54 protein-coding genes (2 of these 54 only partly in view) are annotated in these 57,083 nt (G+C 67.8%); 30 read left to right on the forward strand and 24 right to left on the reverse strand.

Annotated elements, in window-relative coordinates:
• Positions 1–1,178 carry the 3' portion of an ABC transporter substrate-binding protein gene (locus G9C85_RS15980; RefSeq protein ID WP_166041847.1) on the forward strand. 676 nt of this gene lie to the left of the window's left edge, so the window shows 1,178 of its 1,854 coding nt (coding positions 677–1,854); its start codon lies off the left edge, out of view; the stop codon is at positions 1,176–1,178.
• 30 nt (positions 1,179–1,208) lie between these two features.
• Positions 1,209–2,015 (forward strand): phosphatase PAP2 family protein, encoded by an 807-nt coding sequence (locus G9C85_RS15985; protein ID WP_166041849.1) that lies wholly within the window; start codon positions 1,209–1,211, stop codon positions 2,013–2,015.
• 262 nt (positions 2,016–2,277) lie between these two features.
• Here G9C85_RS15985 and G9C85_RS15990 read toward each other — a convergent pair whose 3' ends face one another.
• Complete coding sequence (locus tag G9C85_RS15990) at positions 2,278–4,332, reverse strand: AAA family ATPase (RefSeq protein WP_166041851.1); 2,055 nt, start codon at positions 4,330–4,332, stop codon at positions 2,278–2,280.
• Positions 4,333–4,410: 78 nt separating this feature from the next.
• On the reverse strand, positions 4,411–5,151 hold the full coding sequence (locus tag G9C85_RS15995; RefSeq protein ID WP_166041852.1) for a DNA-directed RNA polymerase subunit epsilon: 741 nt from the start codon (positions 5,149–5,151) through the stop codon (positions 4,411–4,413).
• Between the two features lie 318 nt (positions 5,152–5,469).
• On the opposite strand from G9C85_RS15995, the gene G9C85_RS16000 reads away from it, so the two are divergent.
• Positions 5,470–6,921: an MATE family efflux transporter gene (locus G9C85_RS16000; RefSeq protein ID WP_166041854.1), complete on the forward strand. Its 1,452-nt coding sequence runs from the start codon at positions 5,470–5,472 to the stop codon at positions 6,919–6,921.
• 51 nt (positions 6,922–6,972) lie between these two features.
• Here the strand turns inward: G9C85_RS16000 and G9C85_RS16005 are convergent, their stop codons facing one another.
• From G9C85_RS16005 to G9C85_RS16020, 4 genes are all read right to left on the reverse strand, one after another.
• Positions 6,973–7,395 (reverse strand): PaaI family thioesterase, encoded by a 423-nt coding sequence (locus G9C85_RS16005; protein WP_166041856.1) that lies wholly within the window; start codon positions 7,393–7,395, stop codon positions 6,973–6,975.
• Positions 7,396–7,484: 89 nt separating this feature from the next.
• Complete coding sequence (gene hutG / locus G9C85_RS16010; RefSeq protein WP_166041857.1) at positions 7,485–8,420, reverse strand: formimidoylglutamase; 936 nt, start codon at positions 8,418–8,420, stop codon at positions 7,485–7,487.
• A 63-nt stretch (positions 8,421–8,483) separates the two neighbouring features.
• A complete protein-coding gene (locus tag G9C85_RS18720; protein ID WP_166041667.1) occupies positions 8,484–9,374 on the reverse strand; it encodes a twin-arginine translocation signal domain-containing protein in 891 nt (296 codons plus the stop codon).
• A 103-nt stretch (positions 9,375–9,477) separates the two neighbouring features.
• Positions 9,478–11,190 (reverse strand): PQQ-binding-like beta-propeller repeat protein, encoded by a 1,713-nt coding sequence (locus tag G9C85_RS16020; RefSeq protein ID WP_166041859.1) that lies wholly within the window; start codon positions 11,188–11,190, stop codon positions 9,478–9,480.
• Positions 11,191–11,354: 164 nt separating this feature from the next.
• Here G9C85_RS16020 and G9C85_RS19305 point away from each other — a divergent pair, with 164 nt between their 5' ends.
• From G9C85_RS19305 to G9C85_RS16035, 3 genes are all read left to right on the forward strand, one after another.
• Positions 11,355–11,888, forward strand: a complete 534-nt coding sequence (locus tag G9C85_RS19305; RefSeq protein WP_166041861.1) for a DUF6735 family protein — start codon at positions 11,355–11,357, stop codon at positions 11,886–11,888.
• Between the two features lie 82 nt (positions 11,889–11,970).
• The gene (gene nucS, locus G9C85_RS16030; protein WP_166041862.1) at positions 11,971–12,813 is read left to right on the forward strand and encodes an endonuclease NucS; all 843 of its coding nucleotides are present in this window, start codon (positions 11,971–11,973) and stop codon (positions 12,811–12,813) included.
• Between the two features lie 93 nt (positions 12,814–12,906).
• Entirely contained in the window at positions 12,907–13,368 is a 462-nt protein-coding gene (locus tag G9C85_RS16035; protein ID WP_166041864.1) for a cupin domain-containing protein, read from the forward strand.
• A gap of 42 nt (positions 13,369–13,410) precedes the next feature.
• Here G9C85_RS16035 and G9C85_RS16040 read toward each other — a convergent pair whose 3' ends face one another.
• The 3 genes from G9C85_RS16040 to mutS all read right to left on the reverse strand — a co-directional run bounded on the left by G9C85_RS16040 (position 13,411) and on the right by mutS (position 18,672).
• Positions 13,411–14,238, reverse strand: coding sequence for a TrmB family transcriptional regulator (locus G9C85_RS16040; RefSeq protein WP_166041865.1), 828 nt, complete (start codon positions 14,236–14,238; stop codon positions 13,411–13,413).
• A 206-nt stretch (positions 14,239–14,444) separates the two neighbouring features.
• Positions 14,445–15,455 (reverse strand): transcription initiation factor IIB family protein, encoded by a 1,011-nt coding sequence (locus G9C85_RS16045; protein ID WP_166041867.1) that lies wholly within the window; start codon positions 15,453–15,455, stop codon positions 14,445–14,447.
• Between the two features lie 544 nt (positions 15,456–15,999).
• Entirely contained in the window at positions 16,000–18,672 is a 2,673-nt protein-coding gene (gene mutS, locus G9C85_RS16050; RefSeq protein WP_166041868.1) for a DNA mismatch repair protein MutS, read from the reverse strand.
• A gap of 134 nt (positions 18,673–18,806) precedes the next feature.
• Between mutS and G9C85_RS16055 the strand changes: the two genes are divergently transcribed.
• Positions 18,807–19,211 (forward strand): CBS domain-containing protein, encoded by a 405-nt coding sequence (locus G9C85_RS16055; protein ID WP_166041870.1) that lies wholly within the window; start codon positions 18,807–18,809, stop codon positions 19,209–19,211.
• 108 nt (positions 19,212–19,319) lie between these two features.
• Complete coding sequence (locus G9C85_RS16060; RefSeq protein WP_166041871.1) at positions 19,320–20,864, forward strand: hypothetical protein; 1,545 nt, start codon at positions 19,320–19,322, stop codon at positions 20,862–20,864.
• Between the two features lie 21 nt (positions 20,865–20,885).
• Here G9C85_RS16060 and G9C85_RS16065 read toward each other — a convergent pair whose 3' ends face one another.
• On the reverse strand, positions 20,886–21,170 hold the full coding sequence (locus G9C85_RS16065; protein ID WP_166041873.1) for a hypothetical protein: 285 nt from the start codon (positions 21,168–21,170) through the stop codon (positions 20,886–20,888).
• Between the two features lie 223 nt (positions 21,171–21,393).
• Here G9C85_RS16065 and G9C85_RS16070 point away from each other — a divergent pair, with 223 nt between their 5' ends.
• The 4 genes from G9C85_RS16070 (at position 21,394) to G9C85_RS16085 (ending at position 26,242) form a co-directional block, all read left to right on the forward strand.
• Positions 21,394–22,584 carry a sugar phosphate nucleotidyltransferase gene (locus tag G9C85_RS16070; RefSeq protein WP_166041874.1) on the forward strand — a complete coding sequence of 397 codons (1,191 nt, stop codon included), beginning with the start codon at positions 21,394–21,396 and terminating at the stop codon, positions 22,582–22,584.
• A 128-nt stretch (positions 22,585–22,712) separates the two neighbouring features.
• Complete coding sequence (locus G9C85_RS16075; protein ID WP_166041876.1) at positions 22,713–25,106, forward strand: AAA family ATPase; 2,394 nt, start codon at positions 22,713–22,715, stop codon at positions 25,104–25,106.
• A 239-nt stretch (positions 25,107–25,345) separates the two neighbouring features.
• Positions 25,346–25,834, forward strand: coding sequence for an HTH domain-containing protein (locus tag G9C85_RS16080; RefSeq protein ID WP_166041877.1), 489 nt, complete (start codon positions 25,346–25,348; stop codon positions 25,832–25,834).
• Between the two features lie 117 nt (positions 25,835–25,951).
• Positions 25,952–26,242, forward strand: a complete 291-nt coding sequence (locus tag G9C85_RS16085) for a HalOD1 output domain-containing protein (protein WP_166041879.1) — start codon at positions 25,952–25,954, stop codon at positions 26,240–26,242.
• 89 nt (positions 26,243–26,331) lie between these two features.
• Here G9C85_RS16085 and G9C85_RS16090 read toward each other — a convergent pair whose 3' ends face one another.
• Positions 26,332–27,342 carry a bifunctional oligoribonuclease/PAP phosphatase NrnA gene (locus G9C85_RS16090; RefSeq protein WP_166042189.1) on the reverse strand — a complete coding sequence of 337 codons (1,011 nt, stop codon included), beginning with the start codon at positions 27,340–27,342 and terminating at the stop codon, positions 26,332–26,334.
• Positions 27,343–27,472: 130 nt separating this feature from the next.
• Between G9C85_RS16090 and G9C85_RS16095 the strand changes: the two genes are divergently transcribed.
• Positions 27,473–28,609, forward strand: a complete 1,137-nt coding sequence (locus G9C85_RS16095) for a site-2 protease family protein (RefSeq protein WP_166041881.1) — start codon at positions 27,473–27,475, stop codon at positions 28,607–28,609.
• Positions 28,610–28,688: 79 nt separating this feature from the next.
• On the opposite strand, the gene G9C85_RS16100 is transcribed toward G9C85_RS16095, so the two are convergent.
• The gene (locus G9C85_RS16100; RefSeq protein ID WP_166041883.1) at positions 28,689–29,822 is read right to left on the reverse strand and encodes an AI-2E family transporter; all 1,134 of its coding nucleotides are present in this window, start codon (positions 29,820–29,822) and stop codon (positions 28,689–28,691) included.
• Between the two features lie 107 nt (positions 29,823–29,929).
• Entirely contained in the window at positions 29,930–30,898 is a 969-nt protein-coding gene (locus G9C85_RS16105) for a transcription initiation factor IIB family protein (protein WP_166041885.1), read from the reverse strand.
• 194 nt (positions 30,899–31,092) lie between these two features.
• Between G9C85_RS16105 and G9C85_RS16110 the strand changes: the two genes are divergently transcribed.
• The 7 genes from G9C85_RS16110 (at position 31,093) to G9C85_RS16140 (ending at position 39,130) form a co-directional block, all read left to right on the forward strand.
• Entirely contained in the window at positions 31,093–33,432 is a 2,340-nt protein-coding gene (locus G9C85_RS16110; protein WP_369680832.1) for a DEAD/DEAH box helicase, read from the forward strand.
• 62 nt (positions 33,433–33,494) lie between these two features.
• Positions 33,495–33,689 carry a hypothetical protein gene (locus G9C85_RS16115; protein WP_166041889.1) on the forward strand — a complete coding sequence of 65 codons (195 nt, stop codon included), beginning with the start codon at positions 33,495–33,497 and terminating at the stop codon, positions 33,687–33,689.
• Positions 33,690–33,766: 77 nt separating this feature from the next.
• Entirely contained in the window at positions 33,767–34,570 is an 804-nt protein-coding gene (locus tag G9C85_RS16120; protein ID WP_166041891.1) for a winged helix-turn-helix domain-containing protein, read from the forward strand.
• Positions 34,571–34,664: 94 nt separating this feature from the next.
• The gene (locus G9C85_RS16125) at positions 34,665–35,192 is read left to right on the forward strand and encodes a hypothetical protein (RefSeq protein ID WP_166041893.1); all 528 of its coding nucleotides are present in this window, start codon (positions 34,665–34,667) and stop codon (positions 35,190–35,192) included.
• Between the two features lie 115 nt (positions 35,193–35,307).
• On the forward strand, positions 35,308–35,598 hold the full coding sequence (locus G9C85_RS16130) for a DUF211 domain-containing protein (RefSeq protein WP_166041895.1): 291 nt from the start codon (positions 35,308–35,310) through the stop codon (positions 35,596–35,598).
• Positions 35,599–35,602: 4 nt separating this feature from the next.
• Positions 35,603–36,181, forward strand: a complete 579-nt coding sequence (locus G9C85_RS16135) for a VIT1/CCC1 transporter family protein (protein WP_166041897.1) — start codon at positions 35,603–35,605, stop codon at positions 36,179–36,181.
• Positions 36,182–36,286: 105 nt separating this feature from the next.
• Complete coding sequence (locus G9C85_RS16140; RefSeq protein WP_369680833.1) at positions 36,287–39,130, forward strand: cation-translocating P-type ATPase; 2,844 nt, start codon at positions 36,287–36,289, stop codon at positions 39,128–39,130.
• A gap of 48 nt (positions 39,131–39,178) precedes the next feature.
• Here the strand turns inward: G9C85_RS16140 and G9C85_RS16145 are convergent, their stop codons facing one another.
• On the reverse strand, positions 39,179–40,231 hold the full coding sequence (locus G9C85_RS16145; protein ID WP_205254392.1) for a calcium/sodium antiporter: 1,053 nt from the start codon (positions 40,229–40,231) through the stop codon (positions 39,179–39,181).
• A gap of 48 nt (positions 40,232–40,279) precedes the next feature.
• Positions 40,280–41,434 (reverse strand): tyrosine-type recombinase/integrase, encoded by a 1,155-nt coding sequence (locus tag G9C85_RS16150; protein ID WP_166041903.1) that lies wholly within the window; start codon positions 41,432–41,434, stop codon positions 40,280–40,282.
• 97 nt (positions 41,435–41,531) lie between these two features.
• On the opposite strand from G9C85_RS16150, the gene G9C85_RS16155 reads away from it, so the two are divergent.
• Both G9C85_RS16155 and G9C85_RS16160 read left to right on the forward strand, forming a co-directional pair.
• Positions 41,532–41,774: a hypothetical protein gene (locus G9C85_RS16155; RefSeq protein ID WP_166041905.1), complete on the forward strand. Its 243-nt coding sequence runs from the start codon at positions 41,532–41,534 to the stop codon at positions 41,772–41,774.
• A gap of 175 nt (positions 41,775–41,949) precedes the next feature.
• Positions 41,950–42,960: an NADP-dependent oxidoreductase gene (locus tag G9C85_RS16160; protein ID WP_166041906.1), complete on the forward strand. Its 1,011-nt coding sequence runs from the start codon at positions 41,950–41,952 to the stop codon at positions 42,958–42,960.
• Positions 42,961–43,020: 60 nt separating this feature from the next.
• Here the strand turns inward: G9C85_RS16160 and G9C85_RS16165 are convergent, their stop codons facing one another.
• Entirely contained in the window at positions 43,021–43,362 is a 342-nt protein-coding gene (locus tag G9C85_RS16165; RefSeq protein WP_166041908.1) for a glutaredoxin, read from the reverse strand.
• A 101-nt stretch (positions 43,363–43,463) separates the two neighbouring features.
• Positions 43,464–43,709 carry a BolA family protein gene (locus G9C85_RS16170; RefSeq protein ID WP_166041910.1) on the reverse strand — a complete coding sequence of 82 codons (246 nt, stop codon included), beginning with the start codon at positions 43,707–43,709 and terminating at the stop codon, positions 43,464–43,466.
• A 768-nt stretch (positions 43,710–44,477) separates the two neighbouring features.
• Here G9C85_RS16170 and G9C85_RS16175 point away from each other — a divergent pair.
• The 3 genes from G9C85_RS16175 (at position 44,478) to G9C85_RS16185 (ending at position 45,817) form a co-directional block, all read left to right on the forward strand.
• Positions 44,478–44,864, forward strand: coding sequence for an ArsR family transcriptional regulator (locus tag G9C85_RS16175; protein WP_166041912.1), 387 nt, complete (start codon positions 44,478–44,480; stop codon positions 44,862–44,864).
• Positions 44,865–44,866: 2 nt separating this feature from the next.
• On the forward strand, positions 44,867–45,571 hold the full coding sequence (locus G9C85_RS16180; protein ID WP_166041913.1) for a DICT sensory domain-containing protein: 705 nt from the start codon (positions 44,867–44,869) through the stop codon (positions 45,569–45,571).
• 96 nt (positions 45,572–45,667) lie between these two features.
• Positions 45,668–45,817, forward strand: coding sequence for a hypothetical protein (locus tag G9C85_RS16185; RefSeq protein WP_166041915.1), 150 nt, complete (start codon positions 45,668–45,670; stop codon positions 45,815–45,817).
• Between the two features lie 368 nt (positions 45,818–46,185).
• Here G9C85_RS16185 and G9C85_RS16190 read toward each other — a convergent pair whose 3' ends face one another.
• Together G9C85_RS16190 and G9C85_RS16195 are read right to left on the reverse strand one after the other, a co-directional pair.
• Positions 46,186–46,605 carry a universal stress protein gene (locus G9C85_RS16190; RefSeq protein WP_166041916.1) on the reverse strand — a complete coding sequence of 140 codons (420 nt, stop codon included), beginning with the start codon at positions 46,603–46,605 and terminating at the stop codon, positions 46,186–46,188.
• 122 nt (positions 46,606–46,727) lie between these two features.
• Positions 46,728–47,072 (reverse strand): hypothetical protein, encoded by a 345-nt coding sequence (locus G9C85_RS16195; protein WP_240148932.1) that lies wholly within the window; start codon positions 47,070–47,072, stop codon positions 46,728–46,730.
• Positions 47,073–47,297: 225 nt separating this feature from the next.
• Between G9C85_RS16195 and G9C85_RS16200 the strand changes: the two genes are divergently transcribed.
• Both G9C85_RS16200 and G9C85_RS16205 read left to right on the forward strand, forming a co-directional pair.
• Positions 47,298–50,180, forward strand: a complete 2,883-nt coding sequence (locus tag G9C85_RS16200; protein WP_166041918.1) for a PAS domain S-box protein — start codon at positions 47,298–47,300, stop codon at positions 50,178–50,180.
• A gap of 103 nt (positions 50,181–50,283) precedes the next feature.
• Entirely contained in the window at positions 50,284–50,460 is a 177-nt protein-coding gene (locus G9C85_RS16205) for a hypothetical protein (protein ID WP_166041920.1), read from the forward strand.
• Positions 50,461–50,914: 454 nt separating this feature from the next.
• Here the strand turns inward: G9C85_RS16205 and G9C85_RS16210 are convergent, their stop codons facing one another.
• Positions 50,915–51,193 carry a helix-turn-helix domain-containing protein gene (locus G9C85_RS16210; RefSeq protein WP_166041922.1) on the reverse strand — a complete coding sequence of 93 codons (279 nt, stop codon included), beginning with the start codon at positions 51,191–51,193 and terminating at the stop codon, positions 50,915–50,917.
• 61 nt (positions 51,194–51,254) lie between these two features.
• On the opposite strand from G9C85_RS16210, the gene G9C85_RS16215 reads away from it, so the two are divergent.
• Entirely contained in the window at positions 51,255–51,437 is a 183-nt protein-coding gene (locus tag G9C85_RS16215; protein ID WP_166041924.1) for a DUF6510 family protein, read from the forward strand.
• Positions 51,438–51,476: 39 nt separating this feature from the next.
• Here G9C85_RS16215 and G9C85_RS16220 read toward each other — a convergent pair whose 3' ends face one another.
• From G9C85_RS16220 to G9C85_RS16235, 4 genes are all read right to left on the reverse strand, one after another.
• A complete protein-coding gene (locus G9C85_RS16220; protein WP_240148933.1) occupies positions 51,477–52,004 on the reverse strand; it encodes a hypothetical protein in 528 nt (175 codons plus the stop codon).
• Between the two features lie 633 nt (positions 52,005–52,637).
• Positions 52,638–53,240 (reverse strand): hypothetical protein, encoded by a 603-nt coding sequence (locus G9C85_RS16225; protein WP_166041927.1) that lies wholly within the window; start codon positions 53,238–53,240, stop codon positions 52,638–52,640.
• A 232-nt stretch (positions 53,241–53,472) separates the two neighbouring features.
• Entirely contained in the window at positions 53,473–53,787 is a 315-nt protein-coding gene (locus G9C85_RS16230) for a HalOD1 output domain-containing protein (protein ID WP_166041930.1), read from the reverse strand.
• A gap of 863 nt (positions 53,788–54,650) precedes the next feature.
• A complete protein-coding gene (locus G9C85_RS16235) occupies positions 54,651–55,592 on the reverse strand; it encodes an NAD-dependent epimerase/dehydratase family protein (RefSeq protein WP_166041931.1) in 942 nt (313 codons plus the stop codon).
• A 552-nt stretch (positions 55,593–56,144) separates the two neighbouring features.
• On the opposite strand from G9C85_RS16235, the gene G9C85_RS16240 reads away from it, so the two are divergent.
• Together G9C85_RS16240 and G9C85_RS16245 are read left to right on the forward strand one after the other, a co-directional pair.
• On the forward strand, positions 56,145–56,360 hold the full coding sequence (locus tag G9C85_RS16240) for a hypothetical protein (RefSeq protein WP_166041933.1): 216 nt from the start codon (positions 56,145–56,147) through the stop codon (positions 56,358–56,360).
• A gap of 561 nt (positions 56,361–56,921) precedes the next feature.
• Positions 56,922–57,083, forward strand: partial view of a hypothetical protein gene (locus tag G9C85_RS16245; protein WP_166041934.1) — the 5' end (the start) only. It continues 459 nt past the right edge of the window; only the first 162 of its 621 coding nucleotides appear in the window; it begins with the start codon at positions 56,922–56,924; its stop codon lies off the right edge, out of view.

Raw genomic sequence — 57,083 nt, forward strand, 5'->3', positions numbered from 1 at the left:
ACCACCGCGTCACGGAGAACCTGAACCCGCTCGCCGTCGAGTACCGCGGGTTCGGGTACGTCATGGATCTCCTCTACGACTCGCTCGGGTACGTGACGGAAGCGGGAACGGTCCAGCCGTGGCTCGCCGACGCCTGGGACGTCTCCGCGACCGCGGACGCGCCGACGGCACGAGTGAGTCTCCGCGACGACCTCTCCTGGCACGACGGCGAGTCCCTCACCGCGACCGACGTCGCGTTCACGTACGCGCTCCTCGCCGACACCTCCGTCGGTGCGAACGGCGACGGGGACGGCGACGACGGGACGAGGACGGTCCGCACGTCGATGGACGGCGACGACGGGAACGTCGTCCCCGCGCCCGTGTTCGCGGAACGCAGCAGCCTCGTCGCGGACGTCGACGTCGTCGACGAGCAGACCGTCGACGTCCAGTTCGTCGAAGCGACGTCGTCGGTCGCCATGCACGCACTGACGATCCCGGTCCTCCCAGAGCACGTCTGGGCGGACCGAACCGGTCGGTCCTCGGTCAGCGGGATCGAGTTCGGGCCGACGACCGAAGCCCTCGTCACCGACAACGTCCCGCCCGTCGGGAGCGGCGCGTTCGAGTACGTCGACAGCACGCCCCGCGAGACGCTCGTCCTCGAACGGTACGACGACCACTTCCTCGAGCGCGGCACCGACCCAGACGTCGACGGCGTCGCAGCGTACCGGCCCGCGTTCGATCGCGTCCGGATCGACGTCGTCGGGACCGACGACACCGCGGTCTCGCTCGTGAAGGACGACGAAGCGGACGTCACCGGAACGCCAGTCGGTGCGGGACTCGTCCCCGACATCGGCCGTTCGGACGACCTCGACCTCCTCGTCTCGCGCTCGAACGCCCCGTACGTCGTCGGGTACAACGTCCGCGGGCCGCCGCTCTCGAACCCGCGCTTCAGGAACACGCTCGCGCACCTCGTCGACCAGACCGCGCTCGTCGACCAGACGTTCCGCGGGTACGCCGAACCCGCGGTCACGCCACTCACCGCCTCTCGCTGGGTTCCCGAGTCACTCGCGTTCGACGGCGAGAACCCCGTGACGCCGTTCCTCGGCAGCGACGGCGACCTCGACGTGCGCCGCGCGCGAGCCGCGTTCCGCGACGCCGGGTTCCAGTACGACGACGGGAAACTGGTCCGGACCACGTGATCGAACGACTCCTCCCGCCACCATCCACAGATGTCCCTCCTCCAACTCCTCGCGTCCGTCGTCGCCGTCGTCGCCGTCCTCCACGGCGTCGGTCTCGTCGCGGTCGTCGGGCGCGAACGCGTCTTCGCAGGCGGTTCGACGATTCGACGGAACGTTCACGCGGCGAGATACCTCATCGCGTTCCTCGGGGGCGTCCTCGCCATCAACAAGGTCGTCCGCGACGTGGGCGTGGAACTCTCCTGGTTCGTCGGCGCGAACGTCACGGGCGGCATCTACGCCATCGAGGGCGAACTCGTCGCGACCGTCCAGTCGTACGCGATGCCGGCGCTGACGTCGTACTTCAGCGCCGTCTACGTGTACGGCTACGTGTTCCTCCTGACGTTCCCGCTGGTCGCGTACGCGTTCACCGACCGCAATCACCCACTTCGCGTCCTCCTCGTCGCGTACACCGTCAATTACCTCGTCGGCCTCGTCATGTACGTCGCGTTCGTCGCGTACGGGCCGCGGAACTACATGCCCGAGCTCGTCGACTCGCTCCTGTACGTCCACTGGCCGGACGTCCAGTTGCTCACGAGTCGCGTGAACAGGAACACGAACGTCTTTCCGTCGCTGCACGCGTCGCTGTCCGCCACGGTCGCGTTCGCCGCGTACCGGTTCCGGGCCGACTACCCGGCGTGGACGCCGATCGCAGCCTGGCTGGCGGCGTCGATCTCGGTCGCGACGGTCTACCTCGGCATCCACTGGATGACGGACGTGGTCGTCGGCGTCGCGCTCGCCGCCGGGAGCGTCGCGTTCGCGCTCCGCGTCGTCCAGTCCGACGACTCGACGGTGAATTAGTTCCGGTAGCGACTACTGCTTGTAAAGCGGCATTGAACCGCTCGCTCCAAAAAATCCCCCTCTAGCGGTTACTCACCTTGTCGACGAGGAAGAACGGGATAGGGCCAAGGTCGGTTGCGACGGCCGTGCGGAGGCCAGCGACGAACTAGAATGCGAGCTTGGCAAACTTGATCATCCCGACGCTCGATTCAATCCTCGCATAGTACCTCACCACGAATATACTATTTTCTCGTGTGACCTCATTAGGGCATAAATGACATAATTATGACTTAGTTCGAATACTTTGAGGCAAAGATGTATTTATATCATTAACCAACTGTGTGAAATTTTCCACGGACTTTTCTGTCAAGACTTCTCCCACATCATGCTTCTTTAGTTGCATATCAATATAGTCTGCAATTTCTCTCTTGCGGAAATCCGGTATGTCTCGACCTTGTTGCCCCCTTAGTTTTTGGAATCGAATATTCACGTCTTCTACAATTGATTGTTTACCCTCTCCTACCATCTCAAAATCACCCCTACTCACATCTTCATAAACATCGCAAACAAATCTTAAAAAGTCTTCGCGGTCAAATACGTCTTCAATTTCGACCTTATCTCCCTCTGAAATTGTTTTGTCAAGTATACTGTCGATACGGATAACATCTTCTTTATCTAAATAATCATCTTCTTCAATACGTCTATCTGAATTATCTTCAACACCGTCATAATCAAGTAGGAGAACATAATCGTATCCTTCACTTTCTAAAAACCGGGTATACTTCTCCCATTTAGCTCCACCTCCCATATCGACGATCCCTGCGTCCTGGGCGAATTCTACCCGGCCTGAGTTCTGAAAGATATTCGCGAATCTCCGTAGATATACGCGGTCCGTATATCCTTCTACAAGTATTGTCTGGTTGCTTCCAAATAGGGAATCGCTGAATGTGGCGCCAAGAGCTCCTCTCACGGGTTCAAGAGAGTCACCGTCCAATTCCCTCGCCTTGGTGAGATTTGACTCAATTATAGTCCCTTCGTGACCATTCTTTGAAGAGATAACACGAAGACCGTTGATATGGCTCTTATCTAGCATGTATGGGGAATGGGTTGAATACAAAATTTGATTAAAATCACTAAGGTTCGAAATAGCCTCAATGAGGTCCTTTTGTCTTTCGGGATGGAGGTGAATCCCAGGGTCGTCCAATAGGATTACTTGATTGCTAAAGGATTCCCCACCGTTGTTCGTGAGAAGACGTAGGAAGAATGTAAGAAATTCCTTAAATCCTCGAGATCGCTGGCTGACGTACTGTTCTTCTTCTGACTCGTCGGATATAAGTAATGTAGCTTTCCCATTGACAAAATCTAGATCGAATCGAATCTCTCCCTGTGTCCAGAATTTAGTGAATAAGCTGGTGAACTCAGACATGGCGCTCTCAATAGTAGATCGTCTTTCCCGGGGATCCATTCCCTCAACTTCGTCCGGACCGATGCCAATGAATTCTAAAAGACTCGAATACAATAATTCCTCTTTTTGCCCAACTTTATCGAGTTTAATCGAATCGTCAATAATAGGCGGATTCTGATATAAGACGGTCGAGAAAAAGTGATCAGCGAAGAGATCACCGGCTGGCCGAGAGCTAGATATTTTTCGCTCTAATTCCATAGCTTGACTAGTCAAAGGGCTAGGTAAATCATCAGATCGCGCCGAAACTAATATACCTTTCAGAGTCTGGTATTGGTTCTGGAGGCCTCCAATGTCCACTTTATCTGTACTTCGGAAGCTAGAATAAATGGACCCAGAGTTCCCTGATTGGGTGGCAATGGATTCGATTTCTTTTTGCGATTCCCCTATATCCTCCTCAGAAAGTTCATCCAGCATACTGGATGCTAAGCTTTTGAGGTCCTTGTGCAGATTCTGTGACCTCTCTTGGCGAGATGACTCATATTGTGTTATCTCAGATTCAATATCGGCAGATTCAACCGAGTAGCTGCCGTCAAAATATTTATATATGGTAATGTCTATTTCTCGATCGATTTTCAGAAGGTCGGGTTGGTTAAATGAGGCAGTATGTCTTGAAGATGAAGAAGCAGGGGTCACCCCAGACAACCTAATAGATACCATCGCGGTGTTTTCAAGATCGGGTGAACTAACATAGTCACAAACATCATCTTCGTTGAATCCTTTATTTGGCTCAAATCTTCTAAGGGCCTCTAAAATTGCAGTCTTGCCCGCTTCATTGGGTCCGACTAGAGTTGTAACTCCATCTTCAAGTGAAACCCATTCGGAATCAATAATTGAACGAAAGTTTTGGATTCTTACTTCATCAACCACTGTCATGTCTTTAAAGGACGTTGGTCAGGAATATTAACAGTTACGGCCAAGGGCCAGTTGTCAAAAAATATAGGTTACGATGGACTAGCCAGAATCGTCTACAGTCCGAGTACTTTCGCCGGGCGTCTCCCGGATCGACGGCATCGCCGGGTCGCGGTACGGGGACCGACCGAGGACCGCGTCCTCGAGGTCCTGCTCGACGACTTGCTCGCGGAGCGATCGCTCCAATCGATTCACCTTCGTCACGTCCAGGTCCTGGGCCTCCATGAGCTCCTGGAAGCGATCCTCGTCCGAGAGCGACTCGTAGCGGTCGTACAGCGACTCCATCTCGTCACCAGTGAGGCTCGCGACGAACGATTCGTCCTGGAGTCCGAGCTTGCGCTCGCGCTCGTCGTCGACCACGTACTTCAGGACGACCAGCGACACCTTCTCGATCGCGCGCTGCTGGCCGAACACGGTCAGGTCGAGGTCGACCATGATGCCCATCGCGCGGTCGCGCTCCCACGGCGTCACGTCGAGCGCCGAGGCGTACGCGTGCGTGATCCGGGCCTTCTCGAGGCGATGCATCCGGGCGCTGTGGCCCGCCATCGCGGGATGCTGCTCGTCGTGGAGCCGTCGGAGGTTCTCGCTCACGTCGCCGTCCGGTGACTCCGGGCGACCGATGATGGTCGCCGCTGGCGTCGCGACGTCCCAGCGCCGGAATCGCTCGTCCTTGACCGCGTCGACGCGCGACAGCGACCCGTCGCCCGGCCGCGAACTCACGTCCCGCCGCTCGACGTCGTCGAACGCGGGATCGACGTCGCGCGGCGGGTGCCCCTCAGTCATACGATGACGGTAGGGCCGCGCCGCTACTTAAGGGATGGGACCGCAGACGAAAGCCGGGGACGACGGCGACGAACGACGCCGGGTCGGACGGCGCCTACTTCCTCACTATCAACCATTGAAACCAGAATGACTTGAACGACGGTGGCCGTCGCACCCGATCGCTTCGCGCGGTCCGGCCCCGCGGACGAGGACGTTCGAACCAATGTACGGCAGCGAAAGTGGAGCAAGAAAACCGTGGGAAGACCCACCGAGTGACGCCGTCTCGCACCGTTCCGGGAAGGAAACCCCTATGTTTTCGAAACGAAATACTCGCTGGTAGTGGTCCGGTACCAGAATCCCGTCCGACTGCTCTTGCTCTCGGTCGGCCTCCTCCTCGCGAAGGCCGGCCTCGTCCGCCGAGAGCACGTCGAACGGACGACGGACCTCTCCTGGCCGCGGATCGTCACCGGCCTCGCGCGGATGAGCAAGAACGCGGTCGACGTGGCGATGGTCGGCATCGCCATCGGCGAAGTCGCGATCGCCGGCGTCGGGTTCGCCGGCCCGTTCTGGGGGATCGCGTTCTCGCTCGGCGGCGGGTTCGCCGCCGGGACGATCGCGCTCGTCTCCCAGGGGTTCGGCGCGGACGCGCACGACGAGATCGGGCAAGCGATCCGCTCCAGTACCGTCATCGTCCTCGCGCTCACCGTCCCCGTCGCCGCCGTCTTCGCGACCTACCCCCGGGCGCTCGTCGACCTCATCGCCGCGGAGCCGGCGACCGCCCGAGCGGGCGCGGAGTACCTCGGCGTCGTCGCGTTCGGCGTCCCGTTCGCTGGGCTGAACCTCGTCGGGAGTCGCGTCTTCATCGGCGCGGACGACGCGTGGACGCCGATGCTCGTCCGCGGCGGCGGCGCCATCGCGAACATCGCGGGGAACGCGGTGTTCATCTTCGCACTCGACATGGGCGTCGCCGGTGCGGCCCTCGGGACGGTGCTCGCGAACGTCCTCGTCACCGCGACGTTCGTGCTCGCGATGGTCGCCGGCCGCATCCCCGGCCTCGGCGACCTCCCCGTCCACGTCGACCCGTTCGGGACGTACCTCGACTGGGCGACGATCCGGGACGTCTTCGAGATCGGCCTCCCGGTCGTCGGCCGGAACTCCGTGTGGACGGTCGCGAAGTTCCCGATGCTCGCCATCGTCGCGCTGTTCGGGCCGAGCGTCGTCGCGGCGTACGTCATCGTCCGCCGCATCCTCGGCTTGATGAACACGCCCGGCTGGGGCTTCGGACTCGCCGCGTCCAGCCTCGTCGGGCAGGAACTCGGCGAAGGCGACGAGGCCGACGCGGAGGCGTACGCGGACGACATCCTCGTGTTCTCGTTCGCGACGTACGCCGTGTTCGCGGTCGTCGTCGCCGCGTTCGCACAGCCGATCGTCGAACTGTTCGTCGGCCCGGACGCGAACCCGAACACGGTCCCCGTCGCCGTCGGTCTGACGTACGCCGCGTGCGTCGCCGTGATGGCCCAGAGCGTCAAGGGGACCGCGGCGGGGCCGCTCGACGCCTCGGGCGACACGAACTGGACGTTCTACAGTCAGGTCATCGGCATGGTCGGGTTCGCGATCCCGCTCGCGTACGTCGGCGCGGTCGTCCCCGCCGTCGGCATCGTCGGCCTCTACCTCTCCTTCATGGGGGAGGCACTCGTCCCCGCCATCATCAACTTCTGGCGGTACCGCTCCGGGAAGTGGAAGGCCATCAGCAAGGAGTACCGGCCCGAGACTCCCGTCGCGGACGACTGACCGACCGATCGTATCCGTGAGCCACCGGTCCGCCGTCGCGGTGCGGGACGCTCAGTCCGAGTCGACGAACGGGTTCTGTCCGCCGACGAGGTTCGTCTTGTAGACGCCGCGGGTCTTCGCGATCGAGTTCTCCTCTGCGTCGAAGAGTTCGGTCTCGACGACGCCCGTGTCGGAACCGTACCGGTCGACGACGGCTTCGCCGTGAATGTCGCCTGTGGCGGGCCGGAGGTAGTCGATGCGGACGTCGAGCGTCGGTCCGGGATTGCCCTCGACGGACGCGAGCGCGGCGGCGGAGAGCGAGTCCGCGAGCGCGAACGGCACCGCGCCGTGCGCGAGCGTCGTCGTCTCCGACAGCGAGTGGTGGTCCTCGAGTGCGACGTGCCCCTTGGCCACGCCGTCTTCGGCCGCCGTGATCTCCAGGCCGAGGTGCTGACCGAACGGGTACTTCTCGTTGAAACGCTCGAGTACGTCCATGCAGTGCCCCTCGGGCACGGGGGACAAAACCATTGTCCTGGTTCGAACAGGTAACGTCGCGAATCGAAACCCGAGGGATCGCCGTCGAATCAGATGCCGTGGCCGGCGAGGAAGTGCGCGACCGTCCGCGCGGCCGCGTCGACGGTCCGGTCGTTCTCGTCGAGCGGCGGGGCGGTCTCGACGACCTCGAACCCGGCGACGCGGTCGTCGCTCGCGGCGACCCTGACCATCCGGAACAGTTCGCGAGCCGTGATGCCGCCGGGCGTCGGCGCGCTCGACCCCGGGTAGGGTGCGTCGAGCACGTCGATGTCGACGCTCACGTACACCTGGTCGACGTCGCCGAGCGCGTCGAGCGCGCGATCGACGGCTTCGACGTCGTCGTCGCCGACCTCCTCGGCGGTCACGATCTCGTAGTCGTTGTCGCGGACGAAGTCGTGGTAGCCCGTCGACGTCTCGAAGTGCCGTGCGCCGACGACGGCGAGCGCGTCGAGGCCGTCGTCGTGGAGCTGTCGGTACGGCGACCCGCTCGTCGGGTCCTCGCGGACCACTCGACAGTCGAGGTGCGCGTCGAAGCTCACGACGCCCAGCGAGTCCGTGCCCGCCCCGACGTCCCGGTCGAGTAGGGGGCTGGCGTTCGCGTACGTCGTCGAGTTGTCGCCACCGAGAAACACGGGCGCGGTGTCGCGATCGTGGACCGCTCGCGTCGCGTCCGCGATCGCGCTCTGTACGACCGCGGTCGACTCCTGCTCTGGGAAGGCGACGTTCCCGAGGTCCGCGAGCGAGTCGACGGGCCCGGCGTCGAAGTGATGCGTCTTCGTGCTCATCAACGACCGCCTGATCGCGGCCGGGCCCTCGCTCGCGCCCTGCCGCGAGATGACGGCGCCGTCGTAGGGGACGCCGACGAGGACCGCGTCGTAGTCCGCGGCGTCCTCGAGCGTCGCACCGTCGACGAGGTGCCCGAACTGGTCGTCGACGGGGTCCGTGCTCGTCGGTCGCCACTCCGGGGGCTCCAGTAGGTCGGTCACGTCCGGAGAGTCGATTGCGCCACCCTTCAATCGTCCCCCTTCGAGCGGTGACGGACGATACCGTCATCCCGACGGTCGGATCTTCGCGGTCGGGACGACGCCGGTGACGCGCACGAGGTGGTCGTCCTTCAGGACGGTGACGTTCGACACCGACGCGTCCGGCGTCAGTCGGGACTCCCATCGGTCGACGACGTCCAACCGCGCGTTCCGCTTGCTCGGGTCCCGGTGGTCGGCTGCGAGTCGCGCCGTCGCCAGCACCGACTGCTCGCCGCGCACAGACACCCCGAAGATCTCGCTTCGAAAGTCGACGTCCGAGAGCGACGGCGAGACGCTCACGTACTGGCAGGCCGGGAGCGCGTCCGCGACGCGACGCGAGGGCTCGTGGACGTCGAGCAACCGGTCCTCGTCGCCCGCCACCGCGGCAGCGATCGTGGTCGCGTACTGGCGGCGTTCGCGAGCCGACCCGACCAGGGGTGCGGCCGCCTCCACCACGGCGTCGTCGGTGACAGCGGCCGCCCAGTCCTCGCCCTCGAAGTACGGTCGCCCGGACGCGGTGGTCTCCTCGCCTGCGTCGGCGAGCGACGACCGGGCCGCGTCCGCGTCGACGCCGACGAACGCGCGCGCCCCCGCTACCTTCGCGTACGCCGTCGTCGACGGCAGGGAGACGACGTCCGAGACGGGCGACGAGAGGGGTTCGTGTCCGGCGAGCGCGTGGGGTGGGTCCGCGAGGTGCGCGCCGTGATCTCTGAGGTCGTCGAGCCTGCCGAGTACGACCGGCGGCCGCCGCGGGATCGCCACGTCGGTCGCCTCGTACGCGAAGCGGAACTCGGATCCCGCGACGCCAGGTGCCTCCGCGATCGACGGGACCGTCGGTCCGCCACCGCTACAGCCGGCGAGCCCCGCGGCGAGTCCGGCACCCGCGGCGCCCAGGAACCGTCGTCGTGTCGTTCGCATCGCCGGTCGGTTCGTCACAGCGCGCTGAAAAGGTCGCGGTTCGTGTCTCGGGTTCCCTCCGGCGATACCTGCACGGGCCCGCTCGAGGCTCGGTCCGTGATGCTCACTCCTCGTCGGTCGTCGTCCGACGCCTCCGACGTAGTGCCACTCCGGCCGCGGACGCCAGTGCCGTCGCACTCGCGACGACGCCGAATCCCGGGGTCGACCCGCTCCCGTCGGTCCCGGTCCCACCATCACCCGTCGGGTCCGTCGTCTCCGACGCCGTCTCGGTCGATGGACTCGTTGCCGTCGCCCTCGGCTCCGTCGTCGACGCATCGGTCGTCGGACTCGCCGTCGTCGACGCCGTCGGCGCACAGACAGCCTCGATCGAGAAGTCACCGCGGTCGCCGGTGACCCGCAGAAGGCGCTCGTTCGAGGCCAGGAAGAGGTCGCCGTCGACGACTCGCGGCGTCGTCGACGCCCGCTCCCCGACCCGGTACTCGAAGCGCTTCGCGCCGCCGCGGACCGCGAACCCGTACAGCCAGCCTTCGCGGTCCACGACGTACACCGTCCCGTTCGCGACCGTCGGCGGCATCTCCACGGCGGCCCGGGTGTCCGCTCGCCACCCCCACTCGCCCGTCTCGACGTCCATCGCCGTCACGTGCCCGCCGAGCGACCCGACGAACGCCCGACAGTCCGCTATCGCGACCCCGTTCCGCGGCCCGAACTCGAACCCCTCCTTCTGCCAGACCATGTCGTGACCGTCGAGGTCGAACGCGAGCATCCGACCGCGCGTCCCGTCCGGCACGAGGAGGTGGTCGTCGGCGACCGCTGGCGGCGCGACGCCCTTACCGCCACCGAGTGACACGTCGTACTTCCATCGCTCGCGCCCGTTCTCGACGTCTAGCGCGTACAGGAACGACGCCTGATCGCCGGGCGCCCACGTGTTCACGTACACCAGACCGTCGTCGATGGGTTGACTCCCGTAGATCCGGAGGTTCTCGGCGTCGTCGCTGGTGTCGTGACGCCACACCCGGAACCCCTCCGCGGGGTCGAGCGCGTAGAACCGCCCGTCGTTGCAGCCGACGAACACCGTCCCGTCGTGGTACTTCGGCGAGGACTTCACGTCCCGGCCGACCCCCCACTTCCAGAGCTCCTGGCCGCTCTCGAGGTCGAGCCCGACGACGAACGACTCGTTCCCGGCCGCGTACACGCGACCGTCGCCGACGGCGACCGAGGCGTTCACCTCCGGCATCGTCGTCCGCCAGACGTGCTCGCCGGTCTCGACGTCGACGGCGTGGACGTAGTTCTGGCTGGACGTGACCGCGCCGTCGCCGAAGATCACCACCCCGTCGGCGATCGTCGGCGGTGCGTACTCGATCCGCCCGGTCTTGTACTTGCCGCCGCGGACGTGGTCGACGCTCACGTCGAACTCCCAGACCTCAGAGGCCGACCCAGTGACCGCGGACGCGTCCGGCGCGTACCTGGTGTTCGCGACGTCGAACCCGTCCATCACCCACTCCGTCGGCGTCGCGTTTGCGGCGGTCGGCGTCGCGTTCGCCGCCGTGGACTCGCCAGCACGCTCGCGGCCCACGCCGGGCGACGACTCGCTCGCGTCCGCGGCGGCGGACGAGACTGTCGCGCCGACCCCGAACGCAACTGCGGCGCCCGCCGTCGCACTCAAGACCGTCCGGCGACCCAAGCCACTGCGAGCGTCCGCCCCGTCCATCGTCACCACCTTCGACCGGTCGAGTGTCCCCCGCGATGCCCCACCGTCGGATTCCACGGTCGACTCGCGTGCCCCGCCCGCGTCCTCCTGCCCATGATCGCTCGACATTGCGGTTCGAACCGACCCATGCATCGAACACACATATACGTTGCAGACTGCATCCACTCGGTGGCCAATTCGCAATCGCCCACAGCTGACCGACGAGCGCCGTCCGGGCATTCAAGTGCGATCGGGCGGCGACGGTCGACATGACTGGACGGAGGCGGTCGTAGGTGGGGCATCGTGCACTCGTCGCGTACGAACGACCGACGGGCGGGTACACGGTGCGGTACTCGCAGTGGGGCGCCCACGGCTACCGGTTGCTCGACGCCGTGACCGAGTCGACGCCGCTGGGCGGACGCGGTCGCGGCGGGGACGCACCCAGGGTTCGGCCGGGTCCGCTCGGCGTCGCGGACGACCTCGCGGACCTCGCGGCGACGTACGTCGATCCGCTCGCGCACGAGGCCGCGTTCGTCGTCACGCCATCGTTCTGCGTCCGCGCGTTCGAATCGCTCGCGTTCTGGCTCGACGACCCGACCGTCGAGTACGGCGGCGCGCTCGTTCCTCTCAGACGGGATCGCGACCCCGAGCACGACGCCAGCGAGTTGCGCGCGTGGCGCCGCGGCGCCACTGCCGCTCACGCTCGAGCGGTGGGCGACGCACCCCGTCGCGTTCACGAGGACCTCCTGGACGCGCTCGACGCCGAGGTCGCGGACCGGACCGTCGTCGCCATTCCGCCCGATTCGACGGACGCAACCGGACTCTGAGACCAGTTGGATTCGCTCTCAGTCGGAAGGTACGGCCAGCGCGGTCGCGACGCTTAACTGCGGGCGATGGTTACGCTCGTTCGTGACGCTCGACAGCGGGCCCACTCCGTCCGAGCCATCCGGCCAGTCGGGCGTACGGACAGTCTCGGACCCGGACGCGACCACGGCCGCCGACGTTCTCGACGACGCGCGGCGGTCGGGCGCGTACGCGACCGTCGTCGGCGAATGTACCGTGGCCTACGATGGGACGACGTCGAGCACGCACGCGCTCGCGTGCCGCCACGGGACGTTCAAGCCCGACGGGACCGTGCTCGTCCACGACGCCAGCGGACACCGACCCGTTCACCCGCAGCCGTCGAGCGACCGCGTCGTCGTGGAGGCGACAGACGACGGCGACCTCCGGGTCCTCCTCGGCGACGGTCGCGTCGGCGGTGACGATGCCGAAGGTATCGAGGACGGCTCCGAGTGCCTCCGCGTGACGTGGACGTCGCTCGACCTCGTGTCGGTACTCGCCGTCGACGACCCGGACGCCGCGACCGAATCGGGGACCGAGGCGGACCTGAAGTCGCTGGTGCTCGACGACCCGGACCGCGTCGAACCCGGCCTCGTCCCGCTGGCGACCGAACGCCGGACGCGCGCCGGCCCCGTCGACGTCTACGCGGAGGACGCGACCGGGCGCCCCGTCGTCCTGGAACTCAAGCGCGACCGCGCCGGGCCGGACGCCGTCGGCCAACTCGACCGGTACGTCGAGGCGCTCGCCAGGGATTCCCACGCCGACGCCGACCCCCGTGGCGTCCTCGTCGCGCCCGGTCTCACCGACCGCGCCCGCCAGCTGCTCGCCGAACGCGGGCTCGAGTTCGCGCGGGTCGACCCCAGGGACTCCGCGGAGAGCAGCGATATCTCGACGCACGCGTTCGACGGGTGAGGGCGGCTCGCATCCCGAACGGCGTGACGGCGGAACCAGCAGGCGGCGGGGTGAACCGGAACGCCTTCCACGCTCGATTCCGCAGTGGGGTGCATGGAGAAAGTCGACATCGACGACGTCGAACCGCGGTTCTTCGGCGGCGAGGACGTGGACCGACGCGGCCTCACCGAGCACCTGAACGCCGAGCACCTCGCGATCAACTACTACCGGCTGGAGCCCGAGCAAGCGCTCTCCGGCGGGATGCACACGCACATGGACCAGGAGGAGGTGTTCTACGTCGCCGAAGGCACGGTCACGTTCCAGACGCCCGAGACCGAGGTCGAGGTCGGTCCGCACGAGGCCATCCGGTTCGCGCCCGGCGACTACCAGACGAGCGGGAACCAGACCGACGAGGACGCCGTCGTCATCGCCCTCGGCGGACCCCAGGAGAGCACGGACGTCCGCGTCCCGATGGCGTGCCGCGAGTGCGGCGACAGCGACACCCTCCAGTTCGTCATGACCGCGGACGGCCAGCACCTCGAGTGCCCCGAATGCGGGAACACCGTCGACGTCTGAACGCCGACGTGCAGAACGTTCGGTCGAAGCGATACCTCGCGTTCAGATCGGCGACGGGTCGCCGGTCGTCTGCGCCTCCCCGCGCACCGCCCGTTCCAGCAGCGGTCTGAGCAGTCCGACGAGCGGCGTGTTCGCGCCGTCGGTCCACACCGCCCGATGGCCCTCCCGCCCCGGTAGCGACGCTGGGTCGTCGCTGCTGACGAGGAGCGCACGCCCGTCGACCAGCAGGACGCTCGACACCGCGCCCGGTCGGATCGGGAACGTCTCCCACCACGTCCAGGTCTCCTGGACTGTCGCCGCGGGGACGGCGTCCGCGACGCGTTCGCGCACCGGCTCGCCCGGCGACCCGACCGTCACGTCCACGCCGCGGTCCGCCGCCGCCACGAGCGCGGAGAGGAGTTCCTCCGTGAGCAGTCCCTCCGCGCCGACCGCGACGATCACGGACGCCTCGGCGTCCCCGACGAGCGTCGTCATCCGTTCGGCGACGTCAGCCCCGCCCTCGATCACCCAGACGTCGTCGTCCTCTGTCTCCGTCGCCGTCGCGTGTAGCGACGGCAGGAGCGCGTCCAGTCGCTCGAAGCGGTCCTCGAACGCACGCCGCAGCGTCGCCACCGCCGTCTCCGGCCGAACGACGCGATAGCGCTTCGGGTTCGCCTCCTGGACGTCCACGAGGCCGCGTTCGCCGAGCGACTCCATGCAGTCGTACACTCGCGCCCGCGGCACGTCCGCGACCTCGCTCACCTCCTTGGCCGTGCCCGTCCCGACGCGCGTCGCGGCGACGAAGCACTTGGACTCGTACTCGGTGAACCCGAGGGCTTCCAGGACCGCCTCCGTCTCGCCGACGGCGTCGTCCGTGTCGTACTCGGTCATGATGTTCCTCGGCGTGCAGGCATTCGTTTCCAGGTGATTGCCATCGCGCACTGAAATACGTTACTCGGCGACGGCCACGACGACGCCACCGAGGACCATAGAACCCCGACGCCGTCGCGGACCGAAGCGATCGCGCCGGACGGGCGATTCAGTCAGCAGTCGCGCCGGACGGGGGGTTCAGTCAGCAGTCGCGCCGGACGGGGGGTTCAGTCAGCAGTCGCGACGTTCCGGTCGTCGGCTGCCCGCAGGAGTTCGCGGTAGCGGCTCCGGATGGTGACGGCACTGACGTCGGCGACGTCCGCGACCTCCTCCTGCGTGAACTCCTGGTCGAGGAGCCTGGAGGCGGCGTAGATCGCGGCGGCGGCGAGCCCGGAGGGACTCTTGCCGCTGTGGACGTGCGCGCGCTTCCCGGCCGACAGCAAGTCCGTGGCGCGACGCTCGAGTTCTTCGGACGCGTCCAGTTCGGAACAGAATCGAGGGAGGAAGTCGTCTGGGTTCGTCGGCTCCATCGCCAGTTCGAGTTCGCGAGCGACGTACCGGTACGCGCGAGCGAACTCGCGGCGGTCGACGCGACTGACGGGCTCGAACTCGTCGAGGCTCCGCGGGACGTCGGACTGGCGCGCGGCGGCGTACACGGCCGCGGTGGCGACGGCCTCGATGCTCCGGCCGGGGAGGAGGTCTTCCTCGAGCGCGCGGCGGTAGACGACGCTCGCGGTCTCCGCGACGGGGTCCGGGAGCGAGAGCGCGCTCGACAGCCGCTCGATCTCCCCGAGCGCCTGCTTGAGGTTGCGGTCCTTCGCGCTCGTCGCGCGGAACCGCTCGTCCCACGCCCGGAGGCGCTGCATCTGCTTGCGCTTGCGCGCGGAGAGTTGACCGCCGTACGCGTCCCTGTCCTGCCAGTCGATCACCGACGACAGGCCCTTGTCGTGCATGAGGTTCGTCGTGGGTGCGCCGACGCGGGACTTCTCGGCTTTCTCCTGGCTGTCGAACGCACGCCACTCGGGGCCGCGGTCCACGGCGTCCTCGTCGACCACGAGGCCGCAGTCGCGGCACGCCGTCTCGCCGTGGGTCTCGTCGGCCTCGAGGCGGCCGCCGCACTCCGGGCACTCGTCGACCGCCTCCGACTCGTCGGTCCGCGCTGCTTCGCGACCGCCCGTCGCCTGCTCGCGGTCGGTGCGATCCCGCTCGGACGCCGTCTCGAATCTGGTTCCTGTCATCGTCGGTCCTCGGGCGCCGATAGCCCTGCTACAACCCAACGTAGTATCTATACTACTATAATAGTGTCGCTCCGAGACTACTGAGATAGTAACAAAACGTGTGGCCGTCGCGGTCGCCGTCCGATCCGTCGAACGGCGGCTGGAGTCCGTCCCGGTCCTCCGCGTCCCGACTGGGTGATGGGTGCTCGACCCGCCGCGGGTCGATTCGTGGGGTGATTCATCAGTGGGATTGGGTGAATCGTCGGTGGGCTTGGGTGATCCGTGGGTTGGATTGGGTGATCCCTGGGTGGGATGATGTGGACAATTCCTCGGTGGGCAGATCGGACCGAGAGCGGTCACGTGACGCAATCGTCTCGCGACGCCACAACACATGGTCGGACGTACACGGAAAAGGCGTCGATACCCGACTAGTTAGGGGTCCGTCGCTGCGGTCCGCTTCGCTCCCCGCAGAACGGGCTCGAAGCCAACGAATACAGGCGAAGAGAACCCGTCAAAGTGGAACGGAACGGACCCCGAAGCGGGAACTGACGCGGACCCGCGACGGTCAGTCGTCGAGTTCGCGTTTGAGTTCGTCCAGGAGCGCGAGCGCGTCCATCGGCGTCGTGTCCGCGACGGTCACCGACCGGAGCCGGTCGACGACCGACTCGGGGACGGCGACGGTGTCCGCCGCCGCGAACTCGTCGAGCGTCGCGTGCTCGCTCGCAGGGTTCGCGGCCGCGTCGGCCTCGTCAACACCGACGTCGACGACGTCCGCGTCGACCGCCTCGCTACGGGCGAGCAACTCTCGAGAGCGCGCCAGCACGCTGTCCGGGACGCCCGCGGCCTGCGCCACCTCGACGCCGTAGGACGCCGTCGCAGCACCGCGAGAGACCTCGTGGTCGAACCGGACCTCGCCAGTCGTCTCCGTCGCCGAGAAGTGCAGGTTGAACGCCCCATCGAGGTCGTCCGCCACCGCCGTCAGCTCGTGGTGGTGGGTCGCGAACAGCGTCACCGCCTCCACCTCGTCGTGGAGGTACTCCGTCGCCGCCTGCGCGATCGCGAGCCCGTCCGTCGTACTCGTCCCCCGTCCGACCTCGTCCAGGAGCACGAGCGAGTCCGCGGTCGCGTCCGCGAGGATGTCCGCGAGCTCCGTCATCTCCACCATGAACGTCGACTGGCCGCCCGCGATATCGTCGCTCGCGCCGACGCGCGTGAACACGCGGTCGACCACGCGGAGGTCCGCGGACGCCGCCGGCACGAAGCTGCCCGCCTGCGCCATCACGCAGATGCACGCCACCTGCCGCATGTACGTCGACTTCCCGCTCATGTTCGGGCCCGTCACGACCGCGAGGAACTCCTCGCGGTCGAACTGTGCGTCGTTCGGCACGAACGACTCCTGCGTGCGCTCGACGACCGGATGCCGACCGCCCTCGACGTCGATGCCAGCCCCCGAGAACGTCGGCCGACAGTAATCGAACGTCGCCGCAACGGCCGCGAACGACACCAGGACGTCCAGGCGCGCGACCCGGTCCGCCACCCCCTGCACGCGCTCGGTCTCCTCCCCGACGCGCTCGCGGACGTCCCGGAACAGCTCGTATTCCAGCGCGTCCGCGCGCTCCTCGGCGGAGACGATCTCTTCCTCGCGCTCCTTGAGCGCCGGCGTGTAGTACCGCTCGGAGTTCTTCAGGGTCTGCCGGCGCTGGTAGTCCTCGGGCACCGCGTCGAGGTTCGGGTTCGTCACCTCGATGTAGTACCCGTGGACCTGATTGTGGCCGACTTTCAACGAGTCGACGCCAGTGCGCTCGCGTTCGCGCGCCTGGAGGTCGTCGATCCACTGCTTGCCGTCGCGCTCGGTCGCCCGCAGTTCGTCGAGTTCGTCGTCGTAGCCCTCGCGGATCACGCCGCCCTCCGTCACCTCGATCGGCGGCTCCGCCCGGATGGCGTCCCCGATCAGCTCGCGGACGTCCGCGAGCTCGTCGAGATCCTCCCGAATGTCGACGAGGAGGGGACTCTCCGCGTCCGCGAGCGTCTCCTTCAGCGTCGGGACGACGTCGAGCGTGTCCTGCAACGACCGGAGGTCCCGCGCGTTCGCTCGACCGCGGGAGACTCGCGAGATGAGTCGCTCCAGGTCGTAGACGTCCCGAAGCGCGTCGTGGAGCGCCTCGCGCGTGACGACGTCGTGCTTGAGTTCCCCGACGGCGTCGTGTCGGCGCTCGATGCGTGCTGGGTCGAGGAGCGGTCGCCGCAGCCACTCCTGGAGCCGGCGGCGACCGAGCGCGTTCGCGGTCTCGTCGAGCACGCCCGAGAGCGTCGCGCCCTGGACGCCGCGGACGCTCCGTCGCTCGAACAGCTCGAGGGACTCGAGTGCGGTCGGATCGAGCACGACGTACTCGCGCGGGTCGTACCGCGTCAGGTGATTCAGGTACCCGAGTCGCTCGCGTTCGTCCGCCGTCTCGGGGTCCTCGGGAATCTCGCCCGAGGCCGCCGCGCCACCGCCGCGCGTGTACTCGGCGTACGCGAGGAGCGCACCGCAGGCTCGAACTTCTGCCTCGGTCATGGCGTACTCGTCGGGGTCGCCGAAGTACTCGCGGACGCGCTCGGCCGCCGTCTCGCGGTCGAACGCCGACTCGTCGTACGGAGACACCATGCAGTCTGCATCGAACGCGTCCGCGGCCACGTCCGGGCCGACGATCGCTTCCGCGGGCGCGAACCGCCCGATCTCGTCAGCGACCGCCGCCGGCGAGGACGGGTTCGTCGCGTAGAAGTCCCCCGTCGAAACGTCCAGTACCGCGAGCCCGTAGCCCTCTGCGAGCGCGGCGACGAAGTTGTTCTCCGCGCCCCCGAGGAGTTCGTCCTCCGTGAGCGTTCCCGGCGTCACGACCCGAGTCACGGCGCGGTCGACGACGCCACTGGTCTCCTCGGGGTCCTGGACCTGGTCCGCGACCGCGACCCGGTAGCCGGCGTCGAGCAGTCGCTCGATGTACGACTCCGCGTTGTCGATCGGGACGCCCGCCATCGGGTACCGGCCCGTGTTGTCCTCGCGCTTCGTCAACGTCACCTCGCACGTGCGGGAGACCGCGCGCGCCGCGTCGCAGAACGCCTCGTAGAAGTCGCCGACTTGGAAGAGGACGAGCGCGTCGTCGTACCGGTCGGTCAGCTCGAAGTACTGGCTCATCATCGGCGTCAGCTCGGCTTCCTTCTGGGCCATCTCCGGCGGCGGCCCGAGCGCCGATTCCATGCACGCGACTCCGGTACGGTGCGGGAAGAACTTCACGGAACCCGCGTGCGTCGAGTCGACGATACCCCTCTGTCCGCCGACGAACGCCAGGCGGTTCCGTACGGTTTTTTACGGGGACCCGAGTATCGTTCCGTATGGACGACGTTTTCGTCGCGCAACTGATGACGTCAGACCCGGAGACCGTCGCGCAGGACACGCTCGTGGAGGACGCAGCGAACACGATGCTCGACCGCGGCATCGGGAGCGTCCTCGTCGTCGACGACGACGACCGCCTGCGGGGCATCCTCACGACCACGGACTTCGTGAAGATCGTCGCGGAACGCAAGCCCAAGGACGAGACGCCGGTCTCGGAGTACATGTCGACGGAGGTCCTGACGACGAACGCGCAGGAACCCATCGAGGAGGTCGCCAACCGCATGCTCGAGGCCGGCATCCACCACATGCCCGTCGTCGACGACGACGGCACGCCGATGGGTATCGTGACCACCACCGACCTGGCGGCGTACGTCTCCACGATCTACGACCCCAGCCCGAACTGACGGGTTCGCGCGGACGAATCGACGGGCTCGAAGCCCCCTGTCACCCTGGGTGCAATCGGCGTTTGAGGCTACCCAAGGCCCTTACCGATCGGTGGTCACTGCCAGAGTATGCGCCGCCGATCCCTCCTCGCGGTCCTCGGCTCGACCGCGGTCGCCGGCTGTGCGAGTCGCTCCGGCGAATCGACGACGAGCCGGACGACCGCGACCGACGAGACGGCGACTGCGACGACGACCGAGCCCGACACCACGCGAGCGACGACCGCCGACGACGACGGTCCCGACGGGCCAGCCCCGCCCGAGGACCAGCTGTCGTTCGACGCCCTGGACCTCGAGACCGCTCCGAAGACGTACTGCATTCCGCGTACCGGCGAGTTCGTCGACGGCCGCGTCACGTTCCAGGTACAGTGGGCGTCGACCGCCACGGAGTCTTCGCCCGCAGTCCTCCGCTCGTGGGCGGTCAATGAAAGGGACCACGAGCAGGTCGTGGACCTGTCGAATCTCCCCGCGTTCGGTCGCGCCGAGAGTGACACCCCGCACGCGGTCGGGCGACCGCACGAACGGTTCACGCAGCACTGGGAGACGCGGCTGTTCCTCGTCCCGACCGCGAACAATCCCCTGGTCGAGGACGCACCGGGCGTCGAGCGGGACGCGGACGGCCGCTGGCGGGCGACGCGACTCGACGACTGGTCGGTCGAGCGAGCGACCCTCGGCGCGGGCGAGTACGCGTTCGGCGAGTACCACGTCGTCGCGCACCCCGAGCGCGAGCAACCGTTCCCGCGGAGTGCGGTATACGAGTTCGAGGCGGGCGACGCCGAGATGGCGATCGCGACGTGGCGGACCAGCGAACCGGGGCCGACGACCGAGTCGCGGTTCGCTGGCGAGCGCGTGCCGGCGCACCGGGGCGATTCGACGCGTTCGTGGTACCACGACGCCGACGAGACGACCGCGGTGTTCGTCGAACCCGACGTCGAGCGCGGGACCCTCCCCGAGCAGGTCGAGTTCGTCGCCGTGAACCGCTCGCGGAGCGTCGCCCAGTGCGGGCACTGGAACCTCTACAAGCTCGTCGACGGCGAGTGGTTCCACGTGACGCCGTACATTCACACCGCGGACTGCCGCGGCCTCGCGCCGGGGACCGGGAAGCGGTACGTCCTGAACGCGTACCACGGCGAGGCGCTCCCGGACCCGGAGTACTACGGGCCGGGCGGGAGCGTCGGCTGGCTCGGCGGCGGCACGTACGCCGCGGTCGCCGGCTACGGCGCCGGCACCGACGAGAGTGCCGCGCTCGTCGAACTCGTCGGCCCCGAGCGCTCGATCGTTCCGACCGAGGACGCGTCGGCGACCCGCGACGGCGACGCGGTCACGGTCGCGACGGACGCGCACGCCGCCGAGCGCGAGTCGACGGAGCCGGCGGTCCTCTCGCTCGAACGCTCGTCAGGTGGATCGGAACCGCGTCGCGTGATCGCAGAGCAGGTGATGCGCGACCGGTACCGGGCGCTCCGCAACGCGCTCGCTGTCTTCGACGACGACGTGACGCGCGTCGACGTCGAGACGAGCGACCGGTACGCCGAGCGCACGACCGGGTACGACAGCAAGACGATCGCGTTCGAGTTCCGGGGGGAGCAGTACGAGGTCTCGTGGGAACTCGACGAGTAGACGGGGCGCACGCGGTGGCGTTCAGAGGACGTCACCGGGGTCGTGTTTCGCGGCCATGCGCGACGCTTCGGTCGAGAACCACTCGACCTGCTCGGGGTCGTCGACGGGCCCGAGGTTCTTCGGGTCGGCCAGCACTGATACCTCGGTCTCGCGCGCGTCGCTGAACGACGTCAGGGCTCGCTCCTTCCGGAAGTACCGTCGGCCGTCGGGCGTCGCGTACGTCAGGATGACGAGGTTCTGTTCGTCGTCCGAGTACGTCCGCTCGACGAGCCACGTCCTGACGCCGTCATCGCTCTCGTCGGTCACGTTCGAACGTCGGTCCGTCGACGTATCAACGTACCGTGAGACCCGAGAGGCGACCATCATTCGACGTCGTCGGTGCGTCTCTCTCTGACGAATCGACCGGCTTCGACGGCGTCGGTTCGTCTTCACTCCAGCGAGTAAACGCTATATACCGCTGTGGTAGTGTCCCGCAGCGCTCACTTAGCCGACGCATAGTAATGCCCGGCAGCGAGCAAGGGGCGTATCCATGCAGACCGTGCTCCTCGCCGCCGGGGACGGGTCGGGCCTGGAACCGGTGTCGTCGTCCGTACCCAAGCCCCTGCTCCCGGTCGCCGGCGAACCCCTCCTCCAGCGTGCCGCGCGGCGAGCGGTCGCCGGCGGCGCGACGGACCTCGTCGTCGTCGTCCCGCCCTACTATCAACCGTTCACGCGCGCGCTCGGCGAAACCGTCGACGGCGTCACCGTGACCTACGCCGTCCAGCCCCGACCCGTGGGGACGGCGAACGCGCTCGTCGTCGCACGCCGACATCTCGACGACGACTTCGTCGTCCTGCCCGGCGACGCCCTGTTCGACGTCGACGACCTGGCGTCGCTGTACGCGACCGTCCCCGCCGTCGGCGTCACCGCCCGCGCCGAGGGCGGCGACGAGGCGATGATCGTCGGCGACGGCGGCCCCATGGACGTCGCCTCGCTCTCGGACGATTCGGCCGGAACGTACGTCGACGCCGGCGCGTGCTCGCTCCCCGGCGAGGCCTGCGAGTGGACGCGCGTCCCCGCGAACGACGACGGCGAGCGCGACATCGCCGGCATCGTCGAACGGACCGCCGACGGGCACGACGTCCGCCCCGTCCACCTCGGCGACTACGTCGACGTCGACACGCCCGGCGACCTCCTCCGCGCGAACCGGGTCGCGTTCGACGAGTGGGCAGACGCCACCGACGACCCCGTCGTCGAGGGCGACGTCGACTCGCAGTCGCGCCTCCACGGAGCTGTCCGCGTCGAATCCGGTGCGAGCGTCGCCACCGGCGCGGTCGTCGAGGGACCGGCGATCGTCGCCGCGGACGCGACCGTCGGTCCGAACGCGTACGTCCGGCCGTACACGTACGTCGGCCCTGGCGCGACGCTCGGGCACAGCGTCGAAGTCCGGCACTCGATACTGCTCTCCGCAGTCCACCTCGGCCCGCACGCGTTCGTCGCCGACAGCGTCCTCGCGCCCGACGTCGACTTCGGGAGCGGGACGCGCGTCGCGAACCTCCGGCACGACGCCCCGTGCGTCGTCGCTCACGACGACCACGAGCGGCGGTCCACCGACCGCGACTGCATCGGCGTCGTCGCTGGCGAAAGCGCGAGCACCGGCATGGAGGCGACGCTCGACGCCGGCGTCACGCTCGAGCGGTACGCGTCCATCGACGACGGCGCGACCGTCTCCCACGACTGACCGCTCTCCGAGCGGAGACAGTCGCCGGCTACCGGGGGCAGCGATCCGCTAGGCGGAATGTAACTAACGGGTGACCGACTGACCGATACGAACGTCGAGTCGGTCTCGAACACGCCACATCTGACACCATGGAACTTACCGTCAAGCCACTCCGAGAGGAGAACGTCGGGAACGGCCTCGCGGCGGTCGACATCGCCGCGATGTCTCGCATGGACCTCCTCAGCGGTGAGTTCGTCGAAGTGACGAGCGACGAGGGAACGGTCCTCCCGCGCGTCTGGCCGGGCTACCCCGAGGACGAGGGGACGGCCATCGTGCGACTGGACGCCGACCACCGCGACGAACTCGAGGTGGACGTCGACGACGTCGTCGACGTCGCCGCCGCGTCGCCGACGCCAGCCGACGCGGTACTCGTCGGCGTCGAGGAACCGTTCGCGTCCCTGTCGTCGTTCGAGCACTCGCTCCTCGCGGACCTCGAGGACTGTCACCTCGCCGCGGGGACGACGATCGCGACGACGTACGAGGGCGCGCCCGAAAGGGAGTCGATCCCGGTCGCGGTCGCGGCGACGCGCCCCGAGGGCGTCGTACGCGTCACGAACGACACGGAGCTCGAGGTGCGCGCGTACGACCACGCCGGACGGAACGAGGGTCCCGGTGCTCGCGACGACGAGCCCTCGGGCGGCGACGACGGAGCGAGCGGCGGCGACCGTGCGGCCCGCAGCGACGGCGGGGAGACGAAGGTACAATCCGGTGGCGGCGGGACGGACGTCCAGCGGACTCGTCCCGGGACGACGTACGCCGACGTCGGCGGTCTGGACGAGGCGATGCAGCGCGTCCGCGAACTCGTCGAACTCCCCTTCCAGCGACCCGACCTCTTCGACGACCTCGGCGTCGACCCGCCGACGGGCGTCCTCCTCCACGGTCCGCCCGGGACGGGGAAGACCCTGCTCGCGCGCGCCGTCGCGAACGAGGTCGACGCCGAGTTCGTGTCGCTGCCCGCCGCCGAAGTGATGAGCCGCTACTATGGCGAGTCCGAGGAGTACCTCCGCGAGGTGTTCGAGGAGGCCGAGGAGAACGCACCCGCGGTCGTGTTCATCGACGAGGTCGACGCGATCACGCCCGAGCGCTCCGAAGCCGCGGGCGACGTCGAGCGCCGCGTCGTCGCGCAATTGCTCACGCTCATGGACGGCCTCGACCAGACCGCGGGCGTGGTCGTCATCGCGGCGACGAACCGCCCCGACGCCATCGACCCCGCGCTGCGTCGCGGCGGGCGCTTCGACCGCGAGGTCGAGGTGTCGATCCCCGACCGCGACGAGCGCGAGGAAGTGCTCGCGATTCACGCGCGCGACGTCCCGCTCGCGGACGACGTCGACCTGGAGTCGATCGCGGACAGCACGCACGGGTTCGTCGGATCGGACCTGGCGAGCGTCGTCCAGGAGGCCGCGATGGCCGCCCTCCAGCGGTCGCACGACGGCGACCTCACCGAGACGTCGCCCCGCACCGCGCCCGAAGTGACCGCTGCGGACTTCCGAACCGCGCTTGAGGACGCCGACCCGAGCGCGCTCCGGGACATGCAGGTCGAAGTGCCGACGGTCACGTGGGAGGACGTCGGCGGCCTCGGCTCCGTGAAGCGCACGCTCCGGGAGGCCGTCGAGTGGCCGCTCAAGTACCCGACCGTCCTCGACCAGGCCGGCCTGGACACCACGAGCGGCGTCCTCCTCTACGGGCCGCCCGGCGCGGGGAAGACGATGCTCGCGCGCGCCGTCGCCACCGAGTCCGAGTGCAACCTCCTGTCGATCCAGGGCCCCGAGTTGCTCTCGAAGTGGGTCGGCGAGTCCGAATCCCGGGTCAGGGACGTCTTCGAGCGCGCTCGGAAGAACGCGCCAGCGATCGTGCTCTTCGACGAGATCGACGCGGTCGCGGCCGAACGCGGCCGCACGTCCGGCTCGGGCGTCGGCGAGCGCGTCGTCGGCCAGCTGCTCACGGAACTGGACGGCCTCGGCGAGGCAGAGGACGTACTCGTGGTCGCAACCACGAACCGACCGAGCCTCATCGACGACGCGCTCCTCCGCCCCGGTCGCATCGAGCGCCAGTGTCACGTCCCCGTCCCCGACGAGCGCGCTCGCCGCGAGATCTTCGACGTCCAGACCGCGGACGTCCCCCTCGCCGCAGGCGTCGACCTGGGCGCGCTCGCGGCTCGTACCGACGGGTATGTCGGCGCGGACATCGAGGCGATCTGTCGGACTGCGTCGGCGCGCGCGACGCGGTCGTTCCTCGAATCGCACGAATCGCCGGCGAGCACCACCGCGGACCCGACTGCCGGTGCGGAAGCGACTGCCGGTGCAGAAGGGACCGCCGGCGCGGACGCCGTGGACGGCCTGACCGTCGACCGCGGCGACTTCGAAGCGGCACTGGACGAGGTCGATCCGAGCGTCACCGACCGAACCCGCGAACGGTACGCGGACTACCGGTCCCGACAGCGCCAGCAGCGCGTCGACGCGAACACCGGCGCCGGCTTCCAGTAGGCGGGCCACGCCGGTCCGACCGACGCCTGATCGCCAGACATCGTCCCGTAGTAGACCACTTGCGGTGGCGTGCGGACTCTTTTCGGACGGTAACCCGCGTTTACGGGAACCGTTCGGGACCGTTCTGGATTTACTCGCGGATACTGCACGAATAACGATACCCGTTCGACGCCTGTCCCGAAACGACAACGCCTGGGGTGGCGTCGTTGGGAACGACCACGTCCAGCGCATCGCTCACAATGCCACTGACAGACAGCACACTCGCAGCCGATGGAACAGTCCACGTCGACCTCTACCACTGCGCGTCGATGTACGGGACGCACGAACAGCAACGAACGGTGATCGACCGCCTCGAGTCGCTCGCGGAGGCGAACGCAATCGATAGCGTCGACCGGCACGCGTGGGCGCGCACGCTCTCGCCCGACGCCGCCGACGACTGGTGTCGCGAAGCACGCTCGAAGTACGGTCGATTCTGGGCGTGGGCGCGCGAGCACGACCGGACGCTCGAACCCGCGTTCGGGACGCGCACGGTCGGGTCGATGATCTCCGACGACACCCACGAGGTCATCGAGTTCCCCGTGCTCTGTCTCGCCGTGTACGTCGACGACGCCCTCGTCCACGTCGCGCCGTCGACGGACGCGACCACCGGCGAGACCGCGACCGTCGCCGACAGCCTCGCGGAACTGGAGGAGACGGCGAACGTCCAGCACGCCCACGCGAGGACCTGATCGCGTGCAGTCACGTCTCGCGTCCACGCAAGGCAACCGACCGACGATTCCCGTTCTCGTCGCAGTTACTCACGTAGAGACCCACGCCGTTACACCGACCAGGAGCCAGCCACACGCATGAACGCCCCTAGCTTCGAACCGACGTTCGACGCCGACGACGGCCGCTACCACCTCGAGTGCTCGTGGGACGGCCGCGACCAACCAGGACTCGTCGTGATCCAGGCAGTCGCCGACGTCCTGGGGCGCGACCCGCTCGACCTCGAGCCGCTCCAGGCGACCGTCGACGTGGACGCGCTCACGAAACTGCTCACGAGGCACGAGACGCCGTCGCTCCTGGTCACGTTCGAGTACGCGGACGCGACGGTCACGATCGACCGCTCGGGAAGCGTCACCATCGACCCGGACTGACCGCCATTCGACCGTCCGTCGTTGACTCGCCGACGACCGACCGGCTCGTCGACGTCCGACCGGCTCGCCGCTCCGAGTCGTCGCCGCTCCTACTCGTCGTCGCCGATGTTCAGGACCGAGAACAGTCGCTTGGTGACGACGCGCTCGACGACGTCGACGAGCGGCGCCCCCTCGTCGCCGTAGTCCGCGAAGATGCCGAGCGGGATCTCGCCGCCAGCCATCTCCTGATGGCCCCCCGCGGACCCGACGTCGCCGAACGCCTCCGAGAGGACGGACCCGACGTTCACGCGCGAGTCCGTCGACCGCCCGCTCAACTGGATGTCGTCGTCGACGATCCCGAACACGATCGCGGTCGACACGCCTTCGAGCGTCACCAGGTAGTCCGCGGCCTGCGGGAGCGCGTCCCGCTCGCTCGTCCGCCCGACGTGCGACAGCAGTACCGACCCCGTCACCGTCCGGTTGTCGATGGCGTCCGCGATCGCGTCGACCGTCGCGCCGCTCACCGCCGGCCGCGACAGCCGCTGGAGGAGGTCGTCGTCCGCGAACGGATGCAGGAATCCGGCCGCCGCGTACTCCGCGTCGGTCACGCCCCGGAGGAAGTCGAGCGTCTCCCGGCGGATCGCGAACAGGAGCGCGGTCGCGAGCGTGTCGTCCACCGGGACGTCGAGTTCGCGCACGTACTCCGCGAGGATCGTCGCCGTCGCCCCGACCTCCTCGCGGTGGTCGACGTACCTCGCCGTCACGTCCTCGGCGGGATGATGATCGATGACGACGTCGACGTCGACGTCATCGGGGACCTCGTTGTTCGAGCCGGGTTTCGAGTGGTCGACGAACGCGAGGAGGTCGCTCGGCGCGCGGTCCCGCACCGCGTCCTGGTCGAACTTCGCGAGATCGATGTCGAGGAGGTTCACGAACGCGCGGTTCTGCTGGTGGCTGATGTCGCCGCTGTAGATGATGTCGTACTCGTCCATGCCGACGGCCATGGCGATGCGGCCGAGCGCGAGCGCGCTCGCCAGACAGTCCGGGTCCGGGTTGTTGTGACAGACGATGGTGAGGGACGTCCCGTCGGCGAGGAGGTCTCGGAGTTCGCTCGCGGCCATTGCGTCGGCGTTCACGCGCCAGCGTCATGTGGGTGTCGCCGACACGACCGATTCCAGCCCGCTCGTGGCGTGGGGTCGCGTCGACGCAGTACCGTACTTTCATTGTCCGCCGGCCCGGGGATTCGTAGTGATGTACAACTATCGGGTGGCGACGGTCTGGGGTATCCCCATCAAGATCAACATCTCGCTCATCGTGTTCCTGCCGGTGCTCGCGTGGATCATCGGCGGAGGGGAGCAGATCGAGTTCTACGCGGGACTCGTCGACGGCCTCGCCGGCACGAGCCTCGACGTCTCAGCGCTCCAGGACGGCTCGACGCCGTGGGTGGTCGGCAGCGCCGCCGCAGTCGGCCTGTTCCTCTCCGTCGCCGTACACGAACTCGGGCACGCCGCCGCCGCGCGACGTTACGGGATCGAGACGAGCGCCATCACGCTCTGGATCCTCGGTGGCCTCGCCAGCCTCGACCGCATCCCGAAGGAGCCCGGTCGCGAACTCGTCATCGCGCTCGCCGGCCCCGCGGCGAGCGTCGTCACCGGCGTCGCGTGCTACGCCGCGCTCGTCGCGCTGCCAGCGTCCACGACGCCAGCGGTCGTCTTCGTCCTCGGGTGGCTCGCCATCACGAACATCACGCTCACCGTCTTCAACCTCGTGCCCGCGTTCCCGATGGACGGCGGACGCGTCCTCCGCGCGTTCCTCGCCCGCAACCGGCCGTACGTCGACGCGACCCGGATCGCGGCGCGCATCGGCACCATCTTCGCGCTCCTGTTCGCCATCCTCGGCATCTTCGCCGCAGCACCGATGCTCCTCCTGCTCGCGCTCTTCATCTACAGCGCAGCGAACGGCGAGAGCCGCGTCGTCGCACTCGAAGCGATGCTCGACGGATTCGTCGTCCGCGACGTCTACCAGGCCGATCGCCCGACCGTCGACGCCGACGTCTCCCTGGACGCGTTCGCCCAGCACGTCCTCGAAGACCGCCAGGACCACCACGTCGTCCGCGACCGGAGCGGCCGCGTCGTCGGCCTCGTCGGCCTCGACGCGCTCCGCGAACACGGCCGCGACGACGGCGTCACCGTCGGCGACGCCGCCGACACCGACCTCCCCACCGTCGACCTCGACACGCCAGCGTTCGACGCCCTCCGCGCCATGGAGAAGTCACCGTACGCGTTCGTCGCCGACGACGGCGAACTCGTCAGCGTCGTCGAACGCGACGACTTCGCCTCCCTCCTGGAACTTACCGGCCTCAGCAAGAAGGACCGCTTCGCGCAATAACGGGACGCCGAGCGGAGAAGTCGTCGTTCGACCCGACCATACGAATCAGTCGCTTGCGTCGCCGCCGCGACAGTCCGAATCAGTCGCTTGCGTCGCCGCCGTCGGAGACGGGGTCGCCGCTCTCGGGATCGACGGGCGGATCCCCGGCGTTCTCGTCGTCGCCGCTCACGTCCGGCTCCGATTCGTCGGGGCGTGGGTCGCCGGCTTCGAGCGGCAGTGATTCCCGTTTCTCGACGCCGTACGCGACGAGTTCGAACGTCTCGACGAGGAGGCTCAACGCGAGCGGGCCGGCGATGATGCCGATGGGACCGATCGTGAACACGCCGCCGATGAACCCGACGAAGTAGAGGCTCGCGGGCATCCCCGCGCTGTACTTCGCGAGTCGCGGCCGCAGGATGGCGTCGGGGAGGAACCCGATCAGGGTGAACCCCAGCACGAGGACGAGCACCGCCTCCGCAACGTTCCCGTTCGCGACCTCGACGGCCGCGAGCGCGACGACGAGCACGGACGGCCCGATGACGGGGATGAACTGGAGGATGCCCGCGACGACCGCGAGCGAGAAGAACGCGTCGTACCCGATGATCCCGAACACCGCGAGCGCCAGGACGAACGTCAGCACGCCCGTCGCCGCCTGCACGAAGTACAGCCCGTAGAGCGTCTCGCGAACGCGCTCGTGGTACGCCGTCAGTTCCTCCTGGACGGGGCCGTCGACGACCGCGAACACGAGCGACCGCACGCCCCCGGGCCGGTACAGGACTGCGTACACGAGGAACACGAACAGGAACACCTTCATCGCGAGCTCCGGCGCGGCGCTCGTCGCCGCCACCGCGAACGACGACAGCGCGTTGCGGACCACGGGCACGAGCGACTGAAGTTCGATCGCGTACGTGAACCCCGCGAACGACATCTCCATGGTCTGCGGGAGGTTCCGGAGGAAGTCCAGGATCGGCTTCCGTCGCTGGTAGACGACGAGCAGGACGGGCACGAACAGCCCGACGACGCCCGCGAACGCCACCGCGGTCAGCACGCCCGCGGCCGCTCGCGGATGCAGCCCGCGGTCCACCAGCTCCTCGCGCCACGGATAGAGCACGTAGACGAACGTGAGCGCGAAGAACACCGTCCAGACGATCTGCCAGAGGACGTACAGCGAGACGATGGAGACGACGATGGCCGCCAGCCCGAGCCGGTGTCGCCTGTCATCGAGCCAAGACATAGTCGTTCGTTCGCCGCGAGACCCCTTAGTACGGCGGGTTCCAAGCGACCGTCACGCGACCGGTCTCACCGGTCGCTACGTTCCGCCGACCCCGTCGGGAGTCACCGTTACTGGATGCCCATCGCCTCGATCTGCTCCTGGTAGCGGTTGCGGATCGTGACCTCCGTGACCTGCGCGACCTCCGCGACCTCGCGCTGGGTCTTCTTCTCGTTGCAGAGCAGCGAGGACGCGTAGATCGCCGCGGCCGCGAACCCAGTCGGGGACTTCCCCGAGAGCAGGCCCTTCTCGGCGGTCACGTCGATGATCTCGTTCGCCTTCATCTTCACCTCCTCGCTCACCTCGAGCTCCGAGCAGAACCGCGGGACGTACTCCTTCGGGTCGACGGGCTCCATGCGGAGGCCGAGGTTCTTCGAGACGTACCGGTACGTCCGCCCGATCTCCTTCTGTTCGACGCGCGAGACCTCCGAGACCTCCTCGAGACTCCGCGGGATGCCCTCCTGTCGGCACGCCGCGTACAGGCAGGACGTCGCGACGCCCTCGATGGAGCGCCCGCGGATGAGGTCCTCGTCGAGCGCGCGCCGGTAGATCACGGACGCGACCTCGCGGACCGACCGCGGGACGCCGAGCGCCGAGGACATCCGGTCGATCTCGCTGAGTGCGAACTGGAGGTTGCGCTCGCCGGCGTCCTTCGTGCGGATTCGCTCCTGCCACTTCCGGAGGCGATTCATCTGGCTGCGCTTCTCCGAGGAGAGCGAGCGCCCGTACGCGTCCTTGTCCTTCCAGTCGATCTGGGTGGTCAACCCCTTGTCGTGCATCGTCTGCGTCGTCGGCGCACCGACGCGGCTCTTGCTCTGACGCTCGCTGTGGTTGAACGCGCGCCACTCCGGCCCGCGGTCGATGGACTGCTCCTCGATGACGAGGCCGCAGTCGTCGCAGACGAGCTCGTCGCCGTCGCCGCTCGTCACGAGCGTCTCGGACTCGCACTCCGGGCAAGAGTCCGTCTCCGTCTCCCCTTCTTTCGCCGTCGTCGTCGAGGATTCCTCTTCGGTCTCTCCCTGTCGATTGAGACGAACCATCTAGTTCTACAGTACCCAAACGGTTGGAGCCGTTAATATGTTACAGCCGAATGGCCATGGTCAGCACGAATCACGACCTTCGGCACCCCCCGAACGTGGCGTCCCGTTCGTCCGCCCCTCCGATCGGGGCTCGCCCCCGTTCGTCGGCCGCCGCGACCGAGCGATTTTCACGCGCTCGCTGTGAACGGGGGGTAGTGAGTTCGCCGCTTTCGTCGGTCGTGGAGTGGGTTCGGTCGCGACCGTACTACGACGGGCAGGTGGTCGCTGACCGGACGGTCCCCGGGCGGGAGGCGTCGTTCGCGGACGTGGACGTTGATCCGCGGGTGGCGAGTACGCTCCTCGGGGCCGGCATCGAGGACGTGTACGCGCACCAGGCCGAGGCCGTCGACGCGGTCCGCGAGGGGAAGGACGTGGTGCTGGCGACGCCGACGGCGAGCGGGAAGAGCCTCGCGTACACGATCCCGGCGTTCGAGCGCGCGCTCGACGACCGCGCGACGACGCTGTACGTCGCGCCGCAAGTCGCGCTCATCAACGACCAGACGGAGACGCTGTCGGAGCTCGCGCACGGCCTCGGGTTCGGGAGTGGCGTGAACGTCGCGCAGTACACGGGCCAGCTCTCGAAGACCGAGAAGCGGTCGGTGCGGGACCGCCAGCCGACGGTGCTGTTGACGACGCCGGACATGCTGCACTACGGCATCCTCCCGCACGCGCATCGGCTCTGGGACTGGTTCTTCCAGCGCCTGGAGACGGTCGTGATCGACGAGGTGCACGCGTACCGCGGCGTGTTCGGGAGTCACGTCGCGCTCGTGATGCGCCGGCTCCAGCGGCTCTGCGACCGGTTCGACGCGGACCCGGAGTTCGTCTGCTGTTCGGCGACCATCGGGAACCCCGTCGAGCACGCTGCGACCGTGACGTGTCGCGACGAAGCGAACGTCGCGCTCGTCGACGAGGACCGGAGTGCCACGGGACCCCGCAGGTGGTTGCTGTGGAATCCACCGGAGTACGACGCCGACGACGGCTGGGGCGACGACGGCGGCCGGCGGCGGTCGCCGCACGTCGAGTCGAAGAACCTCTTCTGCGACCTCGTCCAGCGCGGGCTCCAGACCGTCGTGTTCACGGGGTCGCGCCAGATCGCCGAGCGGTACGCCCAGGAGAGCGCGGACGAACTCCGGCGACGCGGCGAGACCGAGGCGAGCCAGCGCGTCGCCGCGTACCAGGCTGCGCTCCGCGACGACGAGCGCGAATCCATCGAGCGCCGCCTCCACGACGGCGACCTGAAGGGAGTGTGGTCGACGAGCGCGCTCGAACTCGGCGTGGACGTCGGCGGCCTCGACGCCGTGATCCTCGACGGGTACCCCGGCACCAGGATGAGTACGTTCCAGCGCGCGGGCCGCGCCGGTCGCGGCGAGGACCCCGCACTCGTCGTGCTCGTCGCAGGCGAGGACCAGCTCGACCAGTACGTCATGGGCGACCCCGGGTCGCTGTTCGACGCCCCGCCCGAGCGCGCCGTCTCCAATCCGGAGAACGAGCAGTTGCTCCCCTCGCACGTCGCGAGTGCGGCCCAGGAGAACTGGCTGTCGACCGCCGACCGCGCCTACTTCGGGGACACGCTCGGGGACGTCGTCAGCGACCTCGTCCGGGACGGGACGCTCGAACGCCGCGACACGAACGATGGGACGCGCTGGACGTACAGCGGCGGTGGAAGTCCACAGCACGAGACGAGCCTCCGCAGCATCGACGACCGCGAGATCGACCTGCTCGACGAACGCACGAACGACGTGTTCGCGACGCTCTCCTTCGAGGACGCGCTCCGGGACGTCCACGAGGGCGCGGTCTACTACCACCAGGGCGAGAAGTTCGAGGTCCGCGAGCTGGACCTGGACCGCGACGTCGCGGTCTGTTCGCCGACGTGGGCGGACTACTACACGCGGACACTCCACGACAAGACCATCGAGGTGCTCGCGGATCACGACGAGCGGGCACCGTTCGCGCGCGAAGACGTCCCCTGCCGGTTCGCGTCCGTCCGCATGCGAAAGCAGATCACTGGCTACGAGCGCAAGGACGCCCAGACCGGCGAGACGCTCGGCGAGGTCCCACTCGACCTGCCGGAGACGAGCCTGGAGACGCGCGCGCTCTACTACACGGTCCCGGCGGACGTCCAGACGACGATCACGGGCGAGTGGGACTTCCCGGGGTCGATCCACGCCGCCGAGCACGCGCAGATCTCGATGTTCCCGACGACGGTCCTCTGCGACCGTCGAGACATCGGTGGACTCTCCACGCCACTGCATCCCCACACGCGGGAGCCGACGATATTCGTCTACGACGGCCACCCCGGCGGCGTCGGCCTGTCGAAGACGGCGTACGAGGACGTCCACGCGCTCTCCGCGCGCACGCTCGACATGCTGGAAGCGTGCGGGTGCGAGGACGGCTGTCCGGCGTGCGTACAGAGTCCCCATTGCGGGAACGCGAACGACCCGCTCGACAAGGCCGGCGCCGCCCACTTGCTCGACGCGCTCACCGCGTCCGAGTGACGACTGGCGAGACGCCGCGACGGAACGAGTCTCTTATGTATCACTTTCGAGTACGATTTCGCGTGAGCTCTCCACTCGAGAACCCGATGGTGCGGTACGGTATCGGCCTGTCCGGCGCGCTCGTCCTCGTCGTCGTCGGCGTCCTCTACTTCGACGGCCTGATGCGGTATCTCGTGTTCGGGATGGCCGTCCTCGACGCCGTCGTCGTCCCGAAGATCCTCGAGATGGCGGTCGAAGGCGACGGGCAACCCGCCTGAGCGATGTCGGGACGGACTCATCAGACCGGAGCAGCGTCGGAAACGACTTTGACGGACGCGGTCGAACCGTCGGAAACGTGACGACTGCAGACGACGCGACGTTCCTGTCGAGTTCGCCGGAGCGAGCGCGCGCTCTCGCCGCGCTCAGCGACGCGCCCGCGTCGCCTGCCGCGCTCGCGGACGACCTCGACCTGTCCCGGCGAACCGCGCAGCGACACCTGTCGGCGTTCGCCGACCGCGACTGGGCGCGGAAGGCCGGCGGGGAGTACGCGCTCACGACGACCGGCGCGCTGGTCGCGCGGACGCACGCGACGTACCTCGACGCGCTCGACGCCATCGACCGCCACGAACCCCTGTTCGCGCACCTCTCCGACCCCGCGGACGCACCGGATCCGTCGTGGCTCGACGACACCCACCTCGTCGCGAGCACGCCCGAGAACCCGCAGGCCCCCGTCCAGTACTACCTCGAAGCGGTCGGGGAACTCGACGCGAGCACCGTCCGGATGCTGTCGCCGGTCCTGAGCCGACTCTACCACGACGCGCACGCCGACCTCGCGAAAGGCGGGACGCACACCGAACTCGTCCTCCCGGCCGGGGCCGTCGAGCGCGCGCGGTCCGAGAACCCGATCGAGTTCCGCGCGGTCCTCGGGCTCGGCGTCCTCGACCTCTACCGGACCGAGGAGTCGATCGGCGTCGGACTCACGTGCACCGACGACCGCGCGCTCGTCTGCGCGTACGGCGACGACGGCCAGCTGGCCGCGGTCCTGGACGCTACGGACGACCGCGTGCTCGGGTGGGCGACCGACGTCTTCGAGCGGTACCGGGACGGGGCCGAGCGCGTCGGTCCGCCCGGACCCGGACGACGTCGGGGCTCGCGCTGAGACAGCCTCGGCTCTCGCGGCGTCCGACGCGCGACAGGTCCCGTCGTCTTGGACGCCCCCTAGCGTAAACCCCCTTCCCGTCGTCGACTCGGGCATGACGACCAGCGTCGAGTCCGACGGGACGGGACGTGGCAGTTCGAACGGGACGGGGCGTGGCAGTTCGGACGGGACGCCCCCCGGGGACGACGGACCGCTTCGAACCCTCGCGCGCGTCGCCGCGGCGGTCGCCGCGCTCGCTGGCGTCGTCGGGAGTCTGTTCATGCTCGGCGCGTTCGGTCCAGTCTCGTGCTCGACGTCGCGCGCCACGACCGGCGACGGCGTCGTGACGACCACGCGCGAGTGCAACGCCGGCATCGACTACCTGTTCGGCGCCGGCGGGAACGCGCCCGTCCTGTTCTTCTGGGCGATGGTCCTCCTCGCGCTCGTCGCCCTTGGCAGCGCGAGCGCGTGGACCGGTCGCGTCGCCCTCACGTGGGTCGCGACCGTCGTCGGCGCAGTCGTCACGATCATCGGCGTGTTCAGCATCGGTTGGATGTTCCTCGTCCCCACGCTCGCGCTCCTCACCGCCGCGATCGCGACGACCGTCGACGAGTACCGGCGGCCGAGGGAATCCCGAGACTGAGCGGGCGAAAACTGCGATTACTCCACGGCACGAACCCGGAGCGACCACGATACCAACGGCCAGCGTGGTTCGCCGTGGCGTACTTTGAAACGGCCGGTCGCCGAACCTCTTCCACATGGTCGACACGAAGCGACTCGTCCTCGACGTCCTGAAGCCCCACGACCCCGGCATCCGCGAGTTCGCCACGGAAACCGCTCGCTGCGACGGCGTGGACGGCGTGAACGCCGCCCTCGTCGAGACCGACCGCGAGGTACAGAACGTGAAGATCACGGTCGAGGGGGAGGCGATAGATAGCGACGACGTGGAGGCGACCGTCGAGGACCTCGGCGGAACCATCCACTCCATCGACGAGGTCGTCGCTGGCGACGTCGTCGTCGAAGAGAGCGCGACCCCCCAGGACGCGTAACGCGATGACGCGCGCCGAACGACTCCGAACGGTGCTCGCGGACGCGGACGCGAGAGCGCTGTCGCGACGGTACTTCATCTCGAACGGGTTCGACGGGACGTTGACGAGCATCGGCGTCGTCGTCGGCGCGTTCCTCTCCGGCGTCTCGGACGGGACGACGGTGTTCGCCATCGGCGCGGGCGGTGCCGTCGGGCTCGGCACGTCGGGGCTCTGGAGCGTCTGGGAGATAGAGCGCGCGGAACAGCAGGCGGAGACGCTCCAGGTGGAGGCGGCGATGCTCCGGGACCTCGGCGACACGGTCGTCGCCCGTCGGAAGCGCGACGTCCGCGTCGTGAACGCCGTCGCGAGCGGCATCGGCCCAATCATCGGCGTGCTCGTCCCGCTCTCGCCGTTCCTCGTGTCGCCGGAGTTGCTCTCGCTCGCCGAAGCGACGGTTCTCGCCGTCGGCCTCGGCGTCTCCCTCCTGTTCGCGTTCGGCGCGTACCTCGGGTCGCTCTCGAAGCAATCGTGGTACGTCGCCGGCATCCGGATGGGACTGGCGGGCCTCGTCGTCGCCGCGCTCAATATCGTCCTCGGTGCCTGACCGTCGGTCACCGTCGACGGGATCCATCGACTCGTCGTCGACGCATCGCGACGGACTGTCATTCGGCGCATGGTTTTTTGCGGTCATCGACCGCAGTTCCGTGTAGTGTCCTGGCACGACCGCGACGTGGCTGCGGTGCTCGACGCACTCGACGTCGACGCGGACGGCCTGTCGAGCGAAGCCGCGGCGGGACGCCTCGAAGAGCACGGGTCGAACCGACTCGCGTCGAGCGAGTCCACCTCCGCGCTCGCGCTGTTCGTCTCGCAGTTCCGGGAGGCGCTCGTCTACCTGCTCGTCGTCGCGGCCGCGCTCTCGCTCGCGGTCGGTTTGCTCCCGGGCGCGGAACCAAAGTACGTCGACGCCGGGCTCATCGTCCTCATCCTGCTCGCCAACGGCGCGTTCGGGTTCGTGCAGGACTACCGCGCGGAGCGGTCGTTGGCGGCGCTCCGCGCGATGTCGGTGCCGGACGCGACCGTCGTCCGCGGCGGCGAGGAGCGGACGATACCGGCGCCGGACGTCGTCCCGGGCGACGTGATCGTCGTCGGTGCCGGGGACGCGATTCCCGCGGACGCTCGCGTACTCTCCTCGCAGGCGCTGTCAGTCGACGAGTCGGCGCTCACTGGCGAGAGCGTCCCCGTCGAGAAGCGCTCGGACCCGGTGCCCGCGGACGCGCCGCTCGCGGAACGCTCGAACATGCTCTACATGAACACCGCGGCGACGAAGGGACGGGCGCGAGCGGTCGTCGTCGACACGGGCATGGACACCGAAGTCGGCGACATCGCGACTGGGCTGGCGGCCGTCGAGGACGAGGAGACGCCGTTCGCCGCGGAGGTCGACGCACTCGGTCGGCGCATCGGCGCTGGCGTCGTCGGCCTCGTCGTGCTCGTCGCCGTAATCCAGTTCCTGTTCACCACCACGGACCCGCTGGCCGTCGCACTCACCGCGATCACGCTCGCGGTCGCCGCCGTCCCCGAGGGTCTCCCGGCGGTCGTGACGTTGACGCTCGCGCTCGGCTCGCAGCGATTGCTCGCGAAGAACGCGCTCGTTCGACGACTCCCGGTCGTCGAGAGTCTCGGGAGCGTCGACACGATCGTCACGGACAAGACCGGGACGCTCACCGAGAACCGGATGACGGTCACGCGCGTCCACGCCGGCGGACGCGAGTACGCGGTCACCGGGGATGCGACCGACGTCGACGGCGACTTCGAGCCGGCCGACGCGCCCACGGCGGACGGCGGCGCGGTCCAACCGCAGGAGGTCGCCGACGACCCGGCGCTCGAAGCGGTGCTTCGATGCGGCGCGGTCTGCAACGACGCAACCTTCGACCCCGACGCCGACGACCCCCTCCGCGGCGACCCGACCGAGTCCGCGCTCCTCGTCTCGGCCGCGAAAGCCGGCTTCGACCCCACGTTCGACCGCCTCGGCGAGGTCGCGTTCACGTCGGAACGCAAGCGCATGACAGTCGTCGGTCGCGAACCCCGCAGCCACGCCCCGACGACGGACGATCGGGTCGACGGGTCCCCGAGCGACGACGATGACGGCCGCCGCGACGCCGAGGGCGAGTCGGTCGTGGCGTACACGAAGGGTGCGCCGGAAGCCGTTCTCTCGTGCTGCGACCGCATCCTCCTCGACGGCGAGGTCAGAGCGCTCGAGGACGCGGACAGGGAGGCGGTGCTCGCGCGGACGGAGTCGTTCGCCGCGGACGCCCTCCGCGTGCTCGGGTTCGCAGTCCGGTCCCTCGACGGCGAGCCCGGAGGAGGGGTCGCTCCCGTCGACGAAGACGGCGTCGCCGACCCCGAGGTCGAATCCGGGATGACGTTCCTCGGCCTCCAGGGGATGCTCGACCCGCCGCGCGCCGAAGTCGCCGACGCCATCGCGGACTGTCACGACGCCGGCATCCGCGTCGTCATGGCGACCGGCGACAACGCCGTCACGGCGCGAGCGATCGCCGACGCGGTCGGCATCGACGGCAGCGAGTCCCGCTCAGGACCCGAGGTCGACGAACTGTCCGACGACGCGCTCGTGGACGCCGCGATGTCCGTGGACGTGTTCGCGCGGATGTCCCCGGACGCCAAGGTACGCGTCCTCGAAGCCCTCCAGCGGTCCGAGCAGACGGTCGCGATGACCGGCGACGGCGTCAACGACGGACCCGCGCTCCGGCGCGCCGACGTCGGCATCGCGATGGGACAGCGCGGTACCGACGTCGCGAAGGGCGCGGCCGACGTCGTGCTCCGCGACGACAACTTCACGACGATCCGGGACGCCGTCGCCGAGGGCCGGGGGATCTTCGACAACGTCCGGAAGTTCGTGAACTACCTGCTGTCCGCGAACGCCGGCGAGGTGCTCGTCGTGTTCTTCGGCGTCCTCCTCGGGAGCGCGCTGTTCCCGGCCGTGTTCGCCGGGGGCGGCGACGCGCTCGTGCTCACGCCCGTGATGCTCCTCTGGATCAACCTCGTCACGGACGGCCTGCCGGCGCTCGCGCTCGGCTCGGACACCCGCAGTAGCGACGTGATGCGTCGACCGCCGCGCCCATCCGGCGAGCCCGTGATCCACGCGCGGATGGCGGCGTCCGTCCTCGGGATAGCCGCGACGATGACCGTCACCGGCCTCGGGGCGTTCTTCTACGCGCTCGACGCCACCGGCGACCTCCGGTACGCGCAGACGGTGCTGTTCGCGTTCCTCGTCGCGGTCGAGATGGCTCGCATCCAGCTCGTTCGACGGCGGTACGGCCAGTCGCCGCTCTCGAACCCGTGGCTCGTTGCGGCCGTGCTGGCGTCGCTCGCCCTGCAGGCGCTCGTACTGTACACGCCGCTCGCGGACCTCTTCGACGTGGTGGCGCTCAGCGCGAACGGGCTCGCGATCGTCGCCGTCGCCAGCGTCGGCTTCCTCGTCGTCGGCACCGCCGTCGAGCGCGCGCTCGACGTGCTCGTCACGAACAGGACGCAGTGACCGAGGTCACGCGAACCAAGTCGCGTGAAGGAAGTCACGCGAACGAACTCACGTGAACGAGAACAGGTTCGCGAGGAAGATCGCGTACAGGAGCAAGAGCGCCACGCCGTCGTAGGGCGTTATCTCGCGGTCCTGCGCGATGAACAGGTAGAGGACGGACGCGATAACCATCACGGGGAGCGCGAACTCGCGGATGCTCGGCGGGACCGCGAGCGGCCCGACGAAGCTCGAGACGCCCATGACGGCGAACGCGTTGAAGACGTTCGACCCGAGGACGTTCCCGACCGCGATGTCGACGCTCCCCTGGCGGACCGCCGCGACGCTCACGGCGATCTCCGGGAGCGACGTCCCGACCGCGACCGCGGTGATCGCGACGAACTCGGTACCGACGCCCGCGACGGCAGCGATCGCGAGGATCGCCTCGACGAGGTAGTTCGCGCCGACGACGACGAACGCGAGCGACGCCACCGCGACGACCACGGTACGGACGCCGACGTCGACGCGCTCGGAGACGTCCGCTGGCTCGGCCGGCGGAGGGTCGACGGTGACCTCGGCGTTGCCCGAGAAGTCGGCGAGCTGGTCGCCGAGCACGGACTGGACGGGGCCGCGCAACCGCCCCGGGTTGGAGACGCTGAACTCGACGTACGCCACGAGACCGACGAGCGCGAGCACGCCCTCGTACCACGCGAACGCGCCGTCCCACGCGGCGATCAGGAGGAACACCGCGGACGCCGTGAGGAGCGGGAGGTCGACGCGCATCACCTCGCGGTCGACGACGATACCGCCGCCGACGACGGAGACCGTCCCGAGGACGAGGAAGACGTTCGCGACGTTCGACCCGACCACGTTCCCGGCGACGATCCCGGGTTCGCCCGCGAGCACCGCGAGCACCGACGACGCGAGTTCCGGGAGCGACGTGCCCGCGGCGACGATAGTGGCGCCGACGACGAACGGCGAAATGCCGAGTCCGAGCCCGATGCGCTCCATCGAGCTCGTGAACGCGTCCGACGCCTTCAGGAGCACCGCGAGCGAGACGACGAACAGTCCGACGCCGGGGAGCAACGCGGCCATCGTGTCCCCAACGACCGGCGCGCGACCCATAACTCCGATGCAGACGTGGTCGGGTCGGCCCACCACCCTCGCCTGCGGTCACTCGTCCCCGTAGAGGACGTCCTCGGCGTCCTCGCGGAGGCGTTCGGCCTGCACCTCCCGGTAGCTGTCGTGGGTGGTGGTGACGCTCTCGTGCCGGAGGACCTCCTGGGCGAGTTCGGCCTTCTCCGAGTAGAGTTCGTGCCCGAGGCCGCGGCGGCCGCCGTGGGGTTTGAGGTACTCGCCGTCGACGCTGACGTCCGCGGCCTCGCATCGGCGCTGCATCATCGACCGCGCGCCCTGGAGCGAGATGGCTCGCGGCGTGACGTCTTCGGCGCGAGCGAGCGCGAGCGGGCCGTCCGCGTCCAGCCGCGATTCGATCCGGTCTTCGGGCCAGCCGCAGTCGGCGAGCGTCTCCCGGACGACGCGGTACAGCGACGGCCGATGCAGCGAGACGAACACCGGCCAGTCCTCGCTGGGCGGGTCGAGCAGTCGCCGGAAGCGCTCCAGGCGCTCCAGCGCGGGCGTCATAACCTGCATCGTCTGGTGCTCGCGGGTCTTCCCGAACACGCGGACGACGCTCGCGTCGAAGTCGACGTCCGCCCACGTGATGCCGTTCCGGCGGTCGTCGTCCGGGTCCCGAAGGATCTCCGCACCGCGCGCGCCCGACAACCCGAGCGTGTAGAACAGCGCGCGGTCCCGATGAGCCTTCAACTGGTCCCACGTCGCGCCGGAGCGATCGCCGGCGGTCCTGAAAGCGGCGTCGCCGGGGGCGTTCTTCGCTTCGTCGTTCGCGCCGTCGACGAGTGCGTCCAGCGCGGCGAACATCGCCTCGCGCTCCTCGGGCCACCAGTACTGCCGGTCCGCGTCCCCCGCGTCCGTCGGGAGGTCCTCGGTCGCCCGGAGCGTGTCGGCGGGGTTCTCCGCGATGCGGCCGTCGCGCACGCACCACCCGAGCCACGCTCGCACGACGTCGTAGTACGTGTTCGCCGTGCTCGCAGCGACCTCGCCGTCGCGCACGCGGTCGGCGAGGTGCTGGGCGTAGCGTCGACAGTCCGTCGCGTCCAGGTCCGCGAGCCGGTCGATACCGCGCGAACGCTGGAAGTCGACGAACGCCTCGAGGACGAGCTCGTTGTTCCGCCGGTAGTTCCCCGATTCGAGTCGGCGAAGGCGCGCCTCGACGGCGGCCTCGAGCGACGTCGTCCCATCCACCATGTACCGCTACGAACGCCCGCCGTCGACAAGAATCCACCTCCCAATCGCCCCAATGACGACAATAGTTAACACGACACAGCACGTCCTGTCGCTTGCAATGGCAGATACCAAAGACGGACGCGAGAAGAAGGCCCACCGCGAGGCCCGCGCCGCCGAGCTGCGAGTCGCCGAAGCCGACGTCGCCGCGTTCGAGGACGACACGCCCGACCCCGACCACTTCGAGGCCGAAGACGCGGACGTCGACGAATCCGACCTGATGCCCTACCTCGTCGACGACGCCGGGCGAGCCCTCACCATCGCTGCCGACCGAACCGAGTACGACGTTCCCGAACAGGACTGATCCCGGCGTCCGCTCCGTCCGCGGCAGTCGCGATGTCGATGCGAACGCACTCGGTGCAAACGCACCGGCTCAAACGCGCTCGACGCGGGAACGCTCGACAACGTGCCGCCCGTGACTGACGGCGAGCGCTTCCGGGACCCGAGCCCCATTACCTCGCCGTCGTCCATCCCAGAACGTGACAGACACCAACCGACAGTTCGTCCTGGCGAAGCGACCGAGCGGCGTCCCCGACCACGACACCTTCGAACTCGTCGAGACCGACGTCCCCGAGCCCGCGCCGGGCGAGGTCGTCGTGAAGGCGCGCTACCTCTCCGTCGACCCCTACATGCGCGACCGCATGAACGCCGGCGAGTCCTACGCGGAGGCCTGGGACGTCGGCGACCCCCTCCAGGGAGGTGTCGTCGGCGACGTCGTCGCGGAGAACGGCACGCAATTCGACGAGGGCGACGTCGTCGTCGGCAACCTCGAGTGGGCGGACTACACCGCCGCCGACGCCAACACGCTCACGCAGATCGACCCCGACCTCGGCCCGGTCTCGACCGCGCTGGGCGTCCTCGGGATGCCCGGCCGGACCGCGTACTTCGGGACGCTCGAGGTCGCGAACGTCGACCCAGGCGACACGTTCGTCGTCACCGGCGCCGCCGGCGCCGTCGGCTCCGTCGCCGGCCAGATCGCGAGCGAAGCCGGTGCGCGCGTCGTCGGATTCGCCGGTAGCGACGAGAAAGTCGCCGTCCTCGAGGACGACCTCGGGTTCGACGCCGCGATCAACTACAAGGAGACCGACGACTACCGCGCAGCACTCGACGACGCCGCCCCCGGTGGCGTCGACGCGTACTTCGACAACGTCGGCGGCCCCATCACGGACGCCGTCTTCGCGCGCCTGAACGTCGACGCGCGCGTCGCCGTCTGCGGCCAGATATCGCTGTACAACGCAACCGAGATTCCGACCGGACCGCGGAAGCTCCCCGCACTCATCGAGTCTCGCGCGACCGTCGAGGGGTTCCTCGTGAACGACTTCCAGGCGCGCTTCGAAGGAGCGACCCGCCAGCTCGCCGAATGGGTCGGCGACGGCACCGTCCAGTACCGCGAGACCGTCACCGAGGGCCTGGAGAACGCGCCCGACGCGTTCCTCGGTCTCTTCGAAGGCGAGAACGTCGGGAAGCAACTCGTCGCCGTGGACGCCTGAACCACGACACCGATCACTGCTCGAATTCCAGAGAAGAGCGGTGCGGCGCGAACCCAGCTATCAGTCAGCGAGTGTCGCGCCGAGGTCGCCGTCGTCCTCGAGTTGCTCGAGGACGTCGCTGCCGCCGACGAACTCGCCGTCGACGAACGTCTGCGGGATCGTCTCCCATCCGCTGTGGGACTCCAGGGCCTCGCGGAACGCGTCGAGTGCGGGGAGGACGTCGACTGTCTCGTACTCGTCGCGGTGGCGCTGGATCAGCCCGAGGGCCTTCTTCGAGTACCCGCACTGGGGCATCAGTTCGTTGCCCTTCATGAACAACACCACGTCGTTCTCCGCGATGGCGTCGTCGACGGTCGCCTGTACGTCGTCGGGCGCGAGGTCAGTCTCCGGGTCGAACGTCATGCCATCGACTCCGGCGGCCGGACGCATATGGCTTGCGTCGAGAATATCGGTTGTCCTCGGTCAGGTGGGGAGTGTCGATTGCCGTCGGTCACGTCCGGCCGTCAGTCTTCGACCTGGTCTGGCGTGCGCGTGGTGAGTTCGATCGCGTGGATGTCGGTCGTCATGTGGTCGCCGAGCGCGTCGTACACGCGCTCGTGCTGCGCGACGACGGTCTCGCCCTCGAACGCGGGCGAGACGACGCGCGCGGCGTAGTGGTCGTCGTCGTCCGGGCCGCGCGGTCGCGTGACCGTCGCGCTCGCGTTCGGGATTCCGTCCTCGATGAGTGCCTCGATCTCGTCGGCGTTCATGCGTCGAACCACGGCGGTGGACGGGAAAGGGCTTTGCGAACTGCGCGGCTCGGACCGTCGGCGCCCGAACGCCTGTGATTCCACGCTCTCGTCCGCTCGAAGCCCGGTTCTCGCCATGCGTACTGACACCGCTGTGGGGGCAAGCAGCGCCTCAGAGTGAGCCACTTGTTCTTTCTACACAAAGCGAAAGTGGGATGCGTCCGTGGTGATTCTCCCGATATCACTACTGACGAGACCGCTATGGCCGGATTAGGGCATTCATAAAGTGTATGACGCGATATTAAATCTATGCACGCGGTGCGCCCTGGCGCTTTCGACGAAGGCCGGAAGCCGTCACGGCGGACGGCAGAAGTCGTCACCGCCACGGTCAGAACTCGACGCGGTGGTCGTCGGAAGTCGTCGCGTCGCGCGCTCGGACTAGCCGCCCCCGTCGACGTAACGGACTCCTACCCAGGGTCGGCCACTTGGCGAGGGGAAGCATCACGTCCTGTCGGTCGACACGCCGCGAGGTTCCTCCTCGTCGGTCACCATCGTCACGGACCGCCCCGGCGTCACTCCCATCGGTCGGGACGAGGGCGTACTCCTCGGAGCACTCGAGGTGCTCGCGCGCTGAACCCAGGAGTGAGGACTACGGCCCGGTCGTGAACGTGCTGGCACGAGTCGAGGTGCGTGATCGGTGCGATTCCCGTCGAGAACGTCTCGGCCTCTCCATATAGTTCGTAAATAATAATGTATATTTATCGTGGTTGGGGACGACGTTCACGTACGATGACTCGGGACGGTCACCGGTCCGATAGCCCGGACGACGTGGCTCGGACCGAACGCGACCGGGACGCGGAGTACCGAGCACTGGCCGAGACGAACCGCCGACGCGTCCTCCGCTACCTGCGGAACGTCGAGGACGGGAGCACGCTCCAGGACCTCGCGACGGTCCTGGCCGGCTGGGAGTCCACCGAGTCCGATCGGGTGGTCTCGAACGACCGTCGACGGGAGCTAATGGTCGCACTCCACCACGTCCACTTGCCGGTCCTCGCCGACGCGGGACTGCTCTCCTACGACTCGAACGACGGGACGGTCGCCCTCGAGTCGATCCCCGATGCCGTCGAAGAGGCGCTAGCGGACGAGGAGACCAGCCAGACCGATCCCGGCGCGTGACGATGCTCGACGCCCTCTTCGAGTCGGTGCGCGAGTCGCGAAAGCAGTTCAGCGTGTACGCGCACGCGGACGACGCCGCGGACGTCGACGGGTTGTTCGCCGGTCACAACGTCGCGGTGGAGCGCCGGCCGCTACCACCCGACGGGCCGCCGCCGTTCCTCGTCGTCGAGGAGGACGACGAGTTCGTCGGTGCCGTCGGACTCGAGACGCTCGAGGCGCTCCTCGAACCTCCGCGTCATCGACCGTCGGAGAGCGTGCCGGGGATCTCGGCAGCCTACCGCGTGCTGTTCGAGGCGCTCGACGAGACGGTGTTCGCGGCGATGCGCCGACGCGAGCTGGTCGCAGTGAGTCGCGAGATAGAGGAGCGCGCGTACCGCGTCGGCGAGGGGACGCTCCGGGTGGGATTCCAGAACCTTTCGACGTTCAGGCACCAGGTCGGGGTGTACCGTGGTCTGGCGTCGCGGTCGATGCTCGACGTGCACGTCTACGGGGCGAGTGACTGGGAGCCGCCGACGATACCGGGCGTCTCGTACCACGAGTACCCCGATCGGTCGCTGGAGGCGTACTGGGTGGTGGCGTTCGACGAGGGCGCGCCCGGTGGGCAGACGACGGCGCTCGTCGCCCGCGAGACGGCGGACGGCTACGAGGGATTCTGGACTGACGATCCGGAGATGACGCGAGAGGTCACGGCGGCCCTCGAGAGCTAGCAGCGACGTCCCGGCGCCGTCGGCCTCGCGACCTGGATTCGAACCGTCGGCAACCTATTTCTCCCGCGGGTGCTTCGATCTAGGTGAGGCCCAACCATGCCCAAAACTATCGAATTCGACGACGACCTCGTGGACCGACTGGAATCGCACCTCGAGGAGGACGAATCCATCCAGGAACTCGTCGAGGAACTGGTCTCGATGTACGAGACGGATGGGACGTTCCTCCAGGAAGGCTACAGCGAGTGAGTCGTCGACGAGTCCGGGACGCTACCCGTACGTCCGGACAACGTTGCGCATGGTGGATGGTGGGTCGGTAGCGCGACGAGCGCGGGACGGTCGCTCTACGGCGCGACGAGCGCAGGACGGTCAGCGGACGACGGTGACCGTGTGGGTCGCGCGTGCGACGAAATTCTTCGTTACGGGCCCGAGTACGTGCTCTGCGCGGTCGCTCTTCGCGCGGTCGCTCTTCGCGTGGGTGCCGACGAAGACGCCGTCGACGTCGCGTAGTCGATGGCGGTGTCGCTGGCGTCGGAGCCGTCGAACGCGATCGGGAAGTGCATCGTTCGAATGTGGCGTGTCGGGACGGGTGCTCGAGTGGTTCCTGTGTCGAGTCGTCAGGCCGGTGCGGGCGCGACGAGGACGTTGCGGTCGGTGCGGCCGGCGACGCGTCGGCCGACGCCGCCGAGGTGGACGTCGTGGTCGCCGTGTTCGCCGACGACGATGGGGTCCGCGTCCAGGTCGTCGGCGTACGCGAGGATCTCGTCGACCGGGATGCCGTGGACGACTCTCCCGTCGACGGCGATGTCGCGTCGGGTGGCGGCGTCGCGGATCTCGTCGACGAAGTCGTGTGCGCGATCCTCGGCTTCGATCGCGGTCAGTTCCCCGGTGCTGAGTCCCGGTTCGCCGTGGACGCGGGTGTCGACGACGCAGAGGACGTGGAGGTCCTCGCCGAGGTCGGCGGCGTGGTCGATCGCGGCCGTCGCGGCGCTCCGGGCGTAGTCGCTGCCGTCGGCTGCGAGGAGTACTGGAGCCATGTGTGGTAATAAGTCACAATCGGTATTGAGTGTTCCCGATGGCTCCCAACAGATGCTATCCAGACGGGTTCAGAGCGGCGAGCGGGACTGCCCCCGTGAGAGCGAATCGTTCCCGAGTCCGGCTACAGCACGGCGATCTCGTTCGAGCAGTCGACGACGCGTTTCCGGTCGCGGTCGTACTCGACGAGCCCTGCGTCGGCCAACCGTGGTAGGTGGTTGTGGTGCAGTGCGACCGTGGTCTGCTCGACGACTTCGTCGGGGGGGTCCCCCGACGAGTATCGCGCCGCGGCGGCGTCCCGGGCGAGCGACTGGAGGGCCACGGGTGCAGCGGTGTCGTCGAGGACGGTGAGTACGGCCCGCCGCGTCGAATCGGCGAGGAGCCGGTATCGCTCCGACTCCCCGAGGTCCACAGCGATTCCCCCATCAGCGGTTTGCTCGACGGTGCGAGCAGGCATGTTGTCAGTCATGGTAGTGGAGGCATATCGGCTCCCCCATAGGATTCACTGACCCCGGGTAGTGCTAAGTGTCGCCTAGAACATCGTAGGTGGTTTCGGCGCGCTCGGCGCGGTGGTTGTGGTCGACCATGGACTAATCGATGGCCGGGTGCATACCAGTTCGAGACGGACTCCGGACCGAGAGGAGACTCCGCCAGCGGAGTCTTCTTGCGGATGCGCCCCGTAGACGATTCGAGAATGGCGTCCCTTACACCGGCACTCGAGGAGACCCTCGCCGTGTTCGAGCCGGGCGGCGAACCGCTATCCACGGGCGAGGTAACGGACGTGCTCGACGTCGGCCGCCGGAGCGCGTACGACCGACTCGACAGGCTCGCGACGCGCGACCGCGTGCGGACGAAGCCGGTCGGCGCCAGCGGCCGCATCTGGTGGCGTCCCGAGACCGACGGACCGAACGACGACACGAACGCACTCGCGGACGCGATGCCGTCGGCCCGGACGCTCCTGGAGTCCGCGCCCGTCGGTATCGCGGCGTTCGCGCCCGAGGGCGCGTTCGCGTACGCGAACGACCGCTTCCGGTCGCAACTCGGCCTCCCGCGAGACCCGACGGCTACAGATCTGGACGAGGTCGCGCTCGAGCGGGCGAACGGGGACGCGGTGGGCAGCGGCTCGACGCCGTTCCGGCGGAGTGCCGCCGACGACTCGTCGACCGGCGGCCGTCGCCTCCGCGTCGAGGACTCCGGACGATGGCTGTCGGTCGTCGGGGAACCGACGCCCGATGGCGGCGGCGTGGTCGTCGCCAGGGACGTCACGAGCGCCGTGGACCTACAGACGGAGCTCTCGGGTGCGTACGCGGCAGCCGAGGACGAACTCTCGGGGTTCCGCGAACGAGCGGTCGACGGGTACGCGAACGTCGACGAGGACGGGTTCGTCGTGGACATCGACGAGCGGGCCGCGTCGGTCTTCGGTGACGGCACATCGGCGCTGACTGGAGAGCACGTTCGGGCGGCGTTCGGCGACCACGACCCCGCGGTCTCCATCGTCGAGCGATCGCTCGCGGATGGACGGACGACCGAGACGAGCGACCCCATCGCGACCGACGATCGGTGGTTGACCGTCGAGGCCGTGCCACGCGATGGCGGGGTTTCAGTCTACGTCCGGGACGTCTCCAAACGCGTCGAACGCGAGCGGGAACTGGAGCGGTACACTCGGCTCGTCGACGCGCTCGGCGAAGCGGTGTACGAGCTCGACGCGGCCGCGAACATCACGTTCGTGAACGACCCTGGCGTCGAGATGTCGGGGTACGCTCGCGAGGAGCTCGTCGGCTCGCACGTCTCGATGGTCATGGACGAGGACGCGATCTCGGCCGTCGGGTCGCAACTCGTGGACATGCTCGACGACGACGGCCCGGACCGGGTTCGCACCGAGTACGACCTCCAGCGGAAGGACGGATCCGCGATCCCCGTCGAGAACCGTCTCGCGGTCCTCGGCGACGACGAGGGCGACGTCCGCGGGTCCGCGGGCATCCTCCTCGACGTCTCCGACCGGCGAGCTCGCGAGCGCGAACTGGAGCGGTACGAGCGCATCGTCGAGACCGTCGAGGACGGCATCTACGTCCTCGACGACGACGACCGGTTCGCAGTCGTGAACGACGCGTTCGCGAGCATGCTCGGGACCTCGCCCGACGACATAGTCGGCGTCCACGCGACCGACGTCTTCGACGAGTCGTTCGTCGATCGTGCCACGAGCACCCTCGAGGCGGCCGGTGGCGAGCACTGCTCGGCACGATTCCAGGAGCCCGTGTACACCGTCGGTGGAGAGTCGTTCGTCGCCGAGGTCCAGTTCGCGGCGTTCGGGGACGACGTGCGCTCGCGCGTCGGCGTCGTCCGGGACGTCACCGAGCGCGTCCAGCGAGAGGCCCGCATCGAGCGCCAACGCGAGCGCCTCGAGGCCCTCAACGCCGTGAACGGTGTCGTCAGGAACGTCGCGACGGCGGCCGTCGAGGGGTCGACGCGATCGGCCATCGAGTCCCTCGTGTGCGAGGAACTCGGCGCGTCCGAGGTATACGGGTCCGCGTCGATCGTCGAGTCCGACGGTCGCGCGGACGACGACGGACGTCGGTCGACCGCGGACGCAACCGCGGGCCCGATCGAACGCGCGATGCGGACCGGATCGATAGAGACGGCTGCCGACGTCTCGGCTCGCGACCTCGACCTGGCTGGGCGGGACGTGCCCGCTGAGTCGTCGTGGTCCGTCGCTGCGATTCCGATAACGTACGAGAGCACGCTCTACGGCGTGCTCGCCGTGACAGCCGACCGAGAGGCGGCGTTCACGGGTGAGGAACGAGCCGTGCTCGAAACCGTCGGCACGGTCGTCGGGAACGCGATCGCGGCGGTCGAGCGCAAGCGCGCGCTCACCAGCGAGGAGGTCGTCGAACTCGACTACCGCGTCTCGAACCCCGAGGACCTCTTCGACGTCGACGTGACGCTAGCTGGCCGGATCACGTTCGAGGAGATGATGTACGTCGGCGACGACGAGCTGCTCGTGTACGGGACCGTGACGGACGACGGCCGCGAGACCGTCCACGCGCTCGTCGACGCCTTCCCCTCGTGGAACGCCGTGTCGCTCCTCGGACCGACGGGAGAGGACGCGACCCGGTTCGAGATTCACATGGACAGTCCGCCCGCGTTCCTGGAGGCGACCGCGAACGGCGGGTACGTCGAACGTGCGACCATCGAACCCGAGGAGACGCGCATCGTCCTGCACGTCCCGCCGGAGACGGACGCGCGGTCGATGACGGCGGTCATCCGGGAGGCGTACCCGGGTGCGTCGCTCCTCGCAAAGCGCCAGTTCTCGCGGCCCGACCCGTCGATGCTGGGCCTCCAGCAGCAGGTCGCCGACCAGCTGACGGACCGCCAGCGCACGGTGCTGAAGGCGGCGTTCTACGCGGGCTACTTCGAGTGGCCGCGCGACGTGACCGGCGAGGAAGTCGCGGCGTCGCTCGGCGTTGCTCCGTCGACGTTCAGCCAGCATCTCCGCAAGGCGGAGGAGAAGCTGCTGGCGTTGCTGTTGGCCGATGCGGACGCCCGCGTCGACTCGACTCGGGTCGACGCGGAGGAGTGATGCCCGAAAACCGTCGCCTACCGACCGGGTAGGGGCGTGCTGTATAGAGACGCTTCGACGTATGCTAGCAATTACTAACGGTGTGTTCGGCGGTTGGTAACGTATGGTGGAACGACTGACTGACGACGACTGGCGACGCATCGAAGCGTTCGCCGCGACGCCCGCGTACGCTCGCGAACCCGAACAGCTCCTCCCGGAAGACGCGGAGACGGACGACGACGCGGACCAGTCTCCGCGGCCGACACCGCTCGCCGACGGCGGCGGTTCGCCCGGACCGTAATTCCGACGGTCCGGCGGCGCAAAGTCACGATACTTCTCGACAAACGCTCTCATTGCGGCGCCCGCAACACGCTCGAGGACACCTGGTCGCCGTCCGACTCAGCATCGACTAGCGACGATACCGACGACACCGACTAGCGACGACACCGACGACACCGACTAGCGACGACACCGACGACACCGACTAGCGACGACACCGACGACACCGACTAGCGACGACACCGACGACACCGACTAGCGACGACACCGACGACACCGACGACACCGACGACACTGACGACACCGACTAACGACGATACCGACGACATCCGGCATCGATCAACTGCGCCGAGGAGCGTCCGCGGTCGAGTGCGGAGTGCTCGGGGACGCGCTCGCTGGTACTCGCGTCCGGTCGTCGAAGAGAACGTGCGAGGGGATCGAGTGGGTCGAGTTCGCGACCCGCGGCAGCCGTTCGGTCACTCTGCGAGGTTCTGGGACTGCATCTCCTTCCAGATCCGCTCTCCCTTCTCCGTGATGCCGTAGACTCGGCCCTTGCGGCGGTTCTCCGGGACGAGGAGTTCGACGAGGTCGCGCTCGCCGAGCTCGCGGAGCGCTCGCGACACGTGCGTGATCGCGATGTCCTCGTCGTTCGCGATCTGGGACGGCGTCGCCGGCCCTTCGTTCAGCCGTCGGAGCACCGTCACGCGGTAGTTCGAGCTGATGACGAACCCGATGGCGTTCCACTCGTCGCTCATCCTACCAGCCCCGTAGTCCTCGAATAACAAAGCCACAGAGCCGAGTCTTCGAACACGTACCATGGACGAACTCCGTCCCACCCCGACCGAACAGTACGCCGCGTGCGCGAACTGCGGCCGGCACGTCTCCTCGAGCTACGTCCGCGTCTTCGGCGACAACAGCGGGACGCTCCACCGGTGCTCGACGTGCGCCACCGTAAGCGACGTGATGGACGGTCGCGGAAGCGGTGTCGACGGTCGGTAACGTGACGATCGATGCGGTCGCGTGAATGGGTAGTGTCGTTCATGATTTGTCTTCTACGGAAAGGTTCTCCGCGATAGGTGCGACGCGATTCCGTTCGAGGTAGTGTGCGAGCGAGAGCGCCGCGAACGCGACGACGACGACGATGCCCGCGACGGCGTCTGGAATCGCCGCGAGCACCGGGACTCCTGCGGCGACGGCCGCGTAGAACGCAGCCGAGACCACCGCCAGCACCGCGTAGTAGCGATGCCAGGGACGTTCGTCGTCGCCGTCGGGCATGTAGCGCTCTATCTCGCTGGCGCGGTCCGCGAGCTCGATCAGTCCGCTGTCGGAGTCGTACTCGATGAGTCCGGTCGACACGAGCTTCGGGACGTGTGTCTGGTAGACGGAGACGTACACGCGCTTGGATTGCTTGTCGGTGAGCTCCTCGACCGTGGTGTCGTTCTCCCAGGCGGCGATCTCGTTGGCGAGGTCCATGAGGTCGACCGGACCGTCGTGCTCGTGAAGGTACGACAACATGAACCGTCGTCGTGAGTTGCTCAGGATCTCGAAGACGGTGTCCTGTGTCAACTCTCCTCCCTCGGTTTCTGACATCGATCTTGGATTCACCGGGCCTCGTTGGGCATGCGATTACGTTCTACCACGACCGTCGGACCCTTTGTTAAGTTCCGAATAGGTCCGGTAGGAGTGCGGTACTCGACGGGGTCGCACGCTCGATGGTGACCGCTCGCCCGGTCGGGCCGGCCGCGAGTTCCAGGACCCGTAAACGGAGTGAGCCCGTCCCCCCGATCCCGGTGGACGTGACAGCCGGCTGGTGTCCCGGGCGGCGGCCGGTGGTGGCCTGCTCGACCGGGAGGAGGTCCGACCCCGAGGGTTCGTGGGTCTCCCCGTCGCGTCGGTCGCGACGGGCTCCAGCGAGCGAGTCGTGGTCGTGTCGGCCGCACCGTCGATCGCAGCGAGCGTGTCGCGGTCGCTCCCTCGTAGCGCGCGCGCTGCAGCGGTGGCGTCCAGAGTCGACGCGTCGGTGATCGTGTGGCTGGTTCGAACATGGCTCGATGGTGCGTCCACGACTTCGCAACACGGACGCTACGATACCGGAACGTGTCGGAGAATGACTTTAGTTATGCGTCAATTTGAGTGTGACAGAACCGTATTATTCCGGGTAGCAGACGGGTAACTCCCCGATTCGTCCACACGTCGCGGTCAGCTGTCGGGGGACCGGTACTCGACGGCGAGGACCGCGACGATAGCGGCGAACAGGACGATACCCCCGGCGAGCGCGCCACCGGGCGCGACGAGGACGCTCAGAACGTACGCGAGTACCGCTGCGCCCGTGAATGCGAGGTAGTGCACGGGCATCGGCGAGTTCTCGTCGGTGTCGGTGACGTCCAAGTACGGGCGGATCTGGTCCAGATTCTCCCCGTCCCTCACCGTCCCCCTGTCCTTGTCGAAGTCCACGATGTCTGCGTTCGCCATCTTCGGGAGGTGACACTGGTAGAGAGCGACGTAGACGCGCTTTCGTTGCTGCGAGGAGAGTCGGTTTACAGGAACGCCGTTCTCGATCGCGGCGATGTGTTCCGCGAGATCCCCGATCTTCGCGGGTTCCTCGTCGCCGACGGCGACGTACGCGAGGACGTGCTGTCGTCGTTCGTTCCGGAGCACGTCGAAGACGGTCTCGAGCGGGAGGTTCGCGTCCGCGCTTTGACCGGCGAGAGGAGTCGTCGTCGTCGGGCGATGCAGGGATCCCGTGGTCGTACGGCCCTGGATGTCGCCCTCGTTCGGGTCGTGGTTCGTGGATTCTGTCATTGTCCCCCTGACTGCTGCCCGTCGAGTGCGTCGGTGCCCCGACCGACGACGGCGCGACTTGGTCGACTGGACCGAAGGACCGCCTCGGTCGTTCGACTAATCCAACGAATACGCCGTAATTATATAATAATTTCGTACCTTCTGTGGCACTACACCACGATTGCCAATGGAAATCGTCAATGTGTCTTTTGATTCCGTCGTCGCCAATGTGCAACCGACGACTGGACCGTCCTCACTCGACTTCAAGCGAGTCCGGCGTGACGACGATGCGACCGACGTTCGATACGAACACCTGGCAGTTCTCGAACTCGAAGGACAACGAGAGCTCGTTCGCGTGATCGTGCCCAGCGAACAGCTGTTCGATGGCGTCGCAGTCCACCCACTCCCCGAGCGGCGGCAGTTCTGTGACGTCGCGGTCCGTCGCATCGGCCACCGCGGTCGCCATTCGCGCCGTGACGGAATCGGAGCCGACCGGATCGAACTCGACTATCTGCTTCGTCGGCCGGTCCCCTGCCACCGGCTCGGTCTGGACGTTACTCTCGTTCATCGTACCCTCGCTGGAATCGAATCGACATGGATCATTGTATCTGTCCCGTTGCCCATGGACGGGAGCCCATCTGCCGGGTCTGCCCTACCCGTCCACTCTTCTTCGAGACCTAATGGCCCATGTATAAAAATCGTTCGAAGAACGTCCGAATGAACGAGAGGGGCGTTTCGTCGGGTTCTGCCCGACGGGGTCGGGTTGGCATGGAAGTCCATGGAGGTGGTAATCGCCTGGTCGACGGCAACCATTCGGTGGTACGAAGAGGTCGTCGTCCCGATACAGCCGACCGGCCGTTGGACGCTGTCGATCGAGCGACGAGCGGGACCGAAGCGCTCGCGCTAGCGCGACGTCCGAGATGACTCCAAAACGGAATAGGGGGATCTCCCCTACGCACAGCGGTGGAAACGTCCTCCTTGGGTGGGTAGATGGGGGATTCGACTGACTGAGTCTGGGGTGGCTGGTGGACGGGTGGGGTGTCGTCCGTGGAGTGACGTTTCGTTGCCACCCAGAAAGTCCTACGAGCGAAACCCGTTTTGTTATAAGGCAATTTCGCGTTCGAGAGAACGGGTAGGCATCGACCCCCCAGCGACGGCGTTCCAGTAAGCATCGACCTCTGAACGCCGATATTCGAGTACGTACGGACTCCGGATCGGAGGCGGAACCGTGTGGGGTGCTTACTACTGACGTGGCGTTCGTTACCGGGCGAAGAACTCGTGACACGGTGAGCCGTTCGGTTCGTGCGCACGGTGGACCGATTCGGATCGTTGGGGACTCGCCGAGCGAAGGGGCGCCTCCATATCGATTGTGCGCCGCGACGCTGGAGCCGCCCCTGCTGCCGGGGAGCTGTTGCTACGCAGGGGCTGCCCCTACTGCCGGACCGGTTGGCCGCGCAGTACGGTCCGGAGGCCATCGGAGAGGGAGACGGTGGGTTCGAACCCGAGGTGTTCGCTGGCCTTGCGCACGTCCGCGCGACTCTCGGCGATGTCGGCTGGGCGCGGATCGTCGTGCGTGACGGGGACGTCCGCGTCGACGACGTCGCGAACCATATCGGCGAGTCCGCGGATGCTGGTCGAGCGACCGGTGCCGACGTTGTACGCCTCGCCGGTGACGTCGGCGGCGGCTGCCAGGAGGAGCGCCTGCACGACGTCGTCGACGTGCACGAAGTCCCGCGTCTGCTGACCGTCGCCGTCGACGACGAGCGCGTCCCCGTCGAGCGCGCGGTCGGCGAACGCCGGCACGACGCCTCTGGTCTGGCGAGGACCGTAGACGTTGAAGAACCGGAGTGCGACCGTGCTGGCGTCGTACCAGTCGGCGTACCGCCGGACGTACTGGTCGGCGGCGAGCTTCGAGACGCCGTAGGGGCCGCGTGGCGTCTTCCGTTCGGTCTCGGGAATGGGCGTGTCCGTCGGGTCGCCGTAGATCGCGCAACTGGACGCGAACACGAACCGCGCGTCGCGTTCCGTGGCGCGTTCGAGGAGTCGCGCGGTGGCGGTGGCGTTGACGTCGAGCGTGCGCGCGGGCGCCGCCATCGCGTCGGGGACGGCCGAGATGGCGGCGAGGTGGAAGACGTAGTCGACGTCGTGCGTTGCCTCGTCGATCGCGTCCTGGCTGGCGACGTCGCCGACGAGGAGCGTCGCGTCGTCGTGGACGTTCCGCGGGTCGCCAGTCGAGCAGTCGTCGAGGACGCGGACGTCCGCGATCGGTGCGAGCGCATCGACGAGGTGACTGCCCACGAATCCGGCGCCGCCGGTGACTAGCACCGTCGCGTCGGCGAGGTCGCTGCGTGCGGGGTGTCGAACGGGTGGCATTGGCGGACCGTCGATGCCACCGTGGTTTGTTATGGTCTCGCTTCGAGCGCCTCGAGTCGCCGTGGAGACCGACAGGCAGTGTCTGTGCCGGCTACAGTGTGTCCGCTACTCGGTCGTGGGAGAGCGGTCGACGATCGGGCGACTGTATCTCGCGACGCGGGCACACGGCAGTCTATAGCCGGTGAACGTACTGGGGCCGTCCGTGACTATCCGGTAGGCGACGTCCGACCTACCGACGGTAACGGGCGTCTATCTGACGCCCGCCATCACCGTAAGCCATGGTTTCTAGCGAGCGCTCACAGTGCCCACACCGTGCCACATCTTCCCACCCCCGCTGGTGCGTCTGTCGGCGATCGGTCACGAGCCGGTATCGAACCTCGGCCAGTATACGGTAACTGGTCACTAACTCGGCAATACCATTAATGCGAGTAGGCCATTGTTTCGAGATATGCTTGGAAAATGGGTGTTCCAGCAGGCAATGTGCACGGCGGTTTCTGGGTGGGTCCAGACCGTATTCGACCATTACTCCCCGCGTACGGTGGGTGAGTGCGCGTGAGCAAGTCAGCAGTCGAGTCCTGGGAGTCGGTCTCGTCGGATCCCGACCCGAAGGAGGACCTCGGTTACGACCTTCAACCGCTCAGCGTCATCACCGTCGGCGAGCGCGACGAGCAGTGCATGATCCTCCCCAGCGACGCCGACCACCTGGCCGACGACGAGTTCATGGTCGCCGACCCCGACGTCGTCTGCGACCTCCACGAACGACGGTAGGAACGACGAGCGACCACTCGAGCGCCCGCGACCGCTCGACGCTCCCGTGCCACACCGGCCGCGTCAGCGTCAGAGCCGACCGACGACGAGCCGCCACCCCCACAGTGGTGGCCACGTGCAGCTAGTTACTTACCACCTTCCCCGTCGTTACTCTCAGTAAACGACCATGACGAAACTGCCACAGGGCAGTATGAATCCAATACACAATGATAGAAGCGGTCTAACAAAGAAGGTGGGTAGGGTAGACGGGTACTGTCGCGGGTTGCGGCCCGACGACTCGTCGAGCGAACGGGGACTCGACGACGCGCCGCAGTAATCGGGCCGCACTCGACCGACGCAGTCCGCTCGCGCGGACGCGACGAGATGCACGCCACCGACGTCGCCATTGGCGCCCTGGCGGCTCGACCGGAGCCACCGGAGACGAACGCTACGCCCTGCGGGCGACGTCGCGAAGGGGGGACGCATCGACGCGACAAACGGAAATATAACCCATGAACCACAGCCTACCGGATACCACGGACACCTACGCACGAGCGCACAGGGGGACCGAACTCAACACCCATGTCGACTGAACCATCAGCGACTGCGACGACCGACAGCGGCGTCGCGGACCTGGACGAGGCCGCGGATCGACTGGAGACCGACGCGATGCACGAGTCCGAGGAGGCCCTCGAGCTCGATCAGGTCTTCGAGATACTGAAGAACCAGCGCCGCCGGTACGTC

The organism is Halorubellus sp. JP-L1, assembly GCF_011440375.1.
GTDB lineage: Archaea > Halobacteriota > Halobacteria > Halobacteriales > Natrialbaceae > Halorubellus.

Bases quoted from the DNA above. Each gene is read 5' to 3' on its own strand.
- G9C85_RS15985 (WP_166041849.1), top strand. From the start codon at position 1,209: ATGTCCCTCCTCCAACTCCTCGCGTCCGTCGTCGCCGTCGTCGCCGTC.
- G9C85_RS16230 (WP_166041930.1), bottom strand. From the start codon at position 53,787: ATGAACGAGAGTAACGTCCAGACCGAGCCGGTGGCAGGGGACCGGCCG.
- G9C85_RS18720 (WP_166041667.1), bottom strand. From the start codon at position 9,374: ATGCGAACGACACGACGACGGTTCCTGGGCGCCGCGGGTGCCGGACTC.
- G9C85_RS16080 (WP_166041877.1), top strand. From the start codon at position 25,346: ATGCCACTGACAGACAGCACACTCGCAGCCGATGGAACAGTCCACGTC.
- G9C85_RS15990 (WP_166041851.1), bottom strand. From the start codon at position 4,332: ATGACAGTGGTTGATGAAGTAAGAATCCAAAACTTTCGTTCAATTATT.
- G9C85_RS16085 (WP_166041879.1), top strand. From the start codon at position 25,952: ATGAACGCCCCTAGCTTCGAACCGACGTTCGACGCCGACGACGGCCGC.
- G9C85_RS16210 (WP_166041922.1), bottom strand. From the start codon at position 51,193: ATGAGCGACGAGTGGAACGCCATCGGGTTCGTCATCAGCTCGAACTAC.
- G9C85_RS16130 (WP_166041895.1), top strand. From the start codon at position 35,308: ATGGTCGACACGAAGCGACTCGTCCTCGACGTCCTGAAGCCCCACGAC.
- G9C85_RS16135 (WP_166041897.1), top strand. From the start codon at position 35,603: ATGACGCGCGCCGAACGACTCCGAACGGTGCTCGCGGACGCGGACGCG.
- G9C85_RS16205 (WP_166041920.1), top strand. From the start codon at position 50,284: ATGGTGGAACGACTGACTGACGACGACTGGCGACGCATCGAAGCGTTC.
- G9C85_RS16215 (WP_166041924.1), top strand. From the start codon at position 51,255: ATGGACGAACTCCGTCCCACCCCGACCGAACAGTACGCCGCGTGCGCG.
- mutS (WP_166041868.1), bottom strand. From the start codon at position 18,672: ATGGAATCGGCGCTCGGGCCGCCGCCGGAGATGGCCCAGAAGGAAGCC.
- G9C85_RS16155 (WP_166041905.1), top strand. From the start codon at position 41,532: ATGGCAGATACCAAAGACGGACGCGAGAAGAAGGCCCACCGCGAGGCC.
- G9C85_RS16020 (WP_166041859.1), bottom strand. From the start codon at position 11,190: ATGTCGAGCGATCATGGGCAGGAGGACGCGGGCGGGGCACGCGAGTCG.
- G9C85_RS16090 (WP_166042189.1), bottom strand. From the start codon at position 27,342: ATGGCCGCGAGCGAACTCCGAGACCTCCTCGCCGACGGGACGTCCCTC.
- G9C85_RS16225 (WP_166041927.1), bottom strand. From the start codon at position 53,240: ATGACAGAATCCACGAACCACGACCCGAACGAGGGCGACATCCAGGGC.
- G9C85_RS16145 (WP_205254392.1), bottom strand. From the start codon at position 40,231: ATGGGTCGCGCGCCGGTCGTTGGGGACACGATGGCCGCGTTGCTCCCC.
- G9C85_RS16235 (WP_166041931.1), bottom strand. From the start codon at position 55,592: ATGCCACCCGTTCGACACCCCGCACGCAGCGACCTCGCCGACGCGACG.
- G9C85_RS16040 (WP_166041865.1), bottom strand. From the start codon at position 14,238: ATGACCGAGTACGACACGGACGACGCCGTCGGCGAGACGGAGGCGGTC.
- G9C85_RS16175 (WP_166041912.1), top strand. From the start codon at position 44,478: ATGACTCGGGACGGTCACCGGTCCGATAGCCCGGACGACGTGGCTCGG.
- G9C85_RS16195 (WP_240148932.1), bottom strand. From the start codon at position 47,072: ATGACTGACAACATGCCTGCTCGCACCGTCGAGCAAACCGCTGATGGG.
- G9C85_RS16165 (WP_166041908.1), bottom strand. From the start codon at position 43,362: ATGACGTTCGACCCGGAGACTGACCTCGCGCCCGACGACGTACAGGCG.
- G9C85_RS16125 (WP_166041893.1), top strand. From the start codon at position 34,665: ATGACGACCAGCGTCGAGTCCGACGGGACGGGACGTGGCAGTTCGAAC.
- G9C85_RS16105 (WP_166041885.1), bottom strand. From the start codon at position 30,898: ATGGTTCGTCTCAATCGACAGGGAGAGACCGAAGAGGAATCCTCGACG.
- G9C85_RS16005 (WP_166041856.1), bottom strand. From the start codon at position 7,395: ATGGACGTACTCGAGCGTTTCAACGAGAAGTACCCGTTCGGTCAGCAC.
- G9C85_RS16100 (WP_166041883.1), bottom strand. From the start codon at position 29,822: ATGTCTTGGCTCGATGACAGGCGACACCGGCTCGGGCTGGCGGCCATC.
- G9C85_RS15995 (WP_166041852.1), bottom strand. From the start codon at position 5,151: ATGACTGAGGGGCACCCGCCGCGCGACGTCGATCCCGCGTTCGACGAC.
- G9C85_RS16045 (WP_166041867.1), bottom strand. From the start codon at position 15,455: ATGACAGGAACCAGATTCGAGACGGCGTCCGAGCGGGATCGCACCGAC.
- G9C85_RS16035 (WP_166041864.1), top strand. From the start codon at position 12,907: ATGGAGAAAGTCGACATCGACGACGTCGAACCGCGGTTCTTCGGCGGC.
- G9C85_RS16185 (WP_166041915.1), top strand. From the start codon at position 45,668: ATGCCCAAAACTATCGAATTCGACGACGACCTCGTGGACCGACTGGAA.
- G9C85_RS16170 (WP_166041910.1), bottom strand. From the start codon at position 43,709: ATGAACGCCGACGAGATCGAGGCACTCATCGAGGACGGAATCCCGAAC.
- G9C85_RS16150 (WP_166041903.1), bottom strand. From the start codon at position 41,434: ATGGTGGATGGGACGACGTCGCTCGAGGCCGCCGTCGAGGCGCGCCTT.
- G9C85_RS16095 (WP_166041881.1), top strand. From the start codon at position 27,473: ATGTACAACTATCGGGTGGCGACGGTCTGGGGTATCCCCATCAAGATC.
- G9C85_RS16070 (WP_166041874.1), top strand. From the start codon at position 21,394: ATGCAGACCGTGCTCCTCGCCGCCGGGGACGGGTCGGGCCTGGAACCG.
- G9C85_RS16075 (WP_166041876.1), top strand. From the start codon at position 22,713: ATGGAACTTACCGTCAAGCCACTCCGAGAGGAGAACGTCGGGAACGGC.
- G9C85_RS16200 (WP_166041918.1), top strand. From the start codon at position 47,298: ATGGCGTCCCTTACACCGGCACTCGAGGAGACCCTCGCCGTGTTCGAG.
- G9C85_RS16190 (WP_166041916.1), bottom strand. From the start codon at position 46,605: ATGGCTCCAGTACTCCTCGCAGCCGACGGCAGCGACTACGCCCGGAGC.
- G9C85_RS16060 (WP_166041871.1), top strand. From the start codon at position 19,320: ATGCGCCGCCGATCCCTCCTCGCGGTCCTCGGCTCGACCGCGGTCGCC.
- G9C85_RS16180 (WP_166041913.1), top strand. From the start codon at position 44,867: ATGCTCGACGCCCTCTTCGAGTCGGTGCGCGAGTCGCGAAAGCAGTTC.
- G9C85_RS16055 (WP_166041870.1), top strand. From the start codon at position 18,807: ATGGACGACGTTTTCGTCGCGCAACTGATGACGTCAGACCCGGAGACC.